The organism is Massilia sp. CFBP 13721, assembly GCF_014842025.1.
Taxonomy (GTDB): domain Bacteria; phylum Pseudomonadota; class Gammaproteobacteria; order Burkholderiales; family Burkholderiaceae_D; genus Telluria.
Map to the genome: position 1 here is coordinate 115344 of NZ_JACYUY010000010.1, position 57671 is coordinate 173014.

43 protein-coding genes and 1 pseudogene (2 of these 44 cut by a window edge) are annotated in these 57671 nt (G+C 66.6%); 25 read left to right on the forward strand and 19 right to left on the reverse strand.

What is annotated here, in order from left to right:
* Both IFT60_RS11820 and IFT60_RS11825 read left to right on the forward strand, forming a co-directional pair.
* Positions 1-1494, forward strand: the 3' portion of a protein-coding gene (locus tag IFT60_RS11820; protein ID WP_192052173.1) for an electron transfer flavoprotein-ubiquinone oxidoreductase. 183 nt of this gene lie to the left of the window's left edge; 1494 of the gene's 1677 nt are visible here — the last part of the coding sequence; its start codon lies beyond the left edge, outside the window; the stop codon is at positions 1492-1494.
* Between the two features lie 164 nt (positions 1495-1658).
* On the forward strand, positions 1659-2885 hold the full coding sequence (locus IFT60_RS11825; protein WP_192052174.1) for a porin: 1227 nt from the start codon (positions 1659-1661) through the stop codon (positions 2883-2885).
* 18 nt (positions 2886-2903) lie between these two features.
* Here IFT60_RS11825 and IFT60_RS11830 read toward each other — a convergent pair whose 3' ends face one another.
* The 5 genes from IFT60_RS11830 to IFT60_RS11850 all read right to left on the reverse strand — a co-directional run bounded on the left by IFT60_RS11830 (position 2904) and on the right by IFT60_RS11850 (position 5588).
* Positions 2904-3311, reverse strand: a complete 408-nt coding sequence (locus tag IFT60_RS11830) for a hypothetical protein (protein ID WP_192052175.1) — start codon at positions 3309-3311, stop codon at positions 2904-2906.
* An 87-nt stretch (positions 3312-3398) separates the two neighbouring features.
* A complete protein-coding gene (locus IFT60_RS11835; RefSeq protein ID WP_192052176.1) occupies positions 3399-3860 on the reverse strand; it encodes a metallophosphoesterase family protein in 462 nt (153 codons plus the stop codon).
* A gap of 19 nt (positions 3861-3879) precedes the next feature.
* Positions 3880-4170 (reverse strand): DUF378 domain-containing protein, encoded by a 291-nt coding sequence (locus IFT60_RS11840; protein WP_192052177.1) that lies wholly within the window; start codon positions 4168-4170, stop codon positions 3880-3882.
* Between the two features lie 139 nt (positions 4171-4309).
* Positions 4310-4960, reverse strand: a complete 651-nt coding sequence (locus IFT60_RS11845) for a YcbK family protein (protein ID WP_192052178.1) — start codon at positions 4958-4960, stop codon at positions 4310-4312.
* A 103-nt stretch (positions 4961-5063) separates the two neighbouring features.
* Positions 5064-5588: a GNAT family N-acetyltransferase gene (locus IFT60_RS11850; protein WP_192052179.1), complete on the reverse strand. Its 525-nt coding sequence runs from the start codon at positions 5586-5588 to the stop codon at positions 5064-5066.
* A 267-nt stretch (positions 5589-5855) separates the two neighbouring features.
* On the opposite strand from IFT60_RS11850, the gene IFT60_RS11855 reads away from it, so the two are divergent.
* On the forward strand, positions 5856-6872 hold the full coding sequence (locus IFT60_RS11855; RefSeq protein ID WP_192052180.1) for a sulfate ABC transporter substrate-binding protein: 1017 nt from the start codon (positions 5856-5858) through the stop codon (positions 6870-6872).
* A 252-nt stretch (positions 6873-7124) separates the two neighbouring features.
* Positions 7125-8138, forward strand: coding sequence for a serine hydrolase (locus IFT60_RS11860; RefSeq protein WP_192052181.1), 1014 nt, complete (start codon positions 7125-7127; stop codon positions 8136-8138).
* 91 nt (positions 8139-8229) lie between these two features.
* Here IFT60_RS11860 and IFT60_RS26810 read toward each other — a convergent pair whose 3' ends face one another.
* Positions 8230-8361: a hypothetical protein gene (locus IFT60_RS26810; protein WP_267874588.1), complete on the reverse strand. Its 132-nt coding sequence runs from the start codon at positions 8359-8361 to the stop codon at positions 8230-8232.
* A 201-nt stretch (positions 8362-8562) separates the two neighbouring features.
* Here IFT60_RS26810 and IFT60_RS11865 point away from each other — a divergent pair, with 201 nt between their 5' ends.
* Entirely contained in the window at positions 8563-8826 is a 264-nt protein-coding gene (locus tag IFT60_RS11865) for a hypothetical protein (RefSeq protein WP_192052182.1), read from the forward strand.
* Positions 8827-9147: 321 nt separating this feature from the next.
* Here IFT60_RS11865 and recD read toward each other — a convergent pair whose 3' ends face one another.
* From recD to IFT60_RS11885, 4 genes are all read right to left on the reverse strand, one after another.
* Positions 9148-11079: an exodeoxyribonuclease V subunit alpha gene (gene recD / locus IFT60_RS11870; RefSeq protein ID WP_192052183.1), complete on the reverse strand. Its 1932-nt coding sequence runs from the start codon at positions 11077-11079 to the stop codon at positions 9148-9150.
* Between the two features lie 3 nt (positions 11080-11082).
* Positions 11083-14733, reverse strand: coding sequence for an exodeoxyribonuclease V subunit beta (recB, locus tag IFT60_RS11875; protein ID WP_192052184.1), 3651 nt, complete (start codon positions 14731-14733; stop codon positions 11083-11085).
* A complete protein-coding gene (gene recC, locus IFT60_RS11880) occupies positions 14730-18146 on the reverse strand; it encodes an exodeoxyribonuclease V subunit gamma (protein ID WP_192052185.1) in 3417 nt (1138 codons plus the stop codon). Before recC ends, recB begins: the two co-directional genes overlap by 4 nt.
* An 86-nt stretch (positions 18147-18232) precedes the next feature.
* Complete coding sequence (locus tag IFT60_RS11885) at positions 18233-21292, reverse strand: CHASE domain-containing hybrid sensor histidine kinase/response regulator family protein (RefSeq protein WP_192052186.1); 3060 nt, start codon at positions 21290-21292, stop codon at positions 18233-18235.
* A gap of 88 nt (positions 21293-21380) precedes the next feature.
* On the opposite strand from IFT60_RS11885, the gene IFT60_RS11890 reads away from it, so the two are divergent.
* A complete protein-coding gene (locus tag IFT60_RS11890; RefSeq protein WP_192052187.1) occupies positions 21381-23438 on the forward strand; it encodes a prolyl oligopeptidase family serine peptidase in 2058 nt (685 codons plus the stop codon).
* 11 nt (positions 23439-23449) lie between these two features.
* Positions 23450-23965 carry a GNAT family N-acetyltransferase gene (locus tag IFT60_RS11895; RefSeq protein WP_374000758.1) on the forward strand — a complete coding sequence of 172 codons (516 nt, stop codon included), beginning with the start codon at positions 23450-23452 and terminating at the stop codon, positions 23963-23965.
* 184 nt (positions 23966-24149) lie between these two features.
* Here IFT60_RS11895 and IFT60_RS11900 read toward each other — a convergent pair whose 3' ends face one another.
* The gene (locus IFT60_RS11900) at positions 24150-24737 is read right to left on the reverse strand and encodes an acyl-homoserine-lactone synthase (RefSeq protein WP_192052189.1); all 588 of its coding nucleotides are present in this window, start codon (positions 24735-24737) and stop codon (positions 24150-24152) included.
* Between the two features lie 165 nt (positions 24738-24902).
* Here IFT60_RS11900 and IFT60_RS11905 point away from each other — a divergent pair, with 165 nt between their 5' ends.
* On the forward strand, positions 24903-25175 hold the full coding sequence (locus tag IFT60_RS11905) for a helix-turn-helix domain-containing protein (protein WP_374000756.1): 273 nt from the start codon (positions 24903-24905) through the stop codon (positions 25173-25175).
* Here IFT60_RS11905 and IFT60_RS11910 read toward each other — a convergent pair.
* Positions 25150-25884, reverse strand: coding sequence for a helix-turn-helix transcriptional regulator (locus IFT60_RS11910; RefSeq protein ID WP_192052190.1), 735 nt, complete (start codon positions 25882-25884; stop codon positions 25150-25152). The genes IFT60_RS11905 and IFT60_RS11910 overlap by 26 nt on opposite strands.
* A gap of 372 nt (positions 25885-26256) precedes the next feature.
* Here IFT60_RS11910 and IFT60_RS11915 point away from each other — a divergent pair, with 372 nt between their 5' ends.
* Together IFT60_RS11915 and IFT60_RS11920 are read left to right on the forward strand one after the other, a co-directional pair.
* The gene (locus IFT60_RS11915; protein ID WP_192052191.1) at positions 26257-31176 is read left to right on the forward strand and encodes a HAMP domain-containing protein; all 4920 of its coding nucleotides are present in this window, start codon (positions 26257-26259) and stop codon (positions 31174-31176) included.
* Between the two features lie 56 nt (positions 31177-31232).
* Complete coding sequence (locus tag IFT60_RS11920) at positions 31233-32027, forward strand: CheR family methyltransferase (protein WP_229510821.1); 795 nt, start codon at positions 31233-31235, stop codon at positions 32025-32027.
* Positions 32028-32496: 469 nt separating this feature from the next.
* Here the strand turns inward: IFT60_RS11920 and IFT60_RS11925 are convergent, their stop codons facing one another.
* Together IFT60_RS11925 and glpD are read right to left on the reverse strand one after the other, a co-directional pair.
* Positions 32497-33123 carry a glutathione S-transferase family protein gene (locus IFT60_RS11925; protein ID WP_192052193.1) on the reverse strand — a complete coding sequence of 209 codons (627 nt, stop codon included), beginning with the start codon at positions 33121-33123 and terminating at the stop codon, positions 32497-32499.
* 79 nt (positions 33124-33202) lie between these two features.
* A complete protein-coding gene (gene glpD / locus IFT60_RS11930; protein WP_229510834.1) occupies positions 33203-34732 on the reverse strand; it encodes a glycerol-3-phosphate dehydrogenase in 1530 nt (509 codons plus the stop codon).
* Positions 34733-34919: 187 nt separating this feature from the next.
* Here glpD and IFT60_RS11935 point away from each other — a divergent pair, with 187 nt between their 5' ends.
* Both IFT60_RS11935 and IFT60_RS11940 read left to right on the forward strand, forming a co-directional pair.
* On the forward strand, positions 34920-35552 hold the full coding sequence (locus IFT60_RS11935; RefSeq protein ID WP_229510822.1) for a phosphohydrolase: 633 nt from the start codon (positions 34920-34922) through the stop codon (positions 35550-35552).
* A gap of 196 nt (positions 35553-35748) precedes the next feature.
* Positions 35749-35922: a hypothetical protein gene (locus IFT60_RS11940; protein ID WP_192052194.1), complete on the forward strand. Its 174-nt coding sequence runs from the start codon at positions 35749-35751 to the stop codon at positions 35920-35922.
* Between the two features lie 25 nt (positions 35923-35947).
* On the opposite strand, the pseudogene IFT60_RS11945 reads toward IFT60_RS11940, so the two are convergent.
* Positions 35948-38028, reverse strand: a pseudogene (locus IFT60_RS11945) (ATP-dependent helicase).
* Between the two features lie 442 nt (positions 38029-38470).
* Complete coding sequence (locus tag IFT60_RS11950; protein WP_229510823.1) at positions 38471-38686, reverse strand: hypothetical protein; 216 nt, start codon at positions 38684-38686, stop codon at positions 38471-38473.
* 219 nt (positions 38687-38905) lie between these two features.
* Between IFT60_RS11950 and IFT60_RS11955 the strand changes: the two genes are divergently transcribed.
* The 6 genes from IFT60_RS11955 (at position 38906) to IFT60_RS11980 (ending at position 44258) form a co-directional block, all read left to right on the forward strand.
* The gene (locus tag IFT60_RS11955) at positions 38906-39082 is read left to right on the forward strand and encodes a hypothetical protein (RefSeq protein ID WP_192052195.1); all 177 of its coding nucleotides are present in this window, start codon (positions 38906-38908) and stop codon (positions 39080-39082) included.
* 185 nt (positions 39083-39267) lie between these two features.
* Positions 39268-40107 (forward strand): S-formylglutathione hydrolase, encoded by an 840-nt coding sequence (gene fghA, locus IFT60_RS11960; protein WP_192052196.1) that lies wholly within the window; start codon positions 39268-39270, stop codon positions 40105-40107.
* A 193-nt stretch (positions 40108-40300) separates the two neighbouring features.
* On the forward strand, positions 40301-40756 hold the full coding sequence (locus IFT60_RS11965; protein WP_192052197.1) for an Hsp20/alpha crystallin family protein: 456 nt from the start codon (positions 40301-40303) through the stop codon (positions 40754-40756).
* 87 nt (positions 40757-40843) lie between these two features.
* Positions 40844-41521: a phosphoribosyltransferase gene (locus IFT60_RS11970; RefSeq protein ID WP_192052198.1), complete on the forward strand. Its 678-nt coding sequence runs from the start codon at positions 40844-40846 to the stop codon at positions 41519-41521.
* Between the two features lie 63 nt (positions 41522-41584).
* Positions 41585-42901: an SRPBCC family protein gene (locus IFT60_RS11975; protein ID WP_192052199.1), complete on the forward strand. Its 1317-nt coding sequence runs from the start codon at positions 41585-41587 to the stop codon at positions 42899-42901.
* Positions 42902-42905: 4 nt separating this feature from the next.
* The gene (locus IFT60_RS11980) at positions 42906-44258 is read left to right on the forward strand and encodes an erythromycin esterase family protein (RefSeq protein WP_192052200.1); all 1353 of its coding nucleotides are present in this window, start codon (positions 42906-42908) and stop codon (positions 44256-44258) included.
* Between the two features lie 45 nt (positions 44259-44303).
* Here the strand turns inward: IFT60_RS11980 and IFT60_RS11985 are convergent, their stop codons facing one another.
* Entirely contained in the window at positions 44304-44960 is a 657-nt protein-coding gene (locus IFT60_RS11985; RefSeq protein ID WP_192052201.1) for a zinc ribbon domain-containing protein, read from the reverse strand.
* Positions 44961-45531: 571 nt separating this feature from the next.
* On the opposite strand from IFT60_RS11985, the gene IFT60_RS11990 reads away from it, so the two are divergent.
* Positions 45532-46011 (forward strand): (2Fe-2S)-binding protein, encoded by a 480-nt coding sequence (locus IFT60_RS11990; protein ID WP_192052202.1) that lies wholly within the window; start codon positions 45532-45534, stop codon positions 46009-46011.
* The gene (locus IFT60_RS11995; protein ID WP_192052203.1) at positions 46008-48257 is read left to right on the forward strand and encodes a xanthine dehydrogenase family protein molybdopterin-binding subunit; all 2250 of its coding nucleotides are present in this window, start codon (positions 46008-46010) and stop codon (positions 48255-48257) included. The genes IFT60_RS11990 and IFT60_RS11995 overlap by 4 nt, the downstream gene beginning before the upstream one ends.
* A gap of 120 nt (positions 48258-48377) precedes the next feature.
* On the opposite strand, the gene IFT60_RS12000 is transcribed toward IFT60_RS11995, so the two are convergent.
* Positions 48378-48704 carry a hypothetical protein gene (locus IFT60_RS12000; RefSeq protein ID WP_192052204.1) on the reverse strand — a complete coding sequence of 109 codons (327 nt, stop codon included), beginning with the start codon at positions 48702-48704 and terminating at the stop codon, positions 48378-48380.
* Between the two features lie 243 nt (positions 48705-48947).
* On the opposite strand from IFT60_RS12000, the gene IFT60_RS12005 reads away from it, so the two are divergent.
* The 3 genes from IFT60_RS12005 (at position 48948) to IFT60_RS12015 (ending at position 54064) form a co-directional block, all read left to right on the forward strand.
* The gene (locus IFT60_RS12005; RefSeq protein WP_192052205.1) at positions 48948-50102 is read left to right on the forward strand and encodes a pyridoxal phosphate-dependent aminotransferase; all 1155 of its coding nucleotides are present in this window, start codon (positions 48948-48950) and stop codon (positions 50100-50102) included.
* The gene (locus IFT60_RS12010; protein WP_192052206.1) at positions 50099-52345 is read left to right on the forward strand and encodes a hybrid sensor histidine kinase/response regulator; all 2247 of its coding nucleotides are present in this window, start codon (positions 50099-50101) and stop codon (positions 52343-52345) included. The genes IFT60_RS12005 and IFT60_RS12010 overlap by 4 nt, the downstream gene beginning before the upstream one ends.
* A gap of 90 nt (positions 52346-52435) precedes the next feature.
* Positions 52436-54064 (forward strand): Na+/H+ antiporter, encoded by a 1629-nt coding sequence (locus tag IFT60_RS12015; protein WP_192052207.1) that lies wholly within the window; start codon positions 52436-52438, stop codon positions 54062-54064.
* Here IFT60_RS12015 and IFT60_RS12020 read toward each other — a convergent pair.
* Positions 54061-55977, reverse strand: coding sequence for a PAS domain-containing hybrid sensor histidine kinase/response regulator (locus IFT60_RS12020; protein WP_192052208.1), 1917 nt, complete (start codon positions 55975-55977; stop codon positions 54061-54063). The genes IFT60_RS12015 and IFT60_RS12020 overlap by 4 nt on opposite strands.
* Positions 55978-56186: 209 nt before the next feature.
* On the opposite strand from IFT60_RS12020, the gene IFT60_RS12025 reads away from it, so the two are divergent.
* Both IFT60_RS12025 and IFT60_RS12030 read left to right on the forward strand, forming a co-directional pair.
* Positions 56187-57317: a DNA topoisomerase IB gene (locus tag IFT60_RS12025; protein WP_192052209.1), complete on the forward strand. Its 1131-nt coding sequence runs from the start codon at positions 56187-56189 to the stop codon at positions 57315-57317.
* 27 nt (positions 57318-57344) lie between these two features.
* Positions 57345-57671: the beginning of an L-dopachrome tautomerase-related protein gene (locus IFT60_RS12030; protein ID WP_192052210.1), read on the forward strand. The gene runs 750 nt beyond the window's last position; only the first 327 of its 1077 coding nucleotides appear in the window; its start codon is at positions 57345-57347; its stop codon lies off the right edge, out of view.

Below are 57671 nucleotides of genomic sequence, written 5' to 3' on the forward strand. Positions count from 1 at the left end.
CATATCCTGTCCGGCGCGGTCATGGATCCGATCGCCCTGAACGAACTGTTCCCGAACTGGAAAGAGCTGGGCGCGCCGCTCAATACCGAAGTAACCGAGGACCGCGTCCTGTTCCTGACCGAGACGAAAGCACGCGCCACGCCCTCGTTCATGATCCCGAAGATGCTGACCAACCACGGCAACTACATCATCTCGCTGGCCAATGTCACGCGCTGGCTCGGCCAGCAGGCCGAAGCGCTGGGCGTCGAAGTGTTCCCGGGCTTCCCGGCCGCCGAAATCCTCTACAACGAGGATGGTTCCGTGAAAGGTGTCGCCACCGGCAACATGGGCGTGGACCGCGAAGGCAATCCGACCGACGCCTTCCAGCTCGGGATGGAACTGCACGCGAAATACACCTTCTTTGCCGAAGGTTCGCGCGGCCACCTCGGCAAGCAGCTGATGGCCAAGTACGACCTGAATCGCGGCAAGGACCCGCAAACCTACGGTATCGGCATCAAGGAATTGTGGGAGATCGACCCGGCCCTGCACAAGCCGGGCCTGGTGATCCACACCGCCGGCTGGCCGCTGGACAGCGCCACCTATGGCGGCTCCTTCATGTACCACCTGGAGAACAACCAGGTCGCGGTCGGCTTCGTGGTCGGCCTGGCCTACCAGAACCCCTACCTGTCGCCGTACGAGGAATTCCAGCGCTATAAAACGCATCCGGAAATCCGCAAGTTCTTCGAAGGCGGCAAGCGCATCTCGTATGGCGCGCGCGCCATCACCGCGGGCGGCCTGCAATCCTTGCCGAAGACCGTGTTCCCGGGCGGCGCCCTGATCGGCTGCGACGCCGGCTTCCTCAACACCAGCCGTATCAAGGGCAGCCACGGCGCCATCAAGACCGGCATGCTGGCCGCGGAAGCGGCGTTCGATGCGCTCGGCGCCGAGCGCCAGCACGACGAACTGACCGCCTACCCGCTCGCCTTCGAAAAATCCTGGCTGTACGAAGAACTGCACAGGGCGCGCAACTTCAAGCCGTGGATGAGCAAGGGCCTGTACACGGGCACCGTCATGACCGGCATCGACCAGATGATCTTCAAGGGCAAGGCGCCGTGGACCCTGCGCCACAAGCACGCCGACCACGAGATGCTGCGCCCGGCCTCCGAGTTCAAGCCGATCGTGTATCCGAAGCCGGACGGCAAGCTGACTTTCGATCGCCTGTCGTCGGTGTTCATCTCGAACACCAACCACGCCGAAGACCAGCCGGTGCACCTGACGCTGAAGAACGCCAGCATCCCGGTCGACGTCAACCTGGCCAAGTATGCCGGTCCCGAGCAGCGCTACTGCCCGGCGGGCGTGTACGAGTACGTGAAGACGGATGCCGGCCAGGACCGTCTGCAGATCAATGCGCAGAACTGCGTGCACTGCAAGACCTGCGATATCAAGGACCCGACCCAGAACATCGTGTGGGTGACGCCGGAAGGCGGCGGCGGGCCGAATTATCCGAACATGTAAGCTGAAGCGGGCGCCGGTGGCGCCCGTTTTTTTAGCGGCGCAAGTCCCGCACATTGACTGTTGTTTTTGGGCAACTGGCATAATGCCGAAACCTGCTTTGCCATTCCGGTGATGATTTTCCGTGTGCAATAATTCCGCACCGCAATCTTATCGAAGATCACCGAATGTCACGCACCAGCCTGCTCCGCCCCGTCCTCCGCTGCACCCTGCTCTGCACCCTGCTCGCCACCGCCTTCCCCGCCGCTGCCCAGACGCAGTCCTTCCCGCAGTCCTTCTTGATGTCGCGCCTGTCCCAGCTGCCCGAGTACAGCAGCGGCGGCGACGCCGTGCGCATCTACGGTACGGTCGACCTGGGCGCGATGTATACGCATACCGACAACGGACGCGGCCGCTGGCAGCAGCAAAGCGGCGGCGCGTATACCTCGAAGCTGGGATTCTATGCGTCCGAAGACCTGGGTGGCGGCTTGAAAGCCGAAGCGAAACTGGAAGCGGGCATCAACGCCGACACCGGCGCCCAGCAGGCCAGCGCCCTGTTCAACCGCGAATCCTGGGTCGGCCTGAAGTCGAGCACCTATGGCACGCTGCGCTTCGGTAACCAGATCAACGCGATGCTGCCGCTGTTCGTCGACCCGTTCATGCTGGTGCCGACCAATTCCGTCTACACCTGGGTCGGCGGCGGCGCGATGCAGGGTCCACGCGGCGTCGGCGCGAATACCGACCTCGGACCGGGCACCGGCACCATTCCCGTGCGCGTGCCGAAGTCGCTGACCTACGCCACTCCGCGCGTGATGGGCTTCGGCGCGCAGGCGATCTATGCGACCAATCCATACGGCACCACCGAGCCGAAAGTCGGCACGCGCGGCGGCGTGCTCTCGTTCACGAACGGCACCCTGTTCCTGGCGGCGAGCCTGACCCAGACCTGGAGCAGCCCGGTGGTCGTCAGCGCCGGCGCGCCGGCGCAATCGGTACGCACCGACATCCCCGCCTTCGGCGCCATCTACGACACCGGCAAGCTGGTGCTCTCGGCCTCGTACGCACGTACCACGCCGCAAGTGGCGCAGGGCGGCGAAGCGGACATCAAGACGCTCGGCGCGATCCTCAACGAAGGTAATTTTTCGTGGCTGGCCTCGGTCGTGCACCGCGACACCGACGGTGCGCGCAATGCGGCCGGACGCCCGGTCGAATCCTCGGCCCTGGGCCTGATGCTGGGCGCCGACTACAACCTGTCGCGCCGCAGCGCCCTGTACGCGCGCGCCGGCTCGGTACGCAACTTCGGCGCCTCGACCATCATCCTCAACAGCGTGGCGCTGCCCTTCCAGGTCGGTTCGACGGCGCCGCAGACCGGCATCGAGACGCGTACGTTCTCGATGGGCATGCTGCATCACTTCTGATCCGCTTAGCCGGGCAGATCAGCCTATACGGGCGCGCCCGCGCGACCCGAAGCGGTGGCCGACCACCAGGGTCGTGCTTGCGACCAGGCTGGACAGGCCGATGACGAGCTGGATCAGGCGGTCGGCCGGCAGCAGCCAGTAAGACCCGCGCGGGACCTCGGCGCCGGTGGCGGCCACGATCAGGGGCGCGATCCAGGCGGCGTCGTCGTCGACATCGAGCACGATCGCGTCTTCGTGCGTCTGCATGTAGATGTTGCCGCCTTCGGCCAGCGTGAAGCAGATGCCGTAGCCGGTTTCCTGCGGCTTGATCAGGTCTTGCATGGCCTGGTCGTGCTCCGCGATCCAGAGTTCGACGTCCTGCGGCGTTTCGAGGTGGATCCAGGGACGGGGACGGAAGCGAGGCGGTGTGTCGAGGGGTGCGGTCATCGGGACGAAACTATCAACGGCAAAGAGAGACATCCTACGGCATTTCGGGGTGCGCGTACATGGCGCGCAGGGTGCCGGGATGCCTGCTCAAGCATCGACCAGGGTGACGATGCGCGCACGGACGCCGTCGCCCTCGATGATCAGTTCCGCCGCGCTGATCGGTAGGCTGAAACGGCGCCGCCCGGCGCTGCCAGGGTTGATGTAAAGGACGCCATCCTGCTCGACACTGGACGGCCGGTGCGAGTGCCCCGACACCACGATGCGCACGCCGGCTGCGGCCGGGTCGACGTCGAGTTCCTTCAGGTCGTGGATCGCATACAGCGCGACCTTCCCGAGCTTCAGCGTGGCCGTGACGGGAATGGCGCGCGCCCAGGCTTCGCGGTCGTTGTTGCCGCGTACGGTCGTCAATGGAGCGATCTGCGCCAGGCGCGCGAGAATGTCGGCGTTGCCGATGTCGCCGCCGTGGACGATATGGTCGCAGCCGGCGAGGAAGTCCAGCGCTTCGGGACGCAACAGCCCGTGCGTATCGGAGATCAGGCCGACACGCACGGCTTGGTGGACGTTCCCGTTAGCGATGGCGCTTCGCTCCCGCCATCTTCGCCGTCGTATAGATCGAGTACAGCGCGGCCAGGCCGACCAGCACGTAGACCAGGCGCGTCGCCGGGCTGCCGGGGCCGAAGATGGTGGCGACCATGTCGACCTCGAACAGGCCGACCAGGGCCCAGTTCAGGCCGCCGATGATCAGCAAGGCCATCGCCAGGTAGTCGAGTGCCGACATGGCCGAGCGGCCCTCGCGCACGTTGGTACGGCGCTCGGGACCGGTGCGGCGGTCCAGTGTGGGTGCGTTCATTGTTGCCATACAGTCCTCCTCAAGAATGCAAGCGCGGGCGGCAATGGGAACATCGCCCCGCAGTTCTCAAGATAGCAAAAACTTCCGCAATGATGGCGCCCGCAAGCCTCTCAACCCTGACAGGCTTGACAGGCCGCTTGGAGGCCACTTAGCCCTTCCAGGTGCGGTTCAGGCCGGTGTCGGCATGGATCCAGCCGCCTTTCGGGCCGGAACGATAGTAATAGCCGACGCCGCCCTGGCGGAAGCTGCGGATCAGGCCGCCGAGCACTTCCTCGTTCAGGCTGGAAATACGGATGTCGGCCGCCTTGCCCGACATGTGCAGCGACTTGCGCGCGGCCGGGATGCCTTGCTCCTGCAGGCGCGCGTTCGACGCCGGGGTGCGGTAGCCGGACAGGATCTCGAGCGGCTGGGTCATGCCGTAGCGCGCGATGAAGGCCTGGGTGCCCCACAGCATTTCGAGCAGCTTGGGGTCGATCGGCGCGGTGGCGCGGCCGTTGACGTCGCGCAGCAGGTGGCACAGCTGCTCGTAGGCCGAGTCGATCATCTGGCCGTCCTTCCAGTACAGGACCGTGGCGCGCTCGCCGCTTTGCGGGCGCGTCACCGAGAGCGTGCGCGGCTTGACCCAGAAATCGAGGTCGAGCAGCTGGGCGTCGAACAGGTCGGGCGGCGGCGTCAGGTCGGCCGGTGCGGCTTGCGGCGCCGCTTGCGCTACGCCGGCGGGGAGAATGAGTGTCGGTGCCAGTGCGCCGAGGGCGGACAGGCGCATGCCGTGCTGAAGAAAATCTCTGCGGGAAGCCATAAAGTACTCATCTTTGCGAAGCCGGTACTATAGCTTAAGGAGATGCCGCACAAAAGACGTGTCTTGTTGCTTTTTCACGGCTTTTTTTACAACTCAGCCGCTACTAGTCGCTGCATTTGCAGAAACGCTTGCTGCGCGCTTCCGCCTCTTGCGCAGCAGCATCAAGCTGCTTCCACATCAGGCTGCAGTCAAGCCCATAGCAGGACTTTTCGAGGCCGGCGTTCACGTAGCCCTGGCGCTCGTAGAAGCTGGTGCAGCTTTCGGGGCTGTGCAGGTGCAGCTTGCGGATATTCCAGGCGCGTGCCTGTTCCTCGACGGCCGCCACCATGGCGCGCCCGACACCGCTGCGCAAGGCGCCCGGCTCGACATAGCACAAGGCCATCTTGCCGGCCGGCGTCAGCAGGGCCAGGCCCAGCAATTGTCCGTCGCGTTCGGCAACGATGGCGTAGTTCGCCGGCGACGCGAACCAGGCGGCGACGGTTTCCGGCGTCTTGTTGGAGAGCCAACTATCGAGCACACCGGGCCGGCCGCGGTGGTCCGGCGCGCAGACCTCCTCGATCGAGCGGCGCAGCAAGTGGCAAGCGGAAACGGCGTCGGCCGGTACTGCTTTGCGAATGTCGATACCCATGAACGTCTGACCCAGTAATTCTTGATGACTGTTGCTATTGCCCGGCTACATGCTTTTGGCATGGCCGGTGAATGTGCGGACTATACACCGAAAGCCGCAGAGCTTGCCGGAGGCGGTGCCAAGCTTGCGCGGCGGCAAGCCGAGCCTTGCCGGAAGCGCAGCGCGTTCAAATATCTTCTAAGCATATGACGAAAGTATTCTTCCGTTTTCCCGTGAATAAATGGAACATGAACGCTGTTCCCATTGTATTTAAAAAGCGAGAAAAATATGCCAAGCACCCCATTCTTACCGCTGCGCCGCTGGATCCTCGCGCTCGCCGTGGGCGCCGCCCTGCCCCTGTCGGCCAGCGCCGCCTCGCTCGAACTGCTCAACGTCTCCTACGACGTCGCGCGCGAATTGTACAAGGACGTCAATCCGGCCTTTATCGCGAGCTGGAAGCAGAGCACGGGCGAAACCGTGACGATCAAGCAGTCGCACGGCGGCTCGAGCAAGCAGGCGCGCGCCGTAGCCGATGGCCTGGAAGCGTCGGTGGTGACGATGAACCAGGCCAACGACATCGACATGCTGTCCGACCGCGGACTGGTCGCCAAGGACTGGGCGAAGAAATTCCCGAACAACGCGGCGCCCTACTACTCGACCATGGTGTTCCTGGTCCGTAAAGGCAATCCGAAAGGCATCAAGAATTGGGAAGACCTGGCCAAGCCGGGCGTCCAAGTCATCATCCCGAACCCGAAGACCGCCGGCAACGGCCGCTACACCTACCTGGCGGCCTGGGGCTCGGTGCTGAAGCAAAAGGGCGGCACCGAAGCCCAGGCGCGCGCGCTGGTCGGCCGCATCTTCAAGAACGTGCCGATCCTGGACGCGGGCGGGCGCGCCGCGACCACCACCTTCACCCAGCGCCAGATCGGCGATGCCCTGGTGACTTTCGAAAACGAAGTGAGCATGGTGCGCGCCGAGTTCGGCGACAATTTCGAGGTGGTCTACCCGAGCGTGTCGATCCTGGCCGAGTCGCCGGTGGCCGTGGTCGACAAGGTGGTCGACCGCCGCGGCGTGCGCAAGCAGGCAACGGCTTACCTGAACTTCCTGTATTCGCCGGCCGGCCAGGAAATCGGCGCCAAGCATTTCATGCGCGTGCGTAACGAAGCGGTAATGAAAAAGTTTGCAGGCAACTACAAGCCGATCAGCCTGTTCTCGGTCGACGAACTGTTCGGCGGCTGGCGCAATGCCCAGAAAGTCCACTTCGACGATGGCGGCGAATTCGACAAGATCTACCAGTCGAAGTAAGCAGCGACGCGCGCGTCTGAACTTCGCGTAAATTCGCAAATAAGCGACGTAATTGCTTGTCTAGAAAGGCTCTGCGACACCGCAGGGCCTTTTTTGTCTCGAAATTTCACAGTTGAGGTCGGTTTTCGTCCGTGCGCCATAGACACGAGGAAATGTCAATGCTATCGTCCACTCTTCTGATGTGCCCTATAGCAAGATAACGCCGCGCCTCCCCAGCGCCTGGCCTTCAATCCGACACCTACCCTGACATCCATGATCAAAAAACTGCTCGCCGCCGCCCTGTTGTCGATCTCGTCTGCTGCCGCCATCGCGGTGCCGTTCGGATCGCAATCGGTGCTGGTGGTCGAAGACGACACCGGCAAGATTTTGCTGGAAAAGAATGCCGGCGCGGTCGTGCCGATCGCTTCGCTGACCAAGCTGATGACCGCGATGGTCATCCTCGACGCGAAGCAGGACATGAACGAGCTGATCGAGATCGACCGCAGCGACGTCGATACCCTGAAACACAGCACCTCGCGCGTGCCGGTCGGCGCCAGCATCCCGCGCGGCGACGTGCTGCAGCTGGCCTTGATGTCCTCGGACAACCGCGCCGCCGCCGCGCTGGGCCGCACCTACCCGGGCGGCTTGCCGGCATTCAAGGCCGCGGTGCGGCGCAAGATCGCCACCCTCGGCATGAGCAATACCGTGATCGAGGAGCCGACCGGCCTGTCGCCGAACAACCGCTCGACCGCGGCCGACCTGGTCAAGATGGCGCAGGCCGCCTCCCATTACAAGGAAATCACCGACCGCACCACCGATGCCAAGAACCTGGTGAGCATCAATGGCCGTGAAGTCGAATACCACAACACCAACCGCCTCGTTGGCGCCAAGGGCTGGGACATCGGCCTGTCGAAGACCGGCTACATCCAGGAAGCGGGCCGCTGCCTGATCATGAGCATCAAGGCCGGCGGCAAGAACGCGACCATGGTGCTGCTCAACGCCGGCGCTTCGTCGGCGCGCATCCTCGACGCCCTCAACGTGCGCCGCTACATCGCCGGCGAAGAGGCACCGGTGGCGCGCATCGCCAAGGCGGCGCGTTCGTCGCGCGTCATGAAAGCAGGCAGCCGCGCCCCGCGCATCGCCGCCAGCAGCGGTGGCGCGCGCATCAAGGCCGCCAGCGGCCGCGTCGTCAAGGTCAAGGTCAAGGTCAAGGCTGGCGTGCGCAGCAAGGCCAAGGTGGTGGCGACCAAGAAGAAGGTCGTGGTCGTGCGCAAGCGCCGCAATTGATCGGTTGAATTTGCGGGCCTGCGGGACCGTAACGACGAAAAAAAAACCGCCTGCTGGCGGTTTTTTCATGCGTGCTCCCGAAACTCGGGAATTACAGCGGCGCCGAGTGGCCGTCCGCGTACGGTGCGCCTGCCAGCTCGAAAGCGCGGCGCAGGAAAGTCTTCACGCGTGCGGAGGTGATCGGGGTGTCAAAGCGGTGAAACGAATTCAAAATGGCATCCATGGCTGCTCCTGTGTCAGTGATATTTGATCGATGAAGTCAGTGTAGGGCATTGGCAGATATAAATCCAATTTCGGTTTCGCATTTCGGCTATAAGTCTGTTCGATATCTGGCTTATGCGATTTGCTTATGGCTGTTATCGCCCGGCTGCGCTGTCGATTGTGCATTACGGGTAGAATGCGGCGAACAACACGAGAGCTTCCAATGAAAAAAACCGACCTTGCCAAGAGCGACGCCAAGAAAATCATGAACCAGATGGGCGCGCGCAACGCCAGCTTCGGCGCCGCGGATGCCGCGCCGGTCGACAAGCGCGAACAGCGTGAGCGCGACCGCGCGCTGGGGCTGGTGCCGTTTGCGGTCAAATTGAATGGCGAACTGGTGGCGCAGTTGCAGGCGCTGGCGAAAGAGCGTGGGGTCGACATGAACTGGCTGGTCGATGAGCTCGTGCGCAAGGGACTGGCCGGATAACACGTCTTTGTAGGGTGCGCTCTCGAGCGTACGCGGTGCAACGCCGGCACGGTCGGAACGCTGTGAGGCAAGCCGCAGGCTGGGCACAGGTAACGCGTGGACAAAGCGGTTCGCCGCCCGGTCCACCCTACTTTCAGGACCAGTACGCGCGTGTAGGGCGGTCGGCTCCACCGGATAGCATGCGTCGACGCGACGTGTGCGCCGCCCACGCGTTCCGTACCAGGGAGATCATCGCACCAGTTCACCGAACGCGTGGACGGCCACGAGACCACGGCCGGCAAGCGTCGGCGGTAAAGCCGTCCACCCTACCGCCGGGGCTTTTCAGCGCTCGATCAAATGACGCAGGCCACTCGCCCGGTGCGTCCGTCGCGCCACCGCCTCGGCCAGCACCGACCCGTGCGGCGTCACCAGCGTGAATTGCGCGCTGGCGCGGGTGATACCTGTGTAGACCAGTTCGCGCGTGAGGATGCCGTGGCGGTCTTCGGGCAGCACCAGCACCGTGTGGCTGAACTCGGAGCCCTGCGACTTGTGGACCGTCATCGCAAACGCCGTCTCGACGCTGCGCAGGCGCGTGGCCAGCACGCTGCGTACGTCGTCGCCTTCGAGGAAGTAGACGCGCAGCGAACCGGGGCGTGCCGGGTCGGCCAGGGTCAGGCCGATGTCGCCGTTGAAGACGCGGGTGCCATAGTCGTTGCGGGTCACCATGACCGGACGCCCGGCATACCATTCGCCGGCGCGGCGCAGCAGGCCGGCCGTCTGCAGGCTCGCCTCGATCGCCGTGTTCAGGCCCGCCACGCCCCACTCCCCTTCGCGCACCGCGCACAGGATGCGGAAGGCTTCGAAGCGCTGCAAGACGGCGCGGACCCAGTCCTCATGGTCCGCACCCGGGCCGGCACGCAGCAGTTCGAGATAGGGCTGGTAGCCCGCCAGCGCCAGGCTCACGACCTGGTGCTGGTGCGCGCCTTCGATCCAGCGCAGCGCGCCTTCGCCTTCGGCGCGCAGCACCGCTTCCGAGGCGGGCGCATCGCCGGCATTCACGGCCAGCGCCAGCTGCCCGATTGGGCCGCCGAAGCGGCGGCTGTGGCGCAGCATCACGGTCTGCTGGGCCAGCGGTCCGGCCGTACCGAGGAATTCGGGCGGCAGTTCCTCGCCGCTGGCGTCGAACACGTAGTCGGCGGTTGCACGGCTGTAGCCGCCGGACTGGGCGTCGTGGCAGAGGTCGCCCAGCACGGCGCCGGCTTCGACCGAGGCCAGCTGGTCCTTGTCGCCCAGCAGGATCAGGGTGGCGCCCGCGGGCAGCGCGTCGAGCAGGCAAGCCATCATCTCCAGGTGCACCATCGAGGCTTCGTCGACGATCAGCACGTCGACCTCGAGCGGATTGCCGGCGTGGTGGGCGAAGCTGCGGGTGTCGGGGCGCGCGCCCAACAGGCTGTGCAGGGTGCGCGCAGCGCCCATGCGGCTGGTCAGCTCGCGCAGCGGCAGCGCTTCGCCGACGCGCTCGGCGAGGTCGGTCAGCGCCTTGTCGATCGACTGCTTCAGGCGTGCCGCGGCCTTGCCGGTCGGCGCGGCCAGCGCGATGCGCTGCCGGGCCGCGTCCGGGGCGACCGCGAACAGCAGCGCCAGCAGGCGCGCCACCGTATAGGTCTTGCCGGTGCCGGGGCCGCCGGTGATGATTGCGACCGAGCCGCGCAGGGCCACCGCGCAGGCCAGCTTCTGCCAGTCCGGTTTCGCCGAGGCGCGCTGCGACGCGAACAGCAGGTCGAGCCAGGTACGCGCCTGGGCTGCTTCGACCGGATGCGTGGCGGCGGCGCGTTCACGAATGCTGTTCGCCACCAGCGTTTCGTCGCGCCAGTAGCGGCGCAGATACAGGCGCTCGCCGTCCAACACCAGCGGCGCGCCGAAATCGAATTCGCCTACCTGCCAGACCTGTTCGCAGGCCGCCAGCTGGGCGGCCCAGGCCTTGGCGTTTTTCGGCAGCGGCGCGACCGTGCCGGCCAGCGCCTGCCATGCTTCCCGGGTCCAGCCGAGCAGTCCGGCCGGATCATGTGCCAGGTCGGCCATTTGCAGGCAGCTGTGGCCGCGTCCCTCGAGTTCGGACAGCACCAGCGCCGCCAGCAGCACCGGCGGCGCGACGGGGCCCAGCGAATCGACGAACCGGGCAAAGGCGCTCGAGAGGCGCCGCAGTTCGCCGGCCTCCGTCAGGCGCGCCGCTTCTTCCCACAAGGCGACGGCAGTGTGTGCGTCATGCTTCATGCGTCAGCCTCCCAGCAGTTGATCGAGGCCGTCGAGCAGTTCGACGTCCGGTTCGAGCAGGCAGCAGCCGTGCGTCGTGGTGTTGGCGATCCCGCGCAGGAACAGGAACACGGCGCCGCCCAGCTGCTGCGCCGGGTCGTAGTGCTCGCCCAGGCGGCTGCGCAAGAGCCGGTGCAGGGCCAGCATGTAGATCGCCCCCTGGATGTCGTAGCGATGGCCGGCCATCCCCTCTTCCATCGCCCGTTTTGTGTAAGCAGCATCGTTCGGGCCGAGCGCGTTCGATTTGTAGTCGAGTACCCAGTATTTGCCCTGGTGTTCGAACACCAGGTCGGCAAAGCCCTTGAGCATGCCGTGCAGCTCGCGTTCCGGCAGCAACGGACGCACGGTCTTGCCCAGCAGGCGCCGGCGGCACAGGCGGTCGAGCGCGGCCAGGTCCAGGCCCTCGCTGGGGAACCAGAATTCCATCTCCGGCAGCGTCTCGGTGATCTCGGCGAGGCTGGCGCCGATCGGCGGCAGGCGCGTGGCGACCACGGTGCGCAGCCAGGCGGTCGCATCCTCGAGCCGGTGGCCCCAGCCCGCGCGTTCGATGCGCTGCGCCAGGCGCGCATCGAAATGCGGATCGTCGATCGCGTCGAAGCCTTCCTGCCCGATCCATTCGAGCTGCTCGTGCAGGAAGTTGCCCGGCACCGAGCCGCGCGGAAAGCGATGCCAGGGCGCGTCTTCGGTGCGCAGGGCCGGCGCCGGTTCCTCGTCTTCGAGCAGCGTTTCCTCGGCCGCGCGCATCGGCGGCGCGGTGGTGTGGCGCGTGATCGAGGTGAAGGAACCGACCGCCCAGTTGCGTTCGAAGTCGGCCTCGAAGGGCGCCGCTTCCACCAGCGCTGGCCGGTCCTCGACGCGGTCGAGCACCGTGCAGCCGTCGGGCGGATCGAGCACGTCGAGCGTGTACAGGTGAATGCCGGCGCAATTGCCGCGCAGGCGTTCCAGGTGTTCCTCCACCATGCTGGTGGGTACCGGCGCGCCGCCGCTCATCAGGTAGCCGAGGGCCGACTCGTGCAGGCTGTTCTCGTCCTTCTTGCGGCTGGCCACGGCCGCCACGCCCAGCCACAGGAAGTAGCGCGCGCGCGTCAGCGCGACATACAGCAAGCGCAGATCCTCTTCCAGGCGCGCGCGGTCGACCGCCGCCATCGCTTCTTCCGTCAGCGCCAGGTCGATGCGCCGGCCGCCATCCTCGCCCATGTATTCGAAGAAGCTGCGCCGGCGCCGGTCGGTCTTGCGCACGCTGGCCGCGAACGGCAGGTAGACCAGCGGGTATTCCAGGCCCTTCGACTTGTGCACGGTGATGACCTTCACCAGCTTGGCGTCGCTTTCCAGGCGCAGCACACGCTCGTCGCCGCCCTCGCCCAGGCCTTCGATCTGCTCGGCGAACCAGCGGATCAGCGCCTGCTCGCCGTCGAGCTGGGTGCTTGCTTCCTGCAGCAGTTCGGCCAGATGCAGCAGATTGGTCAGCCGGCGCTCGCCGCCCGCCTCGCGCAACAGGCGCGCCGGCAGGCCGAGTTCATGGATGAAGCGGCGCAGCATGGCCAGCACGCCCTGGCGCTGCCAGGTTGCGTGCAGGGCTTTCAATTGCTCGACCCGCTCTTCCCAGACCGTTTCGTCGCCCGAGAGCCTGGCCAGGTCGGCCAGCGGCAAGCCGGCCGTGCGCGTGGCCAGCGCGGCGCGCGCCAGGGTGCCGTCGAGCGGGCTGGCGACCGCATACAGCCAGCGCAGCACGTCCGCCGCCTCTTCGCTCTCGACGACGGAATCCTTGTCGGACAGGTAGACGCTGGCGACCTTGCGCCGCGCCAGCGCCTGGCGCACGGCGGCCGCCTCCTTGCGGTCGCGCACCAGCACGGCAATGTCGGCCGGCTGCAGGCGCACGAAGCGCCCGCCCAGTGCTTCCGGGTCGGGTTCGGCGAAACCGACCTGCGGATCGTTGAGCAAGCCGACGATGTGCTCGGCGCAGTGGCCGGCGAAGAAGGCGCGGTGTTCGTCCGCCTTCATGTCTTCCTGGGCGGTGGTGCACAGCGCCAGCGCCTGGTAGGGTCCCTCGACGCCGACCAGGTGAGCGCCGCGGCCGGCGGCGCGCACCGCCTCGAAGGGCAGCGGATTGACCGGGCCGCGGCGGAAGCGGAAGGCGCCGGCGGCGTGGCCCGGATGTTCGCCATGGCCTTCGGCATAGCGGAACAGCTGGTTCACCGCCTCGACCAGCGCGGCGGTGGAGCGGTAGTTGGTGCCGAGCTGGTAGTGGCGTCCCTCGGTGGCGCTGCGCGCAGCCAGGTAGCTGTGGATGTCGGCGCCGCGGAAACCGTAAATCGACTGCTTGGGGTCGCCGATCAGGAGCAGGCCCTGCTCCGGATCGTTGGCCTCGACCCGGTACAGCAGGTCGAAGATGCGGTACTGGTCGGGCGAGGTATCCTGGAATTCGTCGATCAGCGCGACCGGGAACTGGTTCACGATGCGCTGGCGCAGCGCTTCGCCGTTGGCGCCTTCGAGCGCTTCCTTCAGGCGCGCCAGCATGTCGGCGAAGCCGAACTGGCGGTTGCGCGCCTTGAGCTCCTGCATCCGGCGCGCGATGTGGCCGGCCGCGTGGCGCAACAGCGCATGGCGCAGCGGTTCGATCGCGGCCAGCGCTTCGCGCAGGCTGTCGGTGCAGCCGAAGCATTCCGGCACGACCGCGTGGAACCCCTTGCCGAAGGCGCCTTCGATCCCGTGCGGCGTCAGGCGGTTCCAGGCGGCGTCGGTGAGCGCCGGCGCGACCAGTGTGGCGTCGCCGGCCCAGGTGCGCAGCGCGGCGAACCAGTTGGTGGTCCAGTCCTGGCGCAGTTTGCTGCCGTTAAAGGCCTTCGGATCGATGTCGCGCTGCGCGGCGATCCAGCGCTCCATCTCGTCGATGCGTCCGGCCCAGCCCGATTTCACGCGCGCCAGTTCCAGCGCCAGGCTGCGCTGGGTGCGTTCGACCAGGCTGGCCAGCGGTTCCGGGTCGGCCATGCCAAGCGTGGCGGTGCGCCCGACCAGGTCGCGCACGTCCGCCTTCATGGCGCCGACGTCGCGCCAGCAGGCCAGCAGCGCGGTGAGGCAATCGCTGTCCATCGGATAGACGTGCTGGCGCCAATAGTCGTGGGCCGCGTCCTCGAACAGCGCGCGCTCGTCGCTGACGAGCTCCTCGTCGAACAGGCTGCCGGAATCGAAGGCGTGCTCGCGCAGCATGCGCTGGCACCAGGCGTCGATCGTGAAGATGGCCGCTTCATCCATCGTCTCGGCGGCCAGCACCAGGCGGTGCGCGGCGATCTGGCGTTCGCTGTCCGTGCCGTAGCCGGCGGCCAGGGTTTCCAGGTAGGGATCGGACTCTTTCGCCTCGCCGCGGAAATAGGCGGCGGCGCCGACCAGGCGCTCGCGCACCCGGTTGGACAATTCGCGCGTGGCGGCGCGGGTAAAGGTCATCACCAGGATCTGCGCCGGCAACAAGGGCCGGACAAAGGCGTCGGCGCCGCCGTGGCCGAGCACCAGGCGCAGGTAGAGGGCGGCGATGGTCCAGGTCTTGCCGGTGCCGGCGCTGGCCTCGATCAGGCGCGAGCCGTGCAGGGGGAAGGTCAAGGCGTCGAGCAGGCGGCTCATTGCGCTTCCTCCGACGCTGCCCCGGCATGCTGCGCGACCTCGATATGCCTGGTCATCCAGTCCACAAGCCCACCGTACAAGTCCTGCGCCAGGTCGGGCCAGCCGCCAGCGCCGACCAGCTGCGCGAACTCCGGCCACAGGCGCGCAAGACAAGGTTCGCCCTCCACCTCGCCCCTGGCGTCGTGCTTGCCGTCGTAGGTGGCGCGGGCATCGCCCTTCGCCAACTCCGCCAGCGCGGTCTTGCAGGCGACCGGCAAGGGCGCGTCGAGATTGCGCTGCCACAGCCAGACGATATTGCCCAGCACCGCCAGCGCTTCCTCACGATCAATCGGCGCCATCGTCACCAGCGCGTCGCGCGCCACCAGGTAGCCGGTGAAGCTGGCCCCGGCGGCGCTGGCCGCCAGCTGGCGCAGCCAGGGCACGATCAGCTTGTCGCCGCGCGGCGCGCCCTTCTTGTCGAGCACCTTGGACGAGGTCTGCATCAGCCAGGCCGTCTGCTCCCCGTCGCTGCGCAGGCGGTCGATCCAGTCTTCCAGCACCAGGCCGTCAAAATCCAGGCTGATCGCCAACTTGGGCGCGGCTTCGGGGAAGCGCGCCCCCAGGGCCAGCCAGCTGCTGCGCACCGGCACCAGGCCGTCGACCAACTGCTGCTGCCACTGGCGCCCGACCAGGCCGATCGGCAGCACGCCTTCGCGCGCCAGCCGCTGCGCGCGCTCTTCCAGCCGCTGGCGCACTTCGCCCAAGGGCTCGGCCTGGCCCAGGTCGTCGAGCAGGCTGTCTTCCAGGAAGTAGCGTTCCAGCGCGTCCAGCGAAAACGGTTCCTCGTCCTCGCCAATCACTTCGGCCGCATTGAACACCACGGCCAGGCGGCGGCGGAAGAAGTAGCGCGCCGGCTGGCGCACGAAGCTGGCAAGGTCGGACAGCTTCAGGCGGAAGTCGGGTTCGAGTTCGTAGCGCGGCAGCGTGTCGATGCCGTCGCCGGCCTCGCCACCGTCCTGGCCATGGGCCGTGCGCCATTCGCGCGCATAGGTCAGCAAACCGCCCTCCTCGAAATAGCGGCGGCTGAACGGCTGCAGCGCGTGTTCGGTCGTGAGCGTGGCCAGGTCGACGTTCCAGCCGGCGTGCAGGTAGTCGCGCAGCTGCGCCACCAGCACCGAGGCCGGCTGCTCGCTGTTGTCGCGCACGTTGCGCCCGACCCAGCTCAAGTACAGCTTGTCGCGCGCGGCGAGCAGCGCTTCGAGCATCAGGTAGCGGTCGTCGTCGCGGCGCGAGCGGTCGCCGGGGCGGCTCATGCCGGGCAAGGCCAGCAGGTCGAAGTCGTTTTGCGGGGTGCGGCGCGGGAAGTCGCCATCGTTCATGCCGAGCAGGCAGACGGCGCGAAACGGCACCGCGCGCATCGGCATCAGGGTGCAGAAGGTGACGCCGCCCGAGACGAACTGGTGGTTCAGGGTCGGCTGGTCGATCTGGCCGAGCCAGGCTTCGCGCAGCACCGCGAGCGGCACCGGTTCATCGAAGCCGCCCGCGTCGGTCATCTCGAGCCAGCAATTGAGCGCTTCGCCCAGTTGGGCCAGCGTCAGGCGGTCGCCCTCCTCGCGGCCGTCGAAAAAGCACAGCAGCAGCGCGCGCGCCTGCACCACCCATTCGGCCGGCGTGCGCAGCTGCGCCAGGCGGCCGCGCCACTCGAGCAGGGCTTCGACGAACTGGGCCAGCGAACCGGCCAGCGCGGCATCCAGCCCGCCGACTTCGCCGTAGGGCTCGATGTCGCCGAAGCGCGCGCCGGCGCCGCTGGCGTAACCGAGCAGCATGCGCCGCACGCCGAAGATCCAGGCGTTCTGCTCACCGGCCGCACCGAGGCCGAGGCCGGCGCGGTGTTCCTTGTCCAGGCCCCAACGCACGCCGGCGCCGTCGATCCAGGCGCCCAGCGTATGCAGGTCGTCCTCGTGCACGCCGAAGCGCGCGGCCACCGCCGGCACGTCGAGCAGGTCGCGGATTTCGCTCTGGCGGCAACGCTGCTGCGGCAGGCGCAGCAGCCATTCGAGCGCGACCAGCAGCGGGTTGACGCTGCGGTCGCGCGTGTCGCCGATCTCGAACGGGATGTGGCGCGGGTCGCTGCGCTTGTGCTGGTCGAATACGGCGTGGATCGCGGGCGAGAAGGTGTCGATGTCCGGCACCATGACGACGATGTCGCGCGGACGCAGGCTCGGATCTCCTTCGAACCACGACAGCAACTGGTCGTGCAGGGCCTCGACCTCGCGCTGGGTGCTGTGGGTGACGTGGAATTCGATCGAACGGTCGCCGGGCGCGGGCGGTTCGTGCGGATGCTCGTCGAGCGGACGCATGTCGCGCACCGCCGCCTGCACCTGCTGCAGCAGCGTGTCGCCGTCGCCGTCCGAGAACAAATCGAGCCGAAGTTTGGTAATGCCCTCAGTCTCCGGGCGGCCTTCTTCGTTGTCGAATTCGTCGAGCATGCGCACGAAGTCGCGCCCCTGGCGGCCCCAGCTCGCCAGCAGCGGGTGGCTGTGCGCGTGCAGCTCCTCGATCGGCAGCGTGGCCAGGTCGACGCCGCCGCGCGCCGGCTGGCGTTTATGGGCGGCCTTCAGCAGCTCGCGGCCCTCGATGATGTCGCCCCAGTAGAACTGGCAGGGATTCGGCACCGCCAGCAGCACCTGGGTGTGGCGCGACAGCGCGGCGATCGCCTGCAGGGTCTGGTATGGCAGGGCCGACATCCCGAACAGCACCACGCGCCGCGGCAGGCGCCCCGAGGGTGGATCGCCGGACAGGATCTTGGTGACGAACACTTCGTGGATCGCGGCGCGGCCGCTGCCGCGCTGCATCGGCGGCACGCTCTCGTGCACCGCGCGCCACAGGCGCGCCTGCCACAGCTGGTCGGGCGCCATCGGAAGCGGGTCGGCGTTCGGCCGGCGCAACTGGTCGCGCCCGATTTCCCAATCGGTCAGCCAGTCGGCGCGGTACACCTGGTACTGGTCGAACAGGTCGGACAAACGCTCGGCCAGTTGCAGGCGCCGTTCCGGGCAGCCGTCGCCGAGAAAATGCGTCAGCGGCGCGAACACCGGTTCCTTGAGCAGCGTCGGCAGCAAGCGCATCAGGCGCCAGGTCAGCGGATCGCGGTCGAAGGGCGAGCGGCTGGGCACCCGTTCGCGCCCGAGCATGGCGCGGTAGGCTTCCCACAGGAAGCGCGCCGGCAGCGCCACGCGCGTGGCGGCGCACACCCCGAGTTCCTCGGCCAGCGCGATTTTCAGCCATTCGGCGAAACCGTTCGATTGCACCAGGATCGTTTCCTGCTCCAGCGGCCCGAGCGGGTGCCGGCGCAGCCAGTCGAAGACGGCTTCGCGCAGCATTTCCATCTGGTTGCCGTGCAAAATCAGGAGGCCGGGGGTGATCGTGGAGGACATCGGAGATGGTGGATTGGAGAGCTCAGGCGCAAGAGGATACTCTCTTTGCGGGCGCAAAGAAAGGCACAGGACGGGCACGGGCAAGGTCAGCGCCCGTCCGTGGCGCGCGCGCCAAGTTCCGCTGCGACCTGCCGTTCGAGGCGCGCAAAGATGCTGTGCAGACGGGTTCCCAGGGCTTTTGCCTGAGCTTGCTCGCGCTTGTCCTCGTTCTTGTCCGCGTGCTGGCGCTCGAGTTCCGCGCACAGGTCGGCGAAGCCGAGCGCGCCCACCGCCCGCGCCGAGGATTTCAGGCGGTGCGCGACAGCGGCGGCGCGCGCGAGGTCGCCCGCCGCCAGTGCGACGTCGATCTCGGCCAGGCCGTCGCGCGCGCTGTCGAGGAACATGAAGGCGAACTTGCGCATTTTCGCGGGGTCGTCGCCGAAGGTGGCGGCAAGCACGGCGGTGTCGAACAGGGGCGCGCCTGCGACGCCGGGGTCCGGTGGCGGATCGCCCGCGCTATCCTGCTCCTCCTGCGCCTCCTGCGCCGGACCGGCGCCGCGGCCGATTGCCTGCGCGATCGCCGCCGCCAGCTGCGCGGGCACCACCGGCTTGGTCAGGAATGCGTTCATGCCGGCCGCCATGCAGCGCGCCTGGTCTTCCACTCCGGCGTTGGCCGTCATCGCGATCACCATCGTATCGCGCAGCAGCGGGTCGGCGCGGATGCGGCGGGTGGCCTCGAAACCGTCCATCACCGGCATCTGCACGTCCATCAGCACGCAATCGAAGCGCTGAAACCGCAAGGCATCGAGCGCCTCGCTGCCGTTGCCGGCGACGACGACCGACGCACCCGCATGCTCCAGCAGTTCGCGCCCGACCTGCTGGCTGAAGGCATTGTCCTCGACCAGCAGGATGGCCGCACCGTCGAGGCGCTGCGTGCCCGCCGCGGCCGGCGGCGGCGCTTCCTGTACCCCGCCCTGCCCCAGGCGCGCCGTGAACCAGAAAGTGCTGCCGCGTCCCGGCTCGCTCTCGACGCCGGCCTCGCCGCCCATCAGTTCGGCCAGTTGCTTGCTGATCACCAGCCCCAGCCCGGTGCCGCCGTAGCGCCGCGTGGTCGAAGGATCGGCCTGGTGGAAGGGCGCGAACAGCTGCGCCAACGCATCCGGGTCGATGCCAATGCCGCGGTCTTCGACGTCGAAACGCACCAGGGTTTCGCCGGCGGACGCGTCGACGCTGCCGCTGGCGCGCGCACGCACCGCCACCGTGCCGTGTTCGGAAAACTTGATGGCGTTGCCGACGAAATTGAGCAGCACCTGCTCCAGGCGCAGCGGATCGCCGCGCAGCGGCCGCGCCAGTTGCGGCGCGACGTCGAACTCGAGGCGCAGCCCTTTGGCGCGCGCGGCGTCGCCGAGCTGGGTCTCGACGTTGTGCATCAGCGACTCCAGGCGGAAGTCGCGCAGTTCCAGCTCGAGGCGCCCGGCCTCGATTTTCGAAAAGTCGAGGATATGGTTGATGATCCCCAGCAGGTGCTGGCCCGCGTGGAAGATCTTGTCCAGGTAATCGCGCAGCTTCGGCTCGTTGGTGGTCCCTTGCGCCGCCTTCAGGGCCAGGTGGGTCATGCCGATGATGCTGTTCATCGGCGTGCGGATCTCGTGGCTCATGTTCGACAGGAAGTCGCTTTTCGCCTGGTTGGCGGCGTCGGCCGCGGCTTTCAGCTGGTGCAGTTCGGTGACGTCGGTGGCCACGCACAGCACGCTGGCGACGTCGCCATCGACGCGCAGCGGCACCTTCACTTCCCATAGCTGGCGCGGCACGCCGTCGGACAGCACCACCTCGACCTGGCTGGCGCGGCGGGTGCCGTCGAAGGCCGTGCGTGCGCGCTCCCAGGCGGCGTCGGCCAGGTCGGCCGGCATCACGTCGCGGTCGATAAGGCCGACAATGCGCTCCACGCTGCGTCCGAGCGCCTGCGCCGTCTTCGCGTTCACATAGCGAAAGCGGCGGTCGCGGTCCTTCATGTACACAAAGGCGTCGAGGTTGTCGAGCACCGTGTCGAGCAGGGTGCGCTGCTCGATGGCGCCGCGGCGCGACCAGTACAGCGACAGGAACAGGCTGTAGACCAGCAGCGTGGCCGCAAAGCCGACCGCCAGCGCGATCAGCGGCAGGCGGCTGTCGAGGTCCTGGTACATGACGCTCTTGGGGGCGCTGAAATGGGCCTTCCACAGGCTGCCGCCGAAGTCGACCGGGAGCACCGCGCGGAAGCTGGCGGCATCGTCGAACACGCGCGTGCGCACGCTACCGTCGCCGTACAGCAGGCGGTCGTTCGAGCCCACGGCCAGCGGCGCGCCTGCCTGGCCGGGACGGGCGGCAAACAGCGCCAGCGCCATCGGGTCCCCGGCATGTCTGCCGAGCGCGCCCTCGACCAGGGCCGGCACCGAGAACGACACGCCGACCCCGCCGACATAGGCGGCGCGGCGCGCAGCCACCGTGGCCGGCGCCGCGCCGCCGCGGTAGACCGGCGCGCGCATGTTCAGGGCGATGTGCGGCGTCGGCCTGTGGACCACAATGGGATGGCCCGAGGCGCTGATGCCGCCAAGGTCGCGCGCCTGCGCCATGGCGGCGGCCGGCGCCCGGTTGGCGGCGATGTCGAACCCGAGCTTCCCGTCCATCATGGCCGGCGGCTCGATATAGGTCAGCACGGTGTAGGTAGGACGGCGTCCGGGCGGCGTGATGGCGAAGCCGGGATAGCCCTTCGGATCGACGCTGGTGTCCTCGCGCACCCTGGCCTCGAAGGCGGCGCGTTCGGCATCGCGCACAATCTCGGTGTAGGTCACCGCATCGACCGCCGGGTAGTTGCGGCGCAAGTCGAGCGCCTTCACGTAACGGTGGAACTGCAGCCGCGTGACCGGGCTGTCGCCGGCCGCGAACAGCGCCACCAGCGAGCGCGTGACGTCGGTATACGACTTGATGGTGACGGCCAGGCGCTCCTGGGTGGCGCGCGCGCCGTTCTCGAAGCGGCGCCGGGCTTCTTCTTCGACTGCGCGCGAGGCGGCCATGTGCAGGATCGCCCCCACCAGCAGCGCCAGCCACAGGCCCGCTCCCCACAGCACGACGCGCGTGGTGCCGCGCGCGCCGGCGGCCGCGCCTATGCTGCGGGTGATCGAGAGGGCCATCGCTGGTTGCGCACCTTGGACAGGGAAAGATTGTTGATAATATACGTCATCGGCGCGCCATCGGGGCGCGCGGCAGCGAGGATGGCAGATGCAGAAAGCGGCAGCACAGGGTGATCCCGGATCGGCAGCACCCGATCCATATGCTTGGCTGGAAGACGTCGGCGGCGCGCGGCCGCTGGACTGGGTGCGCGCCCGCAATGCGGTGTCGGAAGCAGCGCTCGGCGGCCCTGCCCACGATGCGCTGCGCGCGCGCCTGCAGGGCATCCTCGATGCGAAGGAACGCATCCCCTACGTCGGCCGCCATGGCGACTATTTGTACAACTTCTGGCGCGACGCGGCGCACGAGCGCGGCATCTGGCGCCGCACCACGCTCGATGAGTACCGCAAGGACGCGCCACGCTGGGACACCGTGATCGACCTCGATGCGCTGGCGCGCAGCGAAGGCGACAACTGGGTCTGGGCCGGCGTACGCTACCTGGAACCGCACGGCACGCGCTGCCTGGTCTCGCTCTCGCGCGGCGGCGGCGACGCCGACGTGGTGCGCGAATTCGACCTCGACGCGCGCGCCTTCGTGGCCGGCGGCTTCGCCCTGCCTGAAGCGAAAAGCAGCGTGGCCTGGATCGACCACGACACGCTGTTCGTCGCGACCGACTTCGGTCCCGGCAGCATGACCGCCTCCGGCTATCCGCGCATCGTCAAGGAATGGAAACGCGGCACGCCGCTGCAGGATGCGCGCCTCGTATTCGAAGCGGGTTTTGACGACCTGTCGGCCTCGGCGCGCAAGGACCTGACGCCGGGTTTCGAGCGCGAATTCGTCACGCGCCAGATCGGCTTCTACAGCAGCGAACTGTTCCTGCGCGAAGCGCAGTTTCCCAACAAGCTGCGCAAGATCGACAAGCCGGACGACGCCAACGCCTACGCGGTGCGCGACCAGCTGCTGGTCGAATTGCGCTCCGACTGGACCGTCGGCGCGCGCACCTGGCCGCAGGGCAGCCTGCTGGCCATCGATGTCGACCGCTTCCTGCGCGGCGAACGCGATTTCGAGGCCTTGTTCACGCCGACCGCCACCAGTTCCCTCGACGGCGTGGCGGCCACCCGCTCCGCCCTGCTGTTGACCGTGCTCGACAAGGTCAAGAACCGCCTGGTCGAACTGCGCCGCGAGCACGGGGCCTGGGCCAGGCGCGAGGTTGCCACGCCCGGCATCGGCACCCTGGGCGTATCCGTGCTCGACGAGATCGATTCGGACGACTACTTCCTCACCGTGACCGACTTCCTGACCCCGACCACGCTGTACCTTGGCCGCGTCGGCAGTGACGAACGCGATCGCCTGAAGGCGATGCCGGCCTGGTTCGACCCGGCGCCGTACACCGTGTCCCAGTTCGAGGCGAAGTCGAAGGACGGCACGCTGGTGCCCTACTTCGTCGTCATGGGGCGCAACGCGAAACTCGACGGCACCAATCCGACCCTGCTCTACGGTTACGGCGGCTTCGAGGTGTCGCTGAAACCCGCCTACAGCGGCATGATCGGCGCCGGCTGGCTGGAGGGAGGTGGCGTCTACGTCCTGGCGAACATCCGCGGCGGCGGTGAATTCGGCCCGCGCTGGCACCAGGCGGCGCTCAAGGAGCGGCGCCAGAAGGCCTTCGACGATTTCCTGGCCGTGGCCAGGGACCTGATCCGGCGCCAGGTCAGCAGCCCGCGCCACCTCGGCATCATGGGCGGCAGCAATGGCGGCCTGCTGGTGGGCGCCGCCCTCACCCAGCGGCCCGACCTGTTCAACGCGGTGGTGTGCCAGGTGCCGCTGCTGGACATGCGGCGCTACCACACGCTGCTGGCCGGCGCCTCGTGGATGGGAGAGTACGGCGACCCGGACGACCCGGCGCAGTGGGAATTCATCGGCAAGTACTCGCCCTACCACAACGTGTTCAAGGACAAGCACTATCCGGCGGTGCTGTTCACGACCTCGACCCGCGACGACCGCGTGCACCCGGGCCATGCGCGCAAGATGGCGGCGCTGATGGAAGCGCAGGGCCACGCCGTGCTGTACTGGGAAAACACCGAGGGCGGCCACGCCGGCGCGGCCAACAACACCCAGCAGGCGCGCATGTGGGCGCTGACCTATTCGTTCTTGCGCAGGCAGCTGGCATGAGGGCGCTAGACGTGCAAGATGCTCTCGTGGCGGTGCGCATGCTGGCGGCGCACGAGTGGCCGCTGTACCGCGACCTGCGCCTGCGCGCGCTGGCCGAGGCCCCGGCCGCTTTCGGCAGCACGCTGGCCGAGGAAGCGGCGCGCAGCGACACCGACTGGGCCTGGCGCCTGAACCTGGGCGCGACTTCAGGGCGCGACCTGCCGCTGGTCGCGGTTGTTGCCGGCACCGCGGTGGGCCTCGCCTGGACCAAGGTCGATGCGGGCGACCCGCTGCGCGTGAACCTGTTCCAGGTGTGGGTGGCGCCGCAAGCGCGCGGACTCGGTGTCGCCGGCGCCCTGCTCGACGCGGCGCTGGCCTGGGCGCGCGGCCGCGGTGCCAGTACGATGCAGCTCGGCGTCGTCTGCGGCAACGAGGCCGCGCGCAGGCTGTACGAGCGCGCCGGTTTTCGCGCCACCGGCGAAACCGAGCCGCAACGCCCGGGTTCGGCGCGGATGGAGCAGATGATGCGGCTGGAGCTGAGTGGCTAGGTCAAAAGGACCATCGACCGTAGCGCACCGTAGGGTGGGCACTCGTGCCCACGCGGATGCGGCTCCTACACACCCGACCGAGGTTTCCATCCTTTACGGTGAAAATCAACGTCCGGGTATACCGGGGCATGAACGCGTGGGCTCGAGAGCCCACCCTACGGTGCACCGCCGTCCGTAGTACCTTTTAGCTCGCCAGCCGCTTGTTGAACAACACCGCGCACGTCGCCTCGATATCCACATACAGCGCAACCGCGGTCTCGACCCCGATCACCACCGGCGGCCCGAGGCGCTCGGTGACGATGCCGCCGCGGCGCAGCAGGCGTTCCATCGCGGTCGTGGTCACCGTCACATAGCGTTCGATGCCGCGCTCGTGGCCATAGCGCAGGATCGCGGCGAACGATTCCATCGTGATCTCGGAAAAGCCGAAGTGGTCGCTGCCGCCGGTTTCGATGGCAAAGCGCGACAACTCCCAGATATGTTCGTCGCAGGGCGCGGGTTGGCCGTGCAGCAATTGCGGAAACGAATCCTTCAACATGTACGGGCCTTCGGTCGGCAACAGGCGCCAGCAACCGCGCAGGATGCCAGCGCCCGGCTCGCGCATCATCATGTAATGGGGATCGAGCGCGTCGTAGCCGTCGATTTCCATCCCCGACATCACTGGCACTTCCCAGCCGAGCCGGCCCTGGAATACTTTTGCGCGCAAGGTGTGCATCTCCCACAAGTCACGGGATGGGAACTCGCGCCGTGCTGCGATATTAATTTGCAGTGCCATGTCGTTCTCCCTGTTTTATTGACAAAAAAACCTATGCGACAGGCATGAAGCGTCATGCAATTCGGGCACATTTGGTACTAGCAAGTTTGCTAGGTGGCTAGGAAGTGACACAGTGGAATACTAGGTTTTTCACCCCGAATAACTAGGTAACCAAGGAGATCGGCCATGCCAAACGATTACATCAGCGAATCCATGCTCTCCCGCCCGAGTGCGTCCCATGCTGCGCCGATGCCAATGTCCATGCGGGCGCCGCATGCCGACCTGCGCCAGTTCCGCATCAGTAAGCGTGAAAGCCAGGAAAAATTCTGGGGCCGTTTCGGCGTCACCCAGTCGAGCGGCAGCCGCTTCGAAACCGGCCTGGCCATTCCGGCGCCGGTGGCAATCCTGTTGAAGCTCTACGTCAACGGCAAGCTCAACGATGGCGATCTTCAGGGTTGAGCAGGCCCAGCGAGATTGCCTTCACGACCGCCTGCTGGCGGGTGTTGACATTGAATTTCTGGCGCACGTTGGCCAGGTGAAAATTGACTGTCGCTTCCGAACAGCGGGTGATCATCGAGATTTCCCACGATGATTTGCCCGCCATGACCCAGTTGAGCACTTCCAGCTCGCGCCGGGTCAGGCGCGGCACCGCTTCACCACCGCCCTGGTGAAGGAACTGGACCGAGGATGCGAACGCGTAGTCGCGGATCAGGGTCAGTTCGGCCAGGCTGCGCGCCGCCTCGCGCGCGAATCCCTTACCGGGCGCGGCGTCGCTGGCCAGGCTGAGCATGCCGACCTCCCCGCCCGGGCCATGGATCGGCAGCGTCACGCCGGTACGAATGCCGTAGCCGCTGGCTTCTTCGTACAGGGCGTGGCCCTCTTTCGTATTGAAGGTTTCCGGCTGCCAGATGATCGGCAGGTTACTGGTCAGGCAATGGCTGACGGTGGGATCGACATAGGCCAGCCGTTCGGCATCGTAGTGTTCGCGCCACTGCGGTGAATAATTACTCTCCAGAAAAGCATTCTCGAACTGGGCGTGGCGTGAATGCACCACGCCGAACAAGGCCTGTTCGAAGCCGAACGAGGCGGCCAGATCGAACAGGCCCCGGCGCCATTGTGCGGCGTCCTTTGCCTCCAGCAGCTGCACTAACTGTGCAGTTTCAATCATAGCGCTCGCTCGCCAGGTCGGATAGAACTGTTTATGCGGATGACATGGCCCAAAACCCATGCGTACTAGCAATTCTAGCAAGGGTATTGAACCTATAGTCAGCTATTTTTTGTAGTAATTTCACAACGATAACCAACATTCACAATTCTGGCGTGCGCCACGGAAAATTAATTTCCGCTACCCTCCCGCGCACGCTATTTAAAGTTCCAAATTGCAATATTTATTCTGTTACAGAGCTTGACTTGATCCGACACAAGCGTATCGTTTCCACTTTTCGCTTGTTTCCTATTAACAGTTTCCCCTGCGCGAAGCGGCAAGCCATCGCGACGACAAGAACGCCGTATCACTTTCCAAAACAAGGATTACACGTCGATGAACACAATGACCGACATGGCCGAACAGCTGGACGTCAAGCTCCTGCTGGCAACGCTGATGGCCCTGAAAAAGGGCGACTTTTCGGTACGCATGCCTTCCGACTGGACTGGCGTGTCGGGCAAGATTGCGGACACCCTGAACGACATCATCGAGACCAAGTCGAAGATGGTCGAAGCCGTGACCGAAGTGTCGCGCGTCGTCGGCCGCGAGGGCCACCTGACCCAGCGCGCCGATGTGCCGGGCGTGGTCGGCGGCTGGAGCACCCTGATCAGCTCGGTCAACTCCCTGATCGACGACCTGGTGCGCCCGACCACCGAGATGGCGCGCGTCATCGGCGCCGTGGCCAAGGGCGATCTGTCGCAGACCATGGCGCTCGAAGTCGACGGCCACCCGTTGAAGGGACAGTACCTGCGCGCCGCCACCACCGCGAACACAATGGTGGAACAGCTGTCCTCGTTCTCGTCCGAAGTCACGCGCGTGGCGCGCGAGGTCGGCACCGAGGGTAAACTCGGCGGCCAGGCGCAGGTGAAAGGCGTGGCCGGTACCTGGAAGGACTTGACCGACTCGGTCAACTCGATGGCGGGTAACCTGACCTCGCAGGTGCGTAACATCGCGGAAGTGACCACCGCGGTGGCGAACGGCGACTTGTCGAAGAAGATTACGGTCGACGTGCGCGGCGAGATCCTGCAACTGAAGGACACCATCAACGTCATGGTGGATCAGCTGCGCTCCTTCGCATCCGAAGTCACGCGCGTGGCGCGCGAAGTCGGCACCGAAGGTAAACTCGGCGGCCAGGCCTATGTGCCGGGCGTGGGCGGCACCTGGAAGGACTTGACCGACAACGTCAACTTCATGGCGTCGAACCTGACCGGCCAGGTGCGTAACATCGCGACCGTGACCACCGCGGTAGCGAACGGCGACCTGTCCAAGAAGATCACGGTGGACGTCAAGGGCGAGATTCTCGAACTGAAGAACACGATCAACGTCATGGTCGACCAGTTGTCGTCGTTCTCTTCCGAGGTGACGCGCGTCGCCCGTGAGGTGGGTACCGAAGGCAAGCTCGGTGGCCAGGCGCAGGTGAAGGGCGTGGCCGGCACCTGGAAGGACTTGACCGACTCGGTCAACTCGATGGCGGGTAACCTCACGGGCCAGGTGCGTAACATCGCCGACGTGACCACCGCCGTGGCGAACGGCGACTTGTCGAAGAAGATCACGGTCGACGTGAAGGGCGAGATTCTCGAGCTGAAGAACACCATCAACGTCATGGTCGACCAGCTGAACTCCTTTGCATCGGAAGTCACGCGCGTGGCGCGCGAGGTGGGTACCGAGGGGCGCCTCGGTGGCCAGGCCAACGTGCCCGGCGTTGCAGGTACCTGGAAAGACTTGACCGACGGCGTGAACTCGATGGCGGGTAACCTGACCGGCCAGGTGCGTAACATCGCGGACGTGACCACCGCGGTGGCGAACGGCGACCTGTCGAAAAAGATTACCGTCGACGTCAAGGGCGAGATTCTGGAGCTGAAGAACACCATCAACGTCATGGTCGACCAGCTGTCCTCGTTCGCATCCGAAGTGACCCGGGTGGCGCGCGAGGTGGGTACCGAGGGTAAACTCGGCGGCCAGGCTTACGTGCCGGGCGTGGGCGGCACCTGGAAGGACTTGACCGACAACGTTAACTTCATGGCCTCGAACCTGACCGGCCAGGTGCGTAACATCGCGGCGGTGACGACCGCGGTGGCGCGCGGCGACTTGTCGAAGAAGATTACCGTCGACGTGAAGGGCGAGATCCTGGAACTGAAGGACACCATCAACGTCATGGTCGACCAGCTGTCCTCGTTCGCGTCCGAGGTGACGCGCGTCGCCCGCGAGGTGGGTACCGAGGGCAAGCTGGGTGGCCAGGCCAACGTGTCCGGCGTTGCCGGTACCTGGAAGGACTTGACGGAAAACGTCAACCAGCTGGCGGCGAATCTCACCAACCAGATGCGCGCGATCGGCGAAGTGGCAACGGCCGTGACCCGGGGCGACCTCTCGCGTTCGATCCAGGTGGAGGCGCGCGGCGAGGTGTCCTACCTGAAGGACAACATCAACGAGATGATCCGCAACCTGAAGGAAACCACGCAAAAGAACGCGCAGCAGGATTGGCTGAAGACCAACCTGGCGCGCTTCACGCGCCTGCTGCAGGGCCAGCGCGACCTCGGCGCGGTGACGAAACTGATTCTCTCGGAGCTGGCGCCGCTGGTCTCGGCCCACCACGGCGTGTTCTACATGATGGATTCGCAGGAAGCCGACGCGCGCCTGCGCATGATTGCCTCCTACGGCTATCGCTCCAACCGCAAGCTGCCGACCTCCTTCCTGCCGGGCGAAGGCCTGGTGGGCCAGTGCGCGCTGGAGAAAACCCGCATCTGGCTGACCGACGTGCCGCGCGATTACATCGTGGTGTCGTCGGGCCTCGGCTCGGCGCCGCCGAACAACATCGTGGTGCTGCCGATCCTGTTCGAGCAGCAGGTCAAGGCGGTGATCGAAATTGCTTCGCTCGATCGCTTTACGGAAACCCACCTGTCCTTCCTCGACCAGTTGATGGAATCGATCGGCGTCGTCTTGAACACGATCGAGGCGAACAGCCGCACCGAGTCGCTGCTGACCCAGTCGCAGTCGCTGGCCCAGGAACTGCAGCAGACCAACCAGGAACTGGCCGAAAAGGCGCGCCTGCTGTCCGAGCAGAACATCGAGGTGGAACGCAAGAACCGCGAGGTGGAGCAGGCCAAGCTGGCGCTGGAAGAAAAGGCGACCCAGCTGGCGCTGTCCTCGAAGTACAAGTCCGAGTTCCTGGCGAATATGTCGCACGAACTGAGGACGCCATTGAACTCGCTCTTGATCCTGGCGCAGCAGCTTTCCGATAACCCGGAAGGCAACCTGTCCGGGAAACAGGTCGAATTCGCGAAGACCATCCACGGCTCCGGTTCCGACCTGCTGACCCTGATTAACGACATTCTCGACCTGTCGAAGATCGAGTCGGGTACCGTCACGCTGGACGTGTCGGAATACCGCTTCGCCAACCTGCGCAACTACGTCGACCGCACCTTCCGCCACATGGCCGAAGCCAAGCATCTCGGCTTCCAGGTCGGCCTCGCGGAAAACCTGCCGACCGCCGTGATGACGGACACGACGCGCCTGCAGCAGGTGTTGAAGAACCTGCTGTCGAACGCCTTCAAGTTCACCAGCCATGGCCAGGTCGCCCTGAACATCAGCCTGGTGACCAGCGGCTGGACGGCCGATCACCCGCATCTGCTGCATGCGGACGCGGTGCTCGCGTTCTCGGTCAGCGACAGCGGCGTCGGCATCCCGCAAGACAAGCTGCAGCTGATCTTCGAAGCGTTCCAGCAGGCCGACGGCTCGACCGCGCGCAAGTACGGCGGCACGGGTCTCGGCCTGTCGATTTCGCGCGAACTGGCGCGGCTGCTGGGCGGCGAAATCCGCGTCGAATCGACCGTCAACGTCGGTTCCACCTTCACGCTCTACCTGCCGTACAATCGCGCAGGCTTCATCAACTACGAAGCGAGCCGCCAGCCACAGCCTGCCCGTCTGGTGGCGCCGAGCGCCGCGCCGCTGGCCGCACCGATCACCTACGCCCCTGCCGGGGCCGGCGACAGCGGCGCCGTGGCCACCATCGAAGTGCAGGCGCCGACCAACAGCAACCTGGTCGAATACGCGTCGATGCTGGACGACCGCGGCCTGATCGCCCCGGGCGACCCGTCGGTGCTAATCGTCGAGGACGACGACCGCTTCGCCAAGACCGTGCTCGAACTGGCGCGCGAGAAGAACTTCAAGGGCATCGTCACCCACCGCGGCGACTCGGCCCTGTCCCTCGCGCGCGATTACCTGCCATCGGCGATCCTGCTCGACATCGACCTGCCCGACATCGACGGCTTCACGGTGCTCGACCGCCTCAAGCGCGACCCGAGCACCCGCCACATCCCGGTGCACGTGGTCTCGGCCCTGCGCGAGCGCGAGCGCGCGCTGCGCCAGGGCGCGATCTCCTTCCTCAACAAGCCGGTCGAGCGCGACGTGCTGGAAGAGGAATTCGCGCGCATCCAGAAGTTCCTGGTCGGCGGCAAGCGTAGCCTGCTGGTGGTGGAAGACGACATGGCCCAGCGCGAGCTGATCGTGAACCTGATCGGCGACAGCGACCTGAACATGGTGACCGTGGAAACCGGCGCCGCCGCGCTCGAAGCGCTGGACGCCCAGCATTTCGATTGCATGGTGCTTGACCTGACCCTGCCGGACATCTCGGGTTTCGACCTGCTCGACCAGATCGGCAAGAAGCCGGCGCTGCGCGACCTGCCGATCGTGATCTACACCGCGCAGGAGCTGAACCGCAAGGAAGTCACCAAGCTCAAGAAATACGCCAAGACCATCGTCATCAAGGACGCCCGTTCGCCCGAGCGCCTGCTCGACGAAACGGCGCTGTTCCTGCACCGCTCGCACGCGTCGCTGCCCGAGCTGCAGCGCAAGATGCTGGAAGAGATCCACGCGCTCGACGGCGGCCTGGCGGGCCGCAAGGTGCTGATCGTCGACGACGACCTGCGCAACATCTTCGCGCTGTCCTCGCTGCTGGAGCGCCAGCAGATGCAGGTGCTGTTCGCCGAGAACGGCCGTGACGGCATCGAAGTGCTGGAGAAGGATCCGAGCATCGAGATCGTCCTGATGGACATCATGATGCCGGAGATGGACGGCTACGACACGATGCGCGCGATCCGCCGGATTCCGAAGTTCAAGTCGCTGCCGATCATCACCCTGACCGCGAAAGCGATGAAGGGCGACCGCGACAAATGCATCGCCGCCGGCGCGTCCGACTACATCACCAAGCCGGTCGACGTGGCGCAGTTGCTGTCGCTGATGCGTGTGTGGCTGCATTGACCGCCTTCACAGGGTTCGCGGCTTCGCTTGCGGTAGAAGAGCTGGAGATCGAGCTATTGCTTGAAGCTCTACTGCAAAGGCACGGCTACGATTTCCGCGACTACGAGCGCGCGCCGGTGCGGCGCAAGCTGCTCGCGGTCATGGCCGAACGCGGCCTGAAGACTGTCTCCGCACTGCAGGAGCGCGTGCTGCACGAGCCGGGCGCCGCCTCGGTCGTCCTGCGCGCGCTGGCGCCCGCACGGAGCGGCGTGTTCGCCGATCCGGCCTGGGCACGGGAGGCGCGCGACGTGCTGGGAAAGTCGCTGCGGCCGGCGGCCGTGCCGAAAGTCTGGCTGGCCGAATGCGCCGGCATCGGCGAGGCCTGGACGCTGGCGATCCTGCTGCATGAGGAAGGCCTGCTCGCGCGCACCGAGATCTTTGCCACCATGGCCAATGACGAGCTGCTGCTCGACGCACGCGAATTGGGAACTGAACGCGGCATCGACGCGGCCGCGCTGGCGGCGCTGCAGGAGGATTACCTGCTGGGCGGCGGCACTGGCCGGCTGGCGGACCATCTCGAGGTGCGCGATGGCCGCGCCTTCCTGCTGCCGCGCCTGCGCGCGCGCATCACCTGGGCCGGCCACAACCTGGTGACCGATGCCTCGTTCAACGAGTTCCAGGCCATCATTTGCCGCCGCGCCCTGGCCGATTTCGGCCCGCTGCTGCGCCAGCGCGTGCTGCGCCTGTTCCACGACAGCCTGGCGCGTTTTGGCGTGCTGGGGATCGACCGCGAACTGGGGCCGGGGGATGCACATGCGGGGGCTTACCAAGCGCTGCCGGGTGAATTGCCGTGGTACCGGCGGGTGGGGTGAGATTCGAAGGGCGGCGTTGCCGCCCTTTTTTATTGTAGGGTGGACGGGTCCCCCGTCCACGCGGTGATCGTTATCGGCTCCGTTCTCGTGCCGGATGATCTTGCCGCCAACGATCACCGCGTGGGCGGCATACATGCCATCTATACTCATCGTTTCAGGTGGAGCCGCCCACCCTACGGGTTGCTAATACGATGATGGCTGTTCCGCAAATACGTTTATTGGTGCCTGGGCCCTTTCTTGCATACCCGTAGGGTGGGCGGGTTTCCCGCCCACGCGGTGATAGCTACAGGCTCCGCTATCGTGCCGGATGATCTTGCCGCCAACTATCACCGCGTGGGCGGCGCAAACGCTATGTATGCTCATCGTTTCGGGTATAGCCGCCCACCCTACGGATTGCTAATACGGTCAACACGGTGCGGATGTCGTCCACTGGGCACAAGTGCCCAGGCTACACGTGAGCGCTACGCGCTCACTTCGACCCGATCGCGCTGGGCCGCTCGGCGATGCGGTCGCGCCAGGCCTGCAGGTGGGCCATGCCCTCCTCGCCCGGGCGGAAGCGCAGCAGGCCGCGGCCGAATTCGAGGGCGCAGAAGGCGGTGATGTCGGCGATGGTGAAGCGCTCGCCGGCCACGTAGGGCTGGCGCGCCAGGTGCTGGTCGAGCCAGCGGGCGGTGATGCGCATCTTGTCCGCCTGGGCGGCGCCGAAGTCCTTGAATTGCGGCGTCTCCAGCGGCGCCAGCGCCGGGTGCGTGTGGCGCGCGCTGCTGGCCGTTTCCAGCAGCAGGTGCAGTTCCATGCGGCGGTCGGCCATTTCGATAAAGGCGCGCTCCTCGAAGTCGACGCCCATCAGGTTCGGTTCGGGATAACGGCCTTCGAGCCAGGTGCAGATGGCGCGCGTTTCGCTCAGCACGCGGCCATCGTCGAACTCCAGCGCCGGCACGCGCCCGAGCGGATTTTTCGCGATGAAGCGCTCGCTGCGCTGCTCGCCGGCGAGGATGTCGACCATTTCGGTCTCGATGCCGGTGATGCCCTTCTCGAGGATGAACATGCTCACCCGGCGCGGGTTGGGCGCATGGCTGCTGATATACAGTTTCATGAGGTCTCCTTCGGTTGTCGTTATGGCTGCCGCACCGAAGATCATAGCTGCAAACAGCTGACTGTGGCCGCCCTGCCGCCTACAGCGCCAGCGCCCCCTGGCGCGCCCCGATCCACTCGTCCAGCAGCGCCGCGCTGCCCGGCGCCAGGTGCAGGCCGAGCTTGGTGCGGCGCCACAGGATGTCGGCGCTGCTGCGCGCCCATTCGTGGGCCATCAGGTAGTCGATCTCGGCCTCGTACAGACCCGGCAGCACTTCCTGGCCCATGTCTTCCAGGCGACTCCTGCGCGCCAGCAGGACACCGATGCGGGTGCCGTAGGCACGCGCGTAGCGGGCGACCAGGACTGGGGGCAGCCAGGGGTAGCGGGTACCCAGGCGCGCGCTCCAGCCGTCGAATTCGAGCACGCCGCGCTTGTCGGGTAGCGGGCCATACAGGTCGCCGCCCGGCAGGCAGGCGTCGGCGGTCCAGGCGGGCGCGGCATGGCCGAGCGCACCCGCGACCCAGTCGACCGCCTGCTCGGCCAGCTTGCGGCTGGTGGTGATCTTGCCGCCGAAAACAGACAGCAGCGGCGCCCCGGCCATGTCCGGCTCGAGACGAAAGTCACGCGTGGCCGCCGCCGCGCTGGCGGCCTCGTCTTCCACCAGCGGACGCACGCCGGCGTAGCTCCACAACACGTCGTCCGGGGTGATGGCACGCCTGAAATAGCGGTTCGCCAGCTGGCACAGGTACAGCGTCTCCTCGGCGCTGATCGCCACCTTGTCGAGTTCGCCCCGGTAGTCGACGTCGGTGGTGCCGACCAGGGTGAACGCCCCTTCGTAGGGCATTGCGAAGACGATGCGCCCGTCCGGATGCTGGAAAATGTAGGCGTGCGGATGGTCGAACAGGCGCGGCACGACGATGTGGCTGCCCTTGATCAGGCGCAGCGCGCGCCCGCCCGGGGTATTGGTCGCACCATGCAGGAAGCGCGCCGCCCAGGGGCCGGCGGCATTCACCAGGCAGCGCGCCTGGACGTGCACATGCCGTCCCTGTCCCTCCAGCGTCGTGCTCCAGCCGTCCGGCTGGCGCTGCAGCGCGCCGCAGCGGGAATGGGTCAGGATCACAGCGCCGCGCTCGTGGGCGTCGAGCGCATTGAGCACCACCAGGCGCGCGTCGTCGACCCAGCCGTCGGAATACATGAAACCCTGCGTGAATTGCGGCAGCAGCGGCGCGCCGGCCGGGTGGCTGCGCAGGTCGAGCCCGTGCGAACCCGGCAGGAATTCGCGCCGCGCCAGGCGGTCGTAGAGGAACAAGCCGGCGCGGATCAGCCAGGCGGGACGCGCACCTTTATCGTGGGGCATCACGAAGCGCAGCGGACGCATGATGTGCGGCGCCGAGCGCAGCAGCGTTTCGCGCTCGATCAGGGCCTTGCGCACCAGGCCGAATTTGTAATGCTCGAGGTAGCGCAGGCCGCCGTGGATCAGTTTGCTCGACGCCGACGAGGTATGCTGGGCCAGGTCGTCCTTCTCGCACAGCACCACGCGCAGTCTTCGCCCGGCCGCGTCGCGCGCGATCGCCGCGCCGTTGATGCCGCCGCCGACGATCAGTACATCGCATTCGAACCGCTTGACCAGGTCATCCACGGCGCTTCCTCCGGAAAAAGCAAACCGGTCCAGTGTATGCTGCCCCGATTGCGCCATGTTCGCATGGATCAAGGCGGCCGGCGCTGAAATCCGGCACGCGTCCAGGCTTGGCGGGCGCGGCCGTCCACCCCGCCCCCTGTAGAATTGGCGTCATGACCACGATCACCGATCCTCGCTGATGGCGCGGCAACGCGCCTGGGTACGCATGCCCTCGGGCAAGCGCCTGGACTTGCTCAACCCCACCCCCTTCGACTGGGACGACGCCGACCTCGCCCTCGGCCTGGCGCGCACCTACCGCTGGGGCGGCCATTCGGCCTGGCCGCTGCCGCTCTCGGTCGCCCAGCACTCGATCACGGTGATGCTGCTGCAGCGCGCGGAGATGAAAGGACGGGTCGCGCCGCTGCACGAGCTGCGCGAACTGCTGCACGATGCCGAGGAAGGCTTGCTCGGCTTCGACGCGCTCTCGGTCATCAAGCCCTTCCTCGGCGACGGTTTTCGCGAACTGTCGAAACGCCTCGAACACGCGGTCTTCCTGCGCTATGGCCTGCCCTCGTGGACGCCAACCGAACATGCCCGCCACAAACGCGCCGACCGCCTGGCCGCCGCCAGCGAAGCCGTGCACGTGGCCGGCTGGTCGCGCGAGGAAGTGCGCCGCACCCTCAAGATCCAGGCCGCGGTGCTGCAGGACGATCCGCTGGCGGCGGTGTACGGCTGCGCGCCCTGGGAACCGTGGCCGCCGGCGCTGGCCTGCGAACGCTTCCTGGTCGAACTCGACCGCTTGAAAGCGGCCGTCGGGCGGGCAGGCACATGAGGGCGCCGGCTTGTCATACCGCGGTCACGGCGGTGGCAGATACTGCGAAAGCGGCCATCGTTTAGTTGTTGCTATTTCGCTCAGTACCGGCCTTGGGCGCCGATGGCGACCGGCTTGAGCAATCGCAAACATCGATAGCTAAGCCATTGATTTTTCTAAGTTTACATCGATATCCACAAGAAATGTGGATAACTATGTGGACAAGCACCTCTTGACAAGCCGCAAGCGCAGTATTGATGCGGGTTTCAACAAAATGCCCAATCTACAGGCAGAAATCGAGTCCTTTAAAATCAATGGCTTGCACGCCATGTGGTTTGGTGAACGGACTCAGCATCAGAAGATTCCTACAAACTCCTACAACGGGGGATAAGTCGTCATTACACGCCCCTGACTCATCATTTCCACGCATTGCGCGCGCGGTCGCGCACCAGCATCCGCACGCTGTCCGGCATCGGCTTTTTCGATTTCGCCGTGTCGGCGGTGATCCAGACGCATTCCTCGAAATGCTTGAGCATGGCCGGCGTGACGAAGCGGGACCGCGCCGCATATACGTGGCGGTCGCCCATCTGCGCCTGCTGCTTGATGAAGAAGCGGTTCGGCACCACCAGGTGCAGGTGTTCCTTGGCGCGCGTCATCGCCACATACAGCAGGCGCCGCTCTTCCTCGATCTCTTCCGCGCTGCCGGTGCTCATGTCCGAGGGGATGCAGCCGTCGACCACGTTCAGCACGTGCACCGTTTTCCATTCCTGGCCCTTGGACGAGTGGATCGTCGACAGGATCAGGTAATCCTCGTCGAGCAGGGGCGGGCCGGCGCGGTCGCTGGTCGCCTCGGGCGGGTCGAGCGTGATCTCGGCCAGGAAGCTTTCGCGGGTGCCGTGGCCGCCCGCCAGCGCGGCCAGCTGGGCGACGTCGGCCGCGCGCACCGCGGCGTCGTCGTGCAGGCGTTCGAGGTGCGGGAGGTACCAGTCGCGCACCAGTTCGATGTCGGCCGGCCAGCGCAGCCCCGGCGTGCGCAGCCTGCGGTACAGGGTGACGAATGCCTGCCAGTCGCCTTGGGCTTTCGACGGCGCCGCAAAGGCCTCGACCGCGTCCAGCGCTTCCGGCGCCTCGGCCACCGCGTCGAGCAGGCGCGTGGCCGTGGCCGGGCCGATCCCGGGAATCAGTTGCAGCACCCGGAAACCGGCCATCCGTCCGTTCGGGTTCTGGGCAAAGCGCAGCACCGCCAGCACGTCCTTGATGTGCGCGGCTTCCAGGAACTTCAGGCCGCCGAATTTCACGAACGGGATATTGCGGCGCATGAGTTCGAGTTCGAGCGCCGCGCTGTGGCTGGCGGCGCGAAACAGCACCGCCTGGGTGGTGAGCTTGATGCCCGCTTCGCGCTGTTCGAGAATGCGGTTGCAGACCCAGCGCGCCTGCTCGGCCTCGTCCGGAATCAGGACCAGCTGCGGCAGGCTGCTGGCCACCTTGTCGGTCCACAGCGTCTTGGCATGGCGCTCGAGCGCGGCGGCGATCACGGCATTCGAGGCGTCCAGGATCGGCTGGGTCGAGCGGTAGTTGCGGTCGAGCGTGATGACCCGCGCCGGCTGCGAGAACTGGCCGGGAAAATCGAGGATGTTGCGCACCGTCGCGCCGCGGAAGGAATAGATCGACTGGGCGTCGTCGCCGACCACCATCACGCCCTCGCCGCCCGGCTTCATGCCGGTGATGATCGCCGCCTGCAGGCGGTTGGTGTCCTGGTATTCGTCGACCAGCACGTGGTCGAACAGGCTGCCGATTTCCGGCCCCAGTTCGGGGTCGGCCGCCATCTCGGCCCAGAACAGCAGCAGGTCGTCGTAGTCGAGCACGTTCTGCTCCTGCTTGGCGTCGACGTAGGCCCCGAACAGGCGTTTCAGTTCCGCTTCCCACTCGCAGCACCACGGAAAAGTGCTCTGCAAGACCAGGTCGAGCGGCTCGCGCGAATTGACGACGCGCGAATAGATCGACAGGCACGTGCCTTTCAAGGGGAAGCGCTTGGCCGTCTGGGTCAGCCCGATCTCGTGGCGCACCAGCCCCATCAGGTCTTCGGAATCGCCGCGGTCATGGATCGTGAACGATTCGTCGAGGCCGATGCGGCCCGAGAATTCGCGCAGCAGGCGCGCGCCGATGCTGTGGAAGGTGCCGGCCCAGGCAGCGTGGCCGCGCCTTCGGTGCGTCCGCCCATGATTCGCTGCAGTACGTTGCCGGCGCGCTGGGTCATCTCGTTGGCGGCGCGGCGCGAAAAGGTCAGCAGCAGGATGCGCTGCGGATCGGCGCCATCCATGATCAGGCGCGCCACCCGGTGCGCCAGCGTATTCGTCTTGCCCGAGCCGGCGCCCGCCACCACAAGCAGGGGCCGGCTGGCGGGCGCGCCGACGTCGTGCTCGACCGCAGCGCGCTGTTCGGGATTCAGGCTGGCGAAAGGATCGTCGACAGGAGGCGCAAGCGTGGCAGCAGACATAAAGAGAGTAGCAACATGGGAACAGCGCCACTGTACATTTGTCCAGTAAGGCTCTGCAAGTGCCTTTTGCACCTGCCAAGCGCTGCCCTGTCGCAAAAAGGTCGCACCGGCGTCGGGCCGAGTTCGCGTAGTACACAACACGTGTGTGCTAAGTAGCCGTAACTAAAGAACTTTTCCAGATATCCACAAAGTCTGTGAATAACTTTGTGGAAAAGACAGGGCTTGACAGCCTGAAATGCCCTCCGCAGGCGGCTTTCAACAACTTGCCCATTCGACGGGCAAGCGTGAATTCACTAGAAATCAATGACTTGCGAGATCATGTGCAGTGCCAAACTTGGCTGCGCGAAAGATAAGAAAAAGAAATTAATGTGTATAAGCGCCAGTGGCACAGCGCAACAAAAATAACGCTTTGATATCGGAAAACGCTGACCTCTGGAAACTTTCAAGAAACCGAGCGCCGCCGGTGCGGCTCAAGCAAAACCCGTTCGATGACGTGCCCACGAATATCGCGCGTACGCAGGTATTCGACTGCGGACATGGTGTTGCTGCTGCCCTGCACCGCGATGCCGGCATCGACGATCACGCGGCGGCGTACGTCGGTCCGTGCTTCCTCGGTGGCTGGTAGCAGGGCTGCTGCCGCGCATTCAACGTTTTTCATTGTGACCTCGTCCCGTCGGGTTGATGTTTTTGCCCTGAGAAGTATTCCTCAAACCGGTTGGATGTCAATGTCAACTTCCTATCGAAAACATCAAATAGTTGTACAGACGCGTTCGCTGGTTTGGGCGTCCGCTGCGACTCAGTTGGCAACGCAAGCGGGCGCCGCCTTCCCGACGGTTGGCCTAGAATCGCCTGCACTCCAACCACTTGCGAGGCCTCCATGAGCACGACTCCCGAACCCGACCTGAACCCCGGCGACGAAGCAACTCCCGGCACGCCCGGCGCCGGCGAAGACGTCTGCGAAGCCTGCGCCGGCAGCGGCAAACTGGCCGACGGCAAATCCTGTCCGCAATGCGGCGGCAGCGGACGCGTCATGCGCGGGATTGGCGGCGGTTAAGCCAGGTCCGCAGGCACGCCTGCAGGGTACGCGCCGATCATGACGGCGGCGTGACGGCGGCGTAACGACGCGCCGGGCGGGCGCCATCAGGCCCGCCCCGGCCATGTATGCACCCGAGCCCGGCACACGGCTTGTCGAACTGGCATACTTGCAGCATCGACCATCCTGACGAACCGGAGTCCTCCATGCTTACTCTTCTCGGCGAACACGCCTGTTTCGGCGGCGTCCAGCGCTTCTACCAGCACGACTCGAGCGCCATCGGCCTGCCGATGCGCTTTTCGATCTACCTGCCGCCCGGCTTCGAGGCCAAAGGGCTGCCGGTGCTGTTCTACCTCGCCGGCCTGACCTGCACCGAAGAGACCTTCGCCATCAAGGGCGGCGCCCAGCGCGTGGCGGCCGAGGAAGGCCTGGCGCTGGTCATGCCCGACACCAGCCCGCGCGGCGCGAATGTCGCCGGCGAAACCGACAGCTGGGACTTCGGCGTGGGCGCCGGTTTCTACGTCGACGCGACGCAAGCGCCGTGGTCGCGGCATTACCGCATGTACAGCTACATCCTCGAACTGCGCGAACTGGTGTTGCGCGAATTCGGCCTCGACGCCGAACGCTGCGGCATCTTCGGCCATTCGATGGGCGGACACGGCGCGCTGGTGCTAGCCCTGCGCAACCCCACGCTGTTCCGCTCGGTCTCGGCCTTTGCCCCGATCGCCGCCCCGACCCGCTGCCCCTGGGGCGACAAGGCCTTTTCGGGCTACCTCGGTCCGGACAAGGCCAGCTGGAATGCGTACGACGCCACCGAACTGGTGGCATCCGGCCCGGTGCGCTTCCCCCAGGGCATCCTGGTCGACCAGGGCCTGGCCGACAAATTCCTGGCCGAGCAGCTCAATCCGGACGCCTTCGAAGCGGCCTGCGCCGAGGCCGGCCAGCCGGTCACCCTGCGCCGCCACGCGGGCTACGACCATGGTTATTACTTCATCTCGACCTTTGTCGAGGAACACCTGCGCCTGCACCGCCGCCAGCTCGGCTGAGGCGCATCTTGTCTCTCTGACCGCCGGAATCGCCCACGGTTCCGGCCGGTCGCATCGTTTCTGCCATAGCGCAAACCGCTTTTCCCGCGCGTCCGCGCAGCCTCTTCCCGACCCTTGAAAATGCCCCGGCCCTGCCCTATAAATCAGGTGCGGCGCCATGCCGCGCATTCATCGTGAAGAAAGGAGGCTCACCATGAATCTCGTCAGAAGGGGCACGTACCGTCCCGGCATGGCCGAAGACGGGTTCGGTCGTCTTGTCGACACCATGTTCGAGGACTTTTTCGCACCCCTGGCCATCAATGGGCGCCGCCTCGACGACGGCGCCAGCATCCCGCGGCTCGACCTGCGCGAAACCGAACAGGCCTATGAAATCCAGGCCGACATGCCGGGCGTCCAGAAGGAAGACCTGAAGGTCGCCATCGACCACCAGCGCATCACGATCGAAGGAGAATGCCGTAAGGCAAACGAGCGGCGCGATGGCGAAAACGTGGTGTATTCTGAACGCTCAGCACGCAAGTTCATGCGCAGCTTCAGCCTGCCTTCCGAGGTCGACGATGCAGCCGCGCAAGCCAGGCTGGAAAACGGTGTGCTGCACCTGACGCTGCCCAAGCGGCAAGGCGGAACGGCGCGGCGGATCGACATCCAGTAAGCGGCCAGTGCCGCGCTGCGAACGGGTGCGCCAGACAACAGGGGCAGGCCGGGCCGCAAGCCGGGCCTGCCTCCGGAATGGACCGCGATGGCCGAGTTTCGCCGATTCAGGAACCGCGCGCAGGCCGGCAAGCTGCTTGCAAAGGCACTTGGCGCCTACGCGCACCAGCCTGGCGCAATCGTGCTGGCCTTGCCGCGCGGCGGCGTGCCGGTCGCGTTCGCGGTGGCAATGACGCTCGGGCTCGCGCTCGACATCCTGCTCGTGCGCAAGCTGGGCTTGCCCGGCCAGCCCGAGTACGCCATCGGCGCCGTCGGCAGCGGCGGTGTGCGGGTATTGCAGCCGGGTGTGCCGGGGTTGATGGGCGTCACGCGGGAACAGGTCGAGGCGATCGCCGCGCGCGAGCTGCTCGAAATCGAGCGGCGCACCCGCCTCTACCGGCACGAGCGGGCGCCGGCGGTGCTGGCAGGCCGCGACGTGATCATCGTCGACGATGGCATTGCCACCGGCTCGACGATGCAGGCCGCGGTCGAGGTCGCGCGCGGGCATGACGCCCGGCGCGTGGTCGTGGCTGCGCCGGTGGCGCCGCCCGACACGCTGGCGGCGCTGGCGCCGCTGGCCGACGAAGTTGCATGCCTGGCTGCGCCGCCTTTTTTCCGGGCGGTCAGCCAGTGGTACGAAACGTTCGATCAGACGAGCGACGAGGAAGTGCAGCAATTGCTGACAATGGCCTGGCGGGCCGAAGCGGACCGCCGGCAACTTATTTAATTGCGATAACGAGTCAACCGCGGTCATCGCGGCAACCCGACAACCCGACAGAGAGGACGAAACATGCGACACACCACCACCACCGACCATAGTATCGAAGCGAGCGACCTGGCCAAGCTGCTGGGCGGCGCCGCTGCCGGCGCGCTGCTGATGTACATGCTCGACCCGGACCGCGGCAGCGCCCGCCGCACCACCTCGACCGCGGCATTGCGCAACGCGGGTTCGCGCACCGGCAGTGCGCTCGGCAATGCCTGGCACGGTATTGGCGAGCGCATCGGCACGGCCGCGCGCCAGGCCGGCGAGGTCGCCAGCGAAGTGCTCGAAGAAGCCGGCAAGACCGGCAGCAAGTATCTCGACGAGGCGACCACCACCGCCGGCAAGTATCTCGACGACGCCGCTACCACCGCCGGCAAATACGCGGACAAAGCCGGCACCCGTGCCCGCAAATTTGCCGACGACGCCGGTGACAGCGCAAACCGCGCCTTCGAAGCCACCCGGCCGAGCGCGGCCCGGCCGAACGGCGCTGTGCGCCGCACCTATGAAGACACAGTCGACGGCGCCTCGCGCCTGCTCGATTCGGCATCCTCGAGCGCCGGCGCTGCCGCCTCGCGCCTTGGCCGCCTCGCCAGCGACGCCGCCGACAGCGGCCTGAAAGCCCTGCACCTGGACGATCGCAGCGACCTGTCGGCCCTGCTGCGCAACTCCGCCGTCGTCGGCGGCGGCCTGCTCGGCCTGATCGGGCTGTTCCGCCGCTCGCCACTGGGCGCCGCGGTCGGCCTGGCCGCCCTGGCGCTGGCCGCGCGCAGCAGCGGCAGCAGCGGCAGGGACAACAGCGGCAGCGCCCGCAGCGGCTCGGCATTGTCGAACCTGCTCGGCAGCGGCCGCGGCCGTGCCCGCCGCATCGACCTGGAAAAAACCATCCACATCGACGCTTCGCCGTCCGAGGTCTATGACATGTGGAACAACTACGAAAACTTCCCGCGCTTCATGTCGCACGTGGTCGAGGTGCGCGACACCGGCCGCCGCCGTTCGCACTGGACCGTGCAGGGTCCGGCCGGCACCCAGTTCGAGTTCGATTCGGTGCTCACCGAGCAGAACAAGAACCGGCGCCTGGCCTGGCGTAGCGAGCCGGGTGCGCAGATCCCGAACTCCGGCTCGGTCGAATTCGAACCGCATCGCGGCGGCACCCGCGTTACCGTGCGCCTGTCCTACGCGCCGCCGGCCGGCGCCCTCGGCCATGCCGCCGCCTCGCTGTTCGGATCCGATCCGAAAGGCCAGATGGACGACGACCTGGCGCGCATGAAGCACTACATCGAGCGCGGTGCGATTCCGCACGATGCGGCCCGGCGCGACAAGTCGGGTAGCCGTTTCCTTCACTGATGCGATGACGGCGGCGATCGACATCAGCGCGGCCGCGCTCGCGGCCGCCGCCCGCCCGCTCGACGGCGGGCCGGGCGACTACGACGCCCTGATGAAGCTCGTGGGCGACGCCCGCTTCGTGCTGCTCGGCGAAGCGACCCACGGCACCCACGAGTTTTACGAGGAACGGGCGCGCATCACCCAGCGCCTGATCCGTGAGAAGGGATTCACCGCGGTGGCGGTCGAGGCCGACTGGCCCGACGCCTACCGCGTCAACCGCTACGTGCGCGGTGAAGGCGGCGATGCCGACGCCAACGCGGCCCTGTCCGGCTTCGAGCGATTTCCGGCCTGGATGTGGCGCAACACCGACGTCGTCAACTTCGTCAACTGGCTGCGTACGCATAACGCCGGCTTGGGTGACAAATCCAGTGCCGATCCGAAAGTCGGCTTCTACGGGCTCGACCTGTACAGCCTGTTCACCTCGGTGCGCGAAGTGCTGAACTACCTCGACGCGGTCGACCCGGTCGGCGCGGAGGAAGCACGGCGCCGCTATGCCTGCTTCGACCACTACGACGAAGACAGCCAGCACTACGGCTACGCCACCGGCGTCGGCCTCTCCGAATCCTGCCAGCAAGGTGTGCTGACCCAGCTGCAGGAACTCCAGCAGCGCGCCTTCGATTACATGCAGGCCGACGGCGCCTCGAGCGAAGACGCGTTTTTCTATGCCCAGCAGAATGCCCGCCTGGTCAAGAATGCCGAAGAATACTACCGCACCATGTTCCGCGGCCGGGTCTCGTCCTGGAACCTGCGCGACAGCCACATGGCCGAAACCCTGGACGCCCTCACCCGCCACCTGTCCAAGGATGGCGAGCCGGCGAAGATCGTCGTCTGGGCGCACAACTCGCACCTGGGCGATGCCCGCGCCACCTATATGGGCGGATTGGGCGAATGGAACGTCGGCGAGTTGGCGCGCAAGGCCTACTCGGGCCAGACCTGCCTGATCGGCTTTTCTACCTACGATGGCCACGTGACGGCGGCCTCGGAGTGGGATGGCCCGGCCGAGCGCAAGCGGGTGCGCCCCGGCATGCCCGGCAGCTACGAGGAATTGCTGCACCATGTCGGCCTGCCGCGCTTCTACCTGAACCTGCGCGACGAAGGCGCGGTGCGCCGCACCCTGCTCGAGCGCCGCCTCGAGCGCGCCATCGGCGTGCTGTACCTGCCGCGCACCGAACGGCAAAGCCATTATTTCAATGCCCAGATGGCCGAACAATTCGACGCCATCATCCACATCGACCGCACCGAAGGGCTGACGCCGCTCGACGCGACGAGCGGCTGGCATTCGGGCGAACCGCCGGAGACCTATCCAGAGGGGATGTAGACACATCGCGATCGTATGCAGGCCCGGCGTGCCCGCATACGACAATCACGTCCCCGGCTGGCGCTGCCCACACTCGGTACAAAACTTCGTTCCCGGCTGCAGCGCCGTCGCACACCCGCCGCACTGCACCTGCTGCGCCATCCGGTAGCCGCACTGCGGACAGAATTTCGCGCCATGCGTCTCGGCCCGGCACTGCGGGCAGACCAGTTGCATGTCCGCGCGCACGTCGTGGCCGGCGCCGCGCGCCTGGCCTTCCGCATTGGCCCGTTCCGATGCGCCCTGCACCTCGCCGCGTGCCCGTGCCTGCGTTATCGCCACCTTGACGTTCGGCGCGCAGTTGAAGCACAGGCCGTTGGCGTGGTCGAAGCACGGCGTGCAGACATAGTGATGGCAATTGCCGCAGCGGTTGAAGTGCGCCTTGCCGGCAGCCACCGCCTCGGTGAATGCCTCGTCGCGCGCCGTGTGCCAGCCGGCCTGGGCCATGCCCGTCAACACGCTGCTGGCGTTGCCGAGCAGGCCGCCGAACATGCTGGCGCCCTTTTGCAGCCAGCCCGAGGCCTGGCCACTGCGGTAGGGCTTGTAATGCGTACGCCAGCGGTCGCTGCAGCGCTGGCAATAGAATTCGAACTGGAAGCCGGCGTCCACGCCCGACTGGTTGCTCAAGTCACGGTAATTGTTTGCAAACTGCATTTCGGCTGACATGGGCACCTGTGTCTGTCATTGCAATGCGCCGATTATATAGCGTTATCAAAAACTTACCATAACGGTCGAAGGGCAGATTGCAATGCGTCGCAAGGACGCGACGCGTCCGTCTTGCAGGCTGGGCCGGGCGGCGAACCGCTGATGTGGCATTCCAATCAAGTCAGCCTTCGTTTCGAGAACGATGTCCAGACCCGTAAGGTGGGCGGCTCCACCTTCACAGTTTGCGGGCCAGAAACCTTGCGCCGCCCACGCGTTCAACCGGCCAGTGATTCGTCGCGACGTTTCAGCGGGTGGTTGAACGCGTGGGCGGCATCCAGTCGGCAGGAAATCACGTGCCCAGCTATAGCCGCCCACCTTACGGGCCCAAGCATTCTTTCTTGAAAAATTCGGCTTGACTGACTGACATTAGGCCACTGGCTTCGATGGCTCCGAAAGCTGCGGGTGCGCGGTACAGTTGCATCGCTCTCTCAAGCAGCAACAATTCGCCAACAATAAACTTTTCTTCAACCACACTTTTCCTGCCCGCCTTTTGCTACGATGCCGAAGTTCAAAATCAGGCAAGGAAAAGTCGATGGGTAAGTACACGCTGAACATCAACGGCAAGCCGCGGCAGGTCGATGTCGATGCCGACACCCCGCTGCTGTGGGCGCTGCGCGATTCGCTCGGACTGGTCGGGGCCAAATATGGTTGCGGCCTGGGCCAGTGCGGCGCCTGCACGGTACACCTCAATGGCGCGCCGACGCGTTCCTGCCTGCTGCCGGTGTCGAGCATCGGCAAGGCCAGGATCACGACGATCGAAGGCTTGCACAAGGAGCACCAGCATCCCCTGCAACTTGCCTGGCAAGAACTCGACGTGCCCCAGTGCGGTTACTGCCAGTCGGGCCAGATCATGAGCGCCTGCGCCTTGCTCAAAGCCCATCCGAAACCAACCGACGCCCAGATCGACGACGCGATGGCGGGCAACCTGTGCCGCTGCGCCACCTATACGCGCATCCGCGCCGGCATCCACCGCGCCGCCGAGATCGCCGCGACCACGAAAGGCAAGGCATGAACGCGCCGCGCTCCGCTGCCCGTCGCGGCTTCCTGAAAGCCGGCGCGGCCGGCGCCCTCGTCATCGGCATGGGACCGGGCGGCGTGCTGGCGGCGCAAAACGTCGCCGCTGCCGCTAATAACGCCAACCCGGCTGACAACGCTTTTTCCCCGAGCGTCTTCATTCGCATCGGCCGCGACGGCGTCGTCACGCTGGTATCGAAACAGCCGGAAATCGGCCAGGGCATCAAGACCTCGCTGCCGATGGTCATCGCTGAAGAGCTCGAAATCGATTGGAAAGACGTGCGCATCGTCCAGGGCGACCTGAACCCGGCCTACGGCAGCCAGGGCGCGGGCGGATCGACCTCGACCCCGACCAACTACAACGATTTTCACCGCCTTGGCGCCACTGCGCGCACCATATTGGTGCAGGCAGCGGCCCAGACCTGGGGTGTGCCGGCCACCGAATGCCGCGCCGCCCGCGGCGCCGTGCTCCACACGCCAAGCGGCCGCAAGCTCAGCTATGGCGCACTGGTCCCGGCCGCGGCGAAGCTGCCGCTGCCCGAGGCGGCGCAGGTGCAGTTGAAAGACCCGGGCACCTACACCCTGCTGGGCACGCGCATCGGCGGCGTCGACAACGGCGCCATCGTCAGCGGCAAGCCGCTGTTCGGCATCGACGTCCAGTTGCCCGGCATGCTGTACGCGGTGTATGCCAAGTGCCCGGTATTCGGCGGCAAGCCGGTGAGCGCCAACCTGGCCGCCGTCAAGGCCATGCCGGGCGTGAAAGATGCCTTCATCATCGAAGGCACCGCCAACCTGAACGGGCTGCGTCCGGGCGTGGCGATCGTCGCCACCTCGACCTGGGCCGCGTTCAAGGCGCGCCGCGCGCTGGAAGTCAAATGGGACGAAGGCGTCGGCGCCGGCCACAGCTGGGCCGATTTTGCCGCGCAAGCGAAGGCGGCCGCCGGCAAAGCGGGCACGACGGTCTTGCGCCAGGACGGCGACGTGCACGCCGCGTTTGCCGGCGCCGCGAAAACAGTGGAAGCGAGCTACACCTACCCCTTCATCTCGCACGCCAGCATGGAGCCGCAGAACTGCACCGCCTGGTTCAAGCCGGCCGAGGGCACGCTGGAACTGTGGGCGCCGACCCAGAACCCGGGCGCCGGCCAGGCCCTGGTGACCTCGACCTTCGGCATCCCCAAGGAAAAAATCGTCCTGCACATCATCCGCAGCGGCGGCGGTTTCGGGCGGCGCCTGTCGTCCGACTTCATCGTCGAGGCCACCGCCATTGCGCAAAAAGTCGGCGCGCCGGTGAAACTGACCTGGACCCGCGAAGACGATGTGCAGCACGACCATTTCCGCCCGGGCGGCTTCCACCACCTGCGCGGCGGCGTCGATGCGAACGGCAAGCTGGTCGGCTGGCACAACCATTTCGTTACCTTCGCCAACCGCGTCGAGCGCGACGGCAAAAGCATCCTGCAGCCGGGCAGCGGCGGCAGCCTGTCCGGCGACGAATTCCCGGGCCGCTGGCTGGCCAACTGCCTGCTGGAACAGACCGCGCTCGAATGCCGGATCCCGATGGGACCCTGGCGCGCGCCCGGCAGCGCCGTGTTTTCCTGGGTCTTCCACAGCTTCATCGACGAACTGGCCCATGCCGGCGGGCGCGATCCAGTCGAATTCCGCATGGAACTGCTGGGCACAAAAGACATCGTCCCGGGCAGCGGCGAACGGGGCCAGCCCTACAGCGTCGCGCGCATGCGCAACGTGCTGCGCGAAGTGGCCGAGAAGTCCGGCTGGGGCACCCGGAAATTCGCGCGCGGCCAGGGTGCCGGCGTGGCCTTCCACTTCAGCCACCGCGGTTATGTGGCGGAAGTGGCCGAGGTGACGGTGTCGAAATCGGGCGAGCTGAAGGTCGACCGCGTGGTCGTGGTGACCGACATCGGCGCCCAGATCGTCAACCTGTCCGGCGCCGAGAACCAGGTGCAGGGCTCGGTAATCGATGGCCTGTCGACGCTGATGCATCCGGAACTGAACATCGAAGGCGGCCGCGTCGTGCAAAGCAACTTCCACGACTACAAGCTGCTGCGCATGCCGGAGACGCCGACCAAAATCGAGATGCACTTCCTGAAAACCGACTACCCGGTTACCGGCCTGGGCGAACCGGTGCTGCCGCCGCTCGCCCCGGCCGTCTGCAACGCCATCTTTGCCGCCACCGGCAAGCGGGTGCGCGAGCTACCGCTCAGTAAGACGGACCTCAGCTGGAGCTGAACTTAGGCACGCAGGCCCGCTGCTTCAGGCGCGCCTGAGACGGCCCTCAGGGCAAGGCGCACCGTCGAAGACAGTACGAATGTACGGCGAGACGGTGCAACGCAGCCATGAGGGGTCGTATCAGGCGCGCCGGGCGGGGTCGGTATCGATGCCGCCGTGATATTCGAGGATGGCTGTCGCCCGTTCCAGCTGCGCCGCGTCGGCAACCGTCACCGTCATCATGCACAGGTCGCCGCGCTGGGCCGGTTTGTAGACGTCCTCGTAATCGGTGCCGCCCTTGACCGCCGGCGAATCGCCGACGTAGAAATGGCTCTCGGCAGGGCCGGCTTCGTCGGTGGTGACGTTGACGTCGATGCCGTCGGCGTTGAATCCTTCGGCCAGTAATCCCTTGCGCGCCGCGTCGGCGGCTTCGAAATTGGGCAGCATGCGTACGATCTGGTGGTTCATGGTCGCTCCATTGTTGCAGTAATGACTACCGTACCAGAATCCCCCGCCCCGCGGCGCTCGCTCGCAGCGGTGCGTCCGCCTGCTTCTTCGCTTGCCCTTCCAACACCCCTGAAACGGAACATGCGAATTGCATCCATTCGCGCTCTCCCCTGCGCAAATTTTTAGTACAATCAGGAAACGTTGTGGCGTGCGGGATCCCAGCGGAGACACAGTGTTACTTTTTTACCCATACCGAATAATAAGATGAAGATTTCACGCCGCAGCGCCGCCTCTCGCCCCCTTGCCACGACCGCCATGCATGGCCGCGTCGAAGCCTTCCGCAACGCGGGCACGGGCATCATCGACTTCTCGATCGCCATCTCGCACTTCAGCCCGCCCGCCGCGGTGCGCGACGCCGTCACCCGCGCGCTGCAGGACGAGCGCACCATGCCCTACACCGGCGTCGCCGGCGCGCTCGACGTGCGCCGCAGCTTGTGCGACAAGCTGGCGCGCGAAAACGGCGTCCACGCCGACGCCGGCGAGATCATCGTCACCAACGGCGCCAAGCAGGCGCTGTACGAAGCGCTGTACACGATGCTCGACCCCGGCGACACCGTCCTGATCTTCAAGCCGCACTGGCCGGCGTATGTCGCCACCTGCAAGCTGCTGCGCCTGACCCCCATCCTGGTCGACCTGCCCGACACCGTCACGCCCGCGTTCCTGGAAGCCTGCCCGCAGGCCGACCTGGTCATCATCAACAACCCGCACAACCCGACCGGCAAGGTGTACACGAAGGAAGAACTCGGCCACCTGTGCGCCTGGATGCACGCTACCTCCGCCCAGGTGATCATCGACGAAAGCTACGAACACCTCAGCTTCGGCCCCGCGCACACCAGCCTCGCCACCCTGTGCGACTGGCGCGCGCTCGGCGCCGTGACCATTTACTCGGCCTCGCAAAGCTATGCGATGATGGGCTGGCGCCTCGGCTTCGCGCTGGCTCCGGCGCAGATCGCCGAGGCGATGCAGACGCTGCAGGGACCGATCACGGCGGCCGCCTCGCACCTGGCGCAGGTGGCCACCGTCGCCGCCTTCGCGTCCGGCCCGCAGCGGCACATGGTCGACGAATACCGCGCGCGCCGCGACGCCGTGCTGCGCCACGTGCGCGACGTGCCGTGGCTCACGATGCATTGTCCGGATTCCGGTCCTTACCTGTGGGGCGACGTGCGCGCCCTGACGATGGAGACCGAAGCGTTTGCCGAAGCGCTGCTGGACGAGGAAGGCGTGGCCATCATGCCGGGCGACGCGCTCGGGGTGCCCGGCTTCATCCGTATCGGCTACATTTGCGACGACACCGACACGCTGATGGAAGGCGTGGGGCGCCTGGTGGCCTTTGGCGACCGGATGGCGGCGCAGCGATGAAACCGGCCATGCCGCCCTTCAGGTTGAACAGCCTGCGCAGCCGCCTGATGCTGCTGGTGGCGCTGGCGATCCTGCCGCTGGCGCTGATGACGATCTTGGGCGGCATGCGCGAGCGCGAGCAGGCGATCGAAGCGTCCGAGGAAAACCTGCGCCGCCTGACCAGCCTGGCCGCGGCCAACGAAGCGCAGTCGGTCGAGCGCGCGCGCCAGATCCTGGTGGACCTGGCCAGCGTGCCCGACCTGCTGGGCGAAACCCCGCGCTGCAATGCCCTGCTGGCCGACGTCCTCGACCGCAACGAAGGCTACGTGAACTTCGGCCTGATCCAGCTGAACGGCGAGGTCAGCTGCAGCGCCGTGCCGATGCTCCATCCGGTCAACTTGGGCGACCGCAGCCACTTCAAGCGCGCCGTGTCCGAGCGCCGCTTCATCGCCGGCGACTACGTCTTCGGGCGCGTGATCCGGCGCCACACGATCAACCTCACCTACCCGGTCATCGACCGCGGCGGCAAGGTGATCGCCGTCGTCTTCGCGGCGATGGACCTGGCCGGCCTCGATACCTTTGTCGCCGACATCAACCTGCCGCCCGGCTCGGTGCTGGTGACGACCGACGCCAACGGCACCATCATCTCGCGCCGCCCCGACCCCGAGCGCTGGTTCGGCCACAAGGTCTCGGCCACGATGCGCGAGGCCATGCGCGATGCGCCGAAAAACAGCGGCCGCCATGCCGTGGTGCTGCGCGACGACGACGACGTCGAGCGCCTGCACACCTTTGCCCGCGTCGGCGCGCCGTCGCTGTCGGACTACACGGTGACGATCGGCATCCCGGTCGAGACGGTCACGGCCGGCGCGCGCCGCGCCCAGCTGATGTCGCTGATCGGCCTGGCCGCCACCACCATGCTGGCACTGCTCGCGGCCTGGCTCGCGGGCGACGTGCTGATCGTGCAGCGCGTGCGCAAGCTGAAGGACACGGCGCGCCGCATCGCCGCCGGCGACCTCGATGCGCGCTCGGGCATCGCCTACGAACGCGAAGAGATCGGCCAGCTGGGCGAAGCGCTCGACGAGATGGCCGCCACGCTGCAGAAGAAGGAAGCGGCGCGCGGCCTGGCCGAGCGCGAACTGCGCGCGGCCGACCAGCGCAAGGACGAATTCCTGGCGATGCTGGCGCACGAGCTGCGCAACCCGCTGGCGCCGATCAGCACCGGCGCGCACCTGCTCAAGCTGCTCCACTCCGACAATGCGCAGATCACGCAGACCTGCGCCATCATCGCGCGCCAGGTCGAGCACATGACGGGCCTGGTGGACGACCTGCTCGACGTCTCGCGCGTGACGCGCGGCCTGGTATCGATCTCGACCCAGGTGCTCGACCTGCGCCGCGTGATCGACGACGCCGCCGAGCAGATCCGGCCGCTGATCACGGCGCGCCGCCACAGCGTCGTGCTCGACCTGCCGCCGCACCCGGCCACGGTCAAGGGCGACCACAAGCGCCTGGTGCAGGTAGTGGCCAACCTGCTCAACAACGCGAATAAATACACGCCCGAGGGCGGACGCATCGAACTGGGCCTGGCCGAAGCCGGCGCCGAATACGTCCTCACCGTGCGCGACGACGGCATCGGCATGGAGCCGCAACTCGTCGCGCGCGTGTTCGACCTGTTCACCCAGGCCGAGCGCACCCCGGACCGCTCGCAGGGCGGCCTGGGACTGGGCCTGGCGCTGGCGAAAAGCCTGGTCGAGCTGCATGGCGGCACCGTGCAGGCCGCCAGCGCGGGCCTCGGCCAGGGCAGCGTCTTCACGGTGCGCCTGCCGCGCCACACCCAGGAAGTGCTGCTCCCCGCCAGCCCGAGCGTCGACCACGCGCAGGCGGCCAGGCCGCTCAAGGTACTGCTGGTGGACGACAACCTGGATGCCGCCCACACGCTGCAGCTGTTCCTCGCCGCCGGCGGACACCGGGTCGAGATCGCCTACAGCGCGGCCGACGCGGTCGACCTGGCGCGCGTCTTCGCGCCCGACGTCTGCCTGCTCGACATCGGCCTGCCCGACTTCGACGGCAACGAACTGGCGCGCCGCCTGCGCCGCCTGCCGCAAGCGACCAACGCCACCCTGGTCGCGATGACCGGCTACGGGCGCCAGCAGGACCGCGATGCGTCGATGGCTGCCGGGTTCGACAATTACATGGTCAAGCCGGTCAATACGATGGAGCTGTCGGACTTGCTGGCGCAGGTGGCGGTGGAGAAGCATCCGCGGTAATCGTCACATGCTCCGATCGCCCGTTCGACGACATCACCGCCACGTATCACCGGTGGGCACAAGTGCCCACCCTACCATGAGGGAGCATGAATGGAATCGGTAGGCGTAGTACTTGCAATGCTGCTGGCGGTGATCGGCAGCGGTTACCTGGTGCGGATGCTGCCGTTCGCGGTGCCGCTGCCGCTGGTGCAGATCGCGTTGGGGGCGGTGATCGCCGGGGTGTTCGGCCACGGCGTCACCCTCGACCCGGAAATCTTCTTCCTGCTGTTCCTGCCGCCGCTGCTGTTCCTCGACGGCTGGCGCATCCCGAAAGTGGGCCTGTTCCGCGACAAAGGCACCATCCTCGAACTGGCGCTCGGCCTGGTCGTGTTCACCGTGCTTGGAGCCGGCTTCCTGATCCACTGGCTGGTGCCGACCATGCCGCTCGCCGTCGCATTTGCGCTGGCCGCGATCGTGGCGCCGACCGATCCGGTGGCGGTCGGCTCGATCGCCGCGCGGGTGCCGATTCCGCACCGCCTGATGCACATCCTCGAGGGCGAGTCGCTGCTGAACGACGCCACGGGCCTGGTCTGCTTCCGCTTCGCGGTGGCCGCCGCCATGACCGGCATGTTTTCGCTGGCGGACGCTTCGCTCACCTTCCTGTGGGTAGCGCTGGGCGGCATCGCCTGCGGCGTGGCGATCACGGTCTCGGTCGCCTTTGTCCAGCGCGTGGCCGGCCAGCGCCTGGGCGAGGAACCCGGCTCGCCGATCCTGGTCAACCTCTTGATTCCGTTCGGCGCCTATCTCGCCGCCGAACACCTGCACGCTTCCGGCATCCTGGCCGCGGTGGCCGCCGGCGTCACCATGAGCTATGTCGAATTGTCCGGGCGCGCCCTGGCCACCACGCGCGTGCGCCGCGCCGTAGTCTGGGACACGGTGCAGTTCTCGCTCAACGGCGTGATGTTCGTGCTGCTGGGCGAGCAGTTGCCCGACATCGTGCGCCGCGCCATGCACGACGCCCGCCTGGATGAGCACATGACCGAATGGTCGCTGCTCGGCACCGCGCTCCTCATCAGCCTGGCGCTGATCGTGCTGCGCCTGGTCTGGGTATGGGTCTCGCTGCGCCTGACCATCCTCAAGGCACGGCGCCACGGCCGCCAGGTCTACACGCCCAACTTCCGCCTGGTGATCGCCACCTCGCTGGCCGGGGTGCGCGGCGCGATCACGCTGGCCGGCGTGCTGACGCTGCCGCTGGCCCTGCCGAACGGCGCTCCCTTCCCCGGGCGCGACCTCGCCATCTTCTATGCCAGCGCGGTGATCATCGTCTCGCTGCTGGTGGCCAGCATCGGCCTGCCGCGCGTGCTGCGCGGGCTGGAAGTGCCGGAGGAATCGAGCGAAACGGCGCAGGAAGACCGCGCCCGCCACGACGCCGCGATGGCCGCCATGGCCGCCATCGAGAAAGCGGCGACCGCCCACCTCGACAGGGAGCACGACGCCGACGTCCATGCCAGCGCGGTCGACCACGTGCGCGGCGTCTACGAGCACCGGCTCGGCGGCGCCGGCCTGTACGACCCGTCGCGGGTGCGGGTGGCCGAACAGGCCGAGCGCGAATACCGCCTGGCCGCCCTCAAGGCCGAGCGCGAGGCGATCCTGGCGCTGGTGCACGCACGCGCGCTGTCGGACGAGATCGCGCGCCGGCTGCTGCGCGAGATCGACCTGGTCGAAGCGCGCTACGGTTAGCGAATCTGGGCAAGGATAGCGGCCAGCACGTCCAGGTCGACCGGCTTGACCAGGTGATGGTCGAAGCCGGCCGCCAGCGTCACCTGGCGGTCGCTGTCCTGGCCGTAGCCGGTGACGGCGATCAGGGTCGCGCCCGCCGTCTCGGGCTGGGCGCGCAGGCGCCGCGCCAGCTCGTTGCCGTCGATCTCGGGCAGGCCGATATCGAGCAGGAACACCTGTGGCCGCTCGCTCCGCCCGCGCGCCAGGGCCTGCAGCGGTGCGTGCTCGACCTGCACCTGGTGCCCCAGGGTCTCGAGCACCATCGCCAGCATCGCGGCGGCGTCGACGTTGTCGTCGACGACCATGACGCGCAGCGCATTCGCGCTCGCGGCAAGGCCGAGGCTGCTCGCATGGCCGGGGTGGCCGCTCTGCTGTTCCGACGCGCACGGCAGGCGCACCGTAAAGCGGCTGCCCTTGCCGATGCCGGCGCTGGCGCAGCCGACCGATCCGTGGTGCAGCTCGACCAGGCTTTTCACCAGCGCCAGTCCCAGCCCCAGTCCGCCCGAGGCGCGGTCGGAGCTGCGCCGCGCCTGCGCGAACAGTTCAAAAGCGCGCTCCGTCAGTTCGCGCTCCATGCCGATGCCGTCGTCGGCGACCTCGATCGCCACCTCGCCATCGTGCACCTCGACGGCGAGCGCGATGTTGCCGCCCTCCGGCGTGTACTTGGCGGCGTTGTTGAGGAGGTTGGCGACCACCTGCACCAGGCGCTTCTCGTCGCCCATGACGGTCACGCACCCCGGCGGCAGCCGCAGCGCCAGCCGGTGGCGGCGCGCTTCGATCAGGGGCGTGGCCTGTTCCACCGCATTGGTCGCGATGTGGCGGATGTCGAGCGCCGCCTCGTCCAGTTCGATCAGGCCGCGCGAGACACGCGAGACGTCGAGCAGGTCGTCGATCAGGCCCGTCATGTGGCGGATCTGGCGGCTGATGATCCGGCTGCTGTATTGCACGCGCTGTGCGTCCAGCGTAGCCGTCTGCAGCAGTTGCGCCGCCGCGCCGATCGGCGCCAGCGGGTTTCTCAGTTCGTGCGCCAGCATGGCCAGGAACTCGTCCTTGCGCCGGCTGGCCTCGAGCAGCTTTTCCTCGGCCCGTTTGCGGTCGGTGATGTCGCTGGCGGCGCCGATCCACTCGTAGATCTCGCCGCGCGCATCGAGCATCGGCACCGCCCGCGAATACGCCCAGCCATAGCTGCCGTCGAGGCGGCGCACGCGGTGCTCGGCCTCGAACGGCGCCCTGGCACGGATCGCCGCTTCGATCGCCTGCCTGACCAGCGCGTGGTCCTGCGGCGGAATGTAGGCATCGATCCAGAGGGGACGCGCATCCAGCGTGTCCTGCACGAAGCCGCGTCCTTCGAGCTGGTGCAGCTCGGTCCAGTCCGGGTTCATCCGGTAGACCACTTCGGCGCTGGCGCTGACCAGGGCGCGGAAGCGCTTTTCGCTTTCGCTGCGGGCGGCCTCGGCGCGGATCATCGCGGTGACGTCGCTGGTGCTGTGCGAGATGCACACCAGCTGCCCGCTCGCGTCGAAGATCGGCGTGCTGACGGCGTTCCAGAAACGCTCCTCGAAACGCACTTCGCCCGACGGCAGCTCGACCCGGATCGGGTAGCGGATGCCGGGCATGGTATCGACCTGCCCGGTGGCCAGCACGCGCGCCAGCGACTGGCGCAGGTCGTCTTCGCCGGTGTCGTTCGGGTCGTCCGCATTGCGCGGAAAGGCGACGAACAGGCTGACCCCGAGCAGATCTTCGCGGCGCCGTCCGGACGCGCGCAGGAAGGCGTCGTTGACCGCCAGGATGAACGCCTCGGGCGTCGGCGACAACAGGTAGTGCCCTGTCGGCGAAGCGTTGAACACGGCTTCGTAGAGCGATGCTGGAACCATCGTAAAGACGTGCGCCAAAAAAAGTAAGTGGACGTTGGAACAAGACTGCGTGGAGGATCTTATCCGATTCCCGCTCGGCCGTGAACGTAAGATTCATGCCGGCCGCATGACACACATGCCTGCGTTAGCTCCCGAACGGTGCGCGGCGGCAGGAAGCGTAAGATCGGCCGGGCATGTTCCACTTTCGAATCCTCGCCATGAGCCCTGCCATGACCCTCGACGCCCAGACGCAGCAAGACCCCGCACCGCTCAGCGATCCACCCGCCGCCGCCAGGGCGGCCGGCCTGCGCTACGTCCACGACGACCGCCCCGGCATCCGCCGCCAGTCGGCCAAAGAAAGGGCGAAAGAAGGGTTTACCTACTTTTCCGCCAAGGGCGAAGTCATCGAGGACGACGCCACCCTGAAGCGCATCCGCGCGCTCGCGATTCCGCCGGCCTGGCAGGACGTCTGGATCTGTCCGCAGGCGAACGGCCACCTGCAGGCCACCGGGCGCGACGCGCGCGGGCGCAAGCAGTACCGCTACCACCCCAAATGGCGCAGCGTGCGCGACGAAGTCAAGTACGAACGGATGATCAACTTCGGCAAGGCCCTGCCCGCCATCCGCGCGGAAGTCGACCGCGCCCTGAAACTGCCCGGACTGCCGCGCGAGAAGATGCTGGCGACCATCGTCTACCTGCTGGAAGCGACCATGATGCGGGTCGGGAACGAGGAATATGCGCGCACCAACAAATCCTTCGGGCTGACCACGCTGCGCAACCGCCACGTGAAGGTCGACGGCAGCGACGTGCAGTTTTCGTTCCGCGGCAAGAGCGGCGTGTACCACAAGATCAAGGTGCACGACCGGCGCCTGGCGCGCATCATCCGCAGCACGCGCGACCTGCCGGGCCAGGAACTGTTCCAGTACGTGGGCGAGGATGGCGAGACGCACAGCATCGATTCCAGCGACGTCAACGACTACCTGCGTTCGATCACCGGCGAAGAGTACACGGCCAAGGATTTCCGTACCTGGTCGGGCACCGTGCTGGCTGCGCTCGCCCTGCAGGAATTCGAGAAGTTCGACTCCGAAACGCAAGCCAAGAAAAACGTCGTGCGCGCGATCGAATCGGTCGCGCAAAAACTCGGCAACACGCCTTCGGTCTGCCGCAAGTGCTACGTGCACCCGGCCGTGCTCGACGCCTACATGGAAGGTGCCGTCATCGAGGCCCTGCGCGAACGCACCGAGCAGCAGCTGATCGACGACCTGCACGCCTTGCAGCCCGAGGAAGCGGCGGTGCTGGCGATGCTGCAGCAGCGTTTGCAGCATGACGCCGACGCGGCCGCCGAAAAGAAAGCAGCCTGACTCCACCCTACTTTGCAAAGGAATTCCATGACCGACCAGAACACATTCGACCTGCAAAAAGGCGGCGCCGCCCTCGAACTCGTGGCCCGCTTCGAGCACCAGGTGACCGGCGTCACCGTCTCCGAGGACAACCGCATTTTTGTGAACTTCCCGCGCTGGACCGAGGACACGGCGGTGTCGGTGGCCGAGTTGCTGGCGGGCGGCGAGCTCAAACCGTATCCGGACGAGGAATGGAACAGCTGGCGCAACGCGCGCAAGGACGAGGTCTCGCCCGAGGACCATTGGGTGTGCGTGCAAAGCGTCGTCGCCGACGGCCGCGGCAGCCTGTGGGTGCTCGACCCGGCCGCGCCGGCG

Excerpts from the sequence above, each read along its gene's own strand:
- IFT60_RS12000 (WP_192052204.1), bottom strand. The coding sequence starts at position 48,704 with ATGAACCACCAGATCGTACGCATGCTGCCCAATTTCGAAGCCGCCGAC.
- IFT60_RS11975 (WP_192052199.1), top strand. The coding sequence starts at position 41,585 with ATGCGACACACCACCACCACCGACCATAGTATCGAAGCGAGCGACCTG.
- IFT60_RS11825 (WP_192052174.1), top strand. The coding sequence starts at position 1,659 with ATGTCACGCACCAGCCTGCTCCGCCCCGTCCTCCGCTGCACCCTGCTC.
- IFT60_RS12015 (WP_192052207.1), top strand. The coding sequence starts at position 52,436 with ATGGAATCGGTAGGCGTAGTACTTGCAATGCTGCTGGCGGTGATCGGC.
- IFT60_RS11995 (WP_192052203.1), top strand. The coding sequence starts at position 46,008 with ATGAACGCGCCGCGCTCCGCTGCCCGTCGCGGCTTCCTGAAAGCCGGC.
- IFT60_RS11855 (WP_192052180.1), top strand. The coding sequence starts at position 5,856 with ATGCCAAGCACCCCATTCTTACCGCTGCGCCGCTGGATCCTCGCGCTC.
- recB (WP_192052184.1), bottom strand. The coding sequence starts at position 14,733 with ATGAGCCGCCTGCTCGACGCCTTGACCTTCCCCCTGCACGGCTCGCGC.
- IFT60_RS11980 (WP_192052200.1), top strand. The coding sequence starts at position 42,906 with ATGACGGCGGCGATCGACATCAGCGCGGCCGCGCTCGCGGCCGCCGCC.
- IFT60_RS11965 (WP_192052197.1), top strand. The coding sequence starts at position 40,301 with ATGAATCTCGTCAGAAGGGGCACGTACCGTCCCGGCATGGCCGAAGAC.
- IFT60_RS11955 (WP_192052195.1), top strand. The coding sequence starts at position 38,906 with ATGAGCACGACTCCCGAACCCGACCTGAACCCCGGCGACGAAGCAACT.
- IFT60_RS12010 (WP_192052206.1), top strand. The coding sequence starts at position 50,099 with ATGAAACCGGCCATGCCGCCCTTCAGGTTGAACAGCCTGCGCAGCCGC.
- IFT60_RS11900 (WP_192052189.1), bottom strand. The coding sequence starts at position 24,737 with ATGGCACTGCAAATTAATATCGCAGCACGGCGCGAGTTCCCATCCCGT.
- IFT60_RS11845 (WP_192052178.1), bottom strand. The coding sequence starts at position 4,960 with ATGGCTTCCCGCAGAGATTTTCTTCAGCACGGCATGCGCCTGTCCGCC.
- IFT60_RS11925 (WP_192052193.1), bottom strand. The coding sequence starts at position 33,123 with ATGAAACTGTATATCAGCAGCCATGCGCCCAACCCGCGCCGGGTGAGC.
- recD (WP_192052183.1), bottom strand. The coding sequence starts at position 11,079 with ATGAAGCATGACGCACACACTGCCGTCGCCTTGTGGGAAGAAGCGGCG.
- recC (WP_192052185.1), bottom strand. The coding sequence starts at position 18,146 with ATGTCCTCCACGATCACCCCCGGCCTCCTGATTTTGCACGGCAACCAG.
- IFT60_RS12025 (WP_192052209.1), top strand. The coding sequence starts at position 56,187 with ATGACCCTCGACGCCCAGACGCAGCAAGACCCCGCACCGCTCAGCGAT.
- IFT60_RS11905 (WP_374000756.1), top strand. The coding sequence starts at position 24,903 with ATGCCAAACGATTACATCAGCGAATCCATGCTCTCCCGCCCGAGTGCG.
- IFT60_RS11890 (WP_192052187.1), top strand. The coding sequence starts at position 21,381 with ATGCAGAAAGCGGCAGCACAGGGTGATCCCGGATCGGCAGCACCCGAT.
- IFT60_RS11860 (WP_192052181.1), top strand. The coding sequence starts at position 7,125 with ATGATCAAAAAACTGCTCGCCGCCGCCCTGTTGTCGATCTCGTCTGCT.
- IFT60_RS11970 (WP_192052198.1), top strand. The coding sequence starts at position 40,844 with ATGGCCGAGTTTCGCCGATTCAGGAACCGCGCGCAGGCCGGCAAGCTG.
- IFT60_RS12020 (WP_192052208.1), bottom strand. The coding sequence starts at position 55,977 with ATGGTTCCAGCATCGCTCTACGAAGCCGTGTTCAACGCTTCGCCGACA.
- IFT60_RS11885 (WP_192052186.1), bottom strand. The coding sequence starts at position 21,292 with ATGGCCCTCTCGATCACCCGCAGCATAGGCGCGGCCGCCGGCGCGCGC.
- IFT60_RS11850 (WP_192052179.1), bottom strand. The coding sequence starts at position 5,588 with ATGGGTATCGACATTCGCAAAGCAGTACCGGCCGACGCCGTTTCCGCT.
- IFT60_RS11985 (WP_192052201.1), bottom strand. The coding sequence starts at position 44,960 with ATGTCAGCCGAAATGCAGTTTGCAAACAATTACCGTGACTTGAGCAAC.
- IFT60_RS26810 (WP_267874588.1), bottom strand. The coding sequence starts at position 8,361 with ATGGATGCCATTTTGAATTCGTTTCACCGCTTTGACACCCCGATCACC.
- IFT60_RS11935 (WP_229510822.1), top strand. The coding sequence starts at position 34,920 with ATGGCGCGGCAACGCGCCTGGGTACGCATGCCCTCGGGCAAGCGCCTG.
- IFT60_RS11840 (WP_192052177.1), bottom strand. The coding sequence starts at position 4,170 with ATGGCAACAATGAACGCACCCACACTGGACCGCCGCACCGGTCCCGAG.
- IFT60_RS11915 (WP_192052191.1), top strand. The coding sequence starts at position 26,257 with ATGAACACAATGACCGACATGGCCGAACAGCTGGACGTCAAGCTCCTG.
- IFT60_RS11865 (WP_192052182.1), top strand. The coding sequence starts at position 8,563 with ATGAAAAAAACCGACCTTGCCAAGAGCGACGCCAAGAAAATCATGAAC.
- IFT60_RS12005 (WP_192052205.1), top strand. The coding sequence starts at position 48,948 with ATGAAGATTTCACGCCGCAGCGCCGCCTCTCGCCCCCTTGCCACGACC.
- IFT60_RS11910 (WP_192052190.1), bottom strand. The coding sequence starts at position 25,884 with ATGATTGAAACTGCACAGTTAGTGCAGCTGCTGGAGGCAAAGGACGCC.
- IFT60_RS11830 (WP_192052175.1), bottom strand. The coding sequence starts at position 3,311 with ATGACCGCACCCCTCGACACACCGCCTCGCTTCCGTCCCCGTCCCTGG.
- IFT60_RS11950 (WP_229510823.1), bottom strand. The coding sequence starts at position 38,686 with ATGAAAAACGTTGAATGCGCGGCAGCAGCCCTGCTACCAGCCACCGAG.
- IFT60_RS11990 (WP_192052202.1), top strand. The coding sequence starts at position 45,532 with ATGGGTAAGTACACGCTGAACATCAACGGCAAGCCGCGGCAGGTCGAT.
- fghA (WP_192052196.1), top strand. The coding sequence starts at position 39,268 with ATGCTTACTCTTCTCGGCGAACACGCCTGTTTCGGCGGCGTCCAGCGC.